This is a genomic window from Streptomyces sp. NPDC015032, assembly GCF_043080425.1.
Lineage (GTDB): Bacteria > Actinomycetota > Actinomycetes > Streptomycetales > Streptomycetaceae > Streptomyces.
The window spans coordinates 1-57,429 of record NZ_JBIBVN010000005.1 but is presented as its reverse complement, the minus strand read 5'-3'; the positions used below and the strand labels follow the sequence as shown (position 1 = coordinate 57,429).

General features: G+C 70.4%; 48 protein-coding genes and 1 pseudogene (1 of these 49 only partly in view). 28 read left to right on the top strand and 21 right to left on the bottom strand.

From position 1 onward, the window contains the following. Window positions 1-833 carry the 5' portion of an oligopeptide:H+ symporter gene (locus ACF08M_RS10655; RefSeq protein WP_392184867.1) on the bottom strand. 658 nt of this gene lie to the left of the window's left edge, so only the first 833 of its 1,491 coding nucleotides appear in the window; the start codon lies at window positions 831-833; its stop codon lies off the left edge, out of view. Window positions 834-1,324: 491 nt separating this feature from the next. Between ACF08M_RS10655 and ACF08M_RS10650 the strand changes: the two genes are divergently transcribed. Then, entirely contained in the window at window positions 1,325-2,002 is a 678-nt protein-coding gene (locus tag ACF08M_RS10650) for a response regulator transcription factor (RefSeq protein WP_392184866.1), read from the top strand. 15 nt (window positions 2,003-2,017) lie between these two features. Then, complete coding sequence (locus tag ACF08M_RS10645; RefSeq protein WP_392184865.1) at window positions 2,018-3,283, top strand: ATP-binding protein; 1,266 nt, start codon at window positions 2,018-2,020, stop codon at window positions 3,281-3,283. 80 nt (window positions 3,284-3,363) lie between these two features. Here ACF08M_RS10645 and ACF08M_RS10640 read toward each other — a convergent pair whose 3' ends face one another. Further along, the gene (locus ACF08M_RS10640) at window positions 3,364-3,891 is read right to left on the bottom strand and encodes a GtrA family protein (protein ID WP_392184864.1); all 528 of its coding nucleotides are present in this window, start codon (window positions 3,889-3,891) and stop codon (window positions 3,364-3,366) included. Window positions 3,892-4,065: 174 nt separating this feature from the next. Between ACF08M_RS10640 and ACF08M_RS10635 the strand changes: the two genes are divergently transcribed. From ACF08M_RS10635 to ACF08M_RS10625, 3 genes are read left to right on the top strand one after another with little or no spacing between them, the layout of a single operon-like run. Beyond that, window positions 4,066-5,217, top strand: coding sequence for a 5-(carboxyamino)imidazole ribonucleotide synthase (locus tag ACF08M_RS10635; protein ID WP_392184863.1), 1,152 nt, complete (start codon window positions 4,066-4,068; stop codon window positions 5,215-5,217). Next, window positions 5,214-5,753 carry a 5-(carboxyamino)imidazole ribonucleotide mutase gene (gene purE, locus ACF08M_RS10630; protein WP_392184862.1) on the top strand — a complete coding sequence of 180 codons (540 nt, stop codon included), beginning with the start codon at window positions 5,214-5,216 and terminating at the stop codon, window positions 5,751-5,753. Before ACF08M_RS10635 ends, purE begins: the two co-directional genes overlap by 4 nt. A 6-nt stretch (window positions 5,754-5,759) precedes the next feature. Then, window positions 5,760-6,962: a dipeptidase gene (locus ACF08M_RS10625; protein ID WP_392184861.1), complete on the top strand. Its 1,203-nt coding sequence runs from the start codon at window positions 5,760-5,762 to the stop codon at window positions 6,960-6,962. A 72-nt stretch (window positions 6,963-7,034) separates the two neighbouring features. Here ACF08M_RS10625 and ACF08M_RS10620 read toward each other — a convergent pair whose 3' ends face one another. Then, window positions 7,035-7,397 (bottom strand): VOC family protein, encoded by a 363-nt coding sequence (locus tag ACF08M_RS10620; protein WP_392184860.1) that lies wholly within the window; start codon window positions 7,395-7,397, stop codon window positions 7,035-7,037. A gap of 103 nt (window positions 7,398-7,500) precedes the next feature. Between ACF08M_RS10620 and ACF08M_RS10615 the strand changes: the two genes are divergently transcribed. Continuing rightward, on the top strand, window positions 7,501-8,013 hold the full coding sequence (locus tag ACF08M_RS10615) for a CGNR zinc finger domain-containing protein (protein ID WP_392184859.1): 513 nt from the start codon (window positions 7,501-7,503) through the stop codon (window positions 8,011-8,013). A gap of 266 nt (window positions 8,014-8,279) precedes the next feature. On the opposite strand, the gene ACF08M_RS10610 is transcribed toward ACF08M_RS10615, so the two are convergent. Further along, complete coding sequence (locus tag ACF08M_RS10610) at window positions 8,280-9,623, bottom strand: UDP-glucose dehydrogenase family protein (RefSeq protein WP_392184858.1); 1,344 nt, start codon at window positions 9,621-9,623, stop codon at window positions 8,280-8,282. Between the two features lie 199 nt (window positions 9,624-9,822). Between ACF08M_RS10610 and ACF08M_RS10605 the strand changes: the two genes are divergently transcribed. Next, window positions 9,823-10,980: an acyl-CoA dehydrogenase gene (locus ACF08M_RS10605; RefSeq protein ID WP_392184857.1), complete on the top strand. Its 1,158-nt coding sequence runs from the start codon at window positions 9,823-9,825 to the stop codon at window positions 10,978-10,980. Between the two features lie 149 nt (window positions 10,981-11,129). Here ACF08M_RS10605 and ACF08M_RS10600 read toward each other — a convergent pair whose 3' ends face one another. Together ACF08M_RS10600 and ACF08M_RS10595 are read right to left on the bottom strand one after the other, a co-directional pair. Beyond that, window positions 11,130-12,350 (bottom strand): FAD-dependent monooxygenase, encoded by a 1,221-nt coding sequence (locus tag ACF08M_RS10600; RefSeq protein ID WP_392184856.1) that lies wholly within the window; start codon window positions 12,348-12,350, stop codon window positions 11,130-11,132. Next, entirely contained in the window at window positions 12,347-13,744 is a 1,398-nt protein-coding gene (locus ACF08M_RS10595; RefSeq protein ID WP_392185055.1) for an MFS transporter, read from the bottom strand. Before ACF08M_RS10595 ends, ACF08M_RS10600 begins: the two co-directional genes overlap by 4 nt. A gap of 282 nt (window positions 13,745-14,026) precedes the next feature. Here ACF08M_RS10595 and ACF08M_RS10590 point away from each other — a divergent pair, with 282 nt between their 5' ends. Beyond that, the gene (locus ACF08M_RS10590) at window positions 14,027-14,704 is read left to right on the top strand and encodes a TetR/AcrR family transcriptional regulator (protein ID WP_392184855.1); all 678 of its coding nucleotides are present in this window, start codon (window positions 14,027-14,029) and stop codon (window positions 14,702-14,704) included. A gap of 341 nt (window positions 14,705-15,045) precedes the next feature. On the opposite strand, the gene ACF08M_RS10585 is transcribed toward ACF08M_RS10590, so the two are convergent. From ACF08M_RS10585 to ACF08M_RS10570, 4 genes and pseudogenes are all read right to left on the bottom strand, one after another. Then, entirely contained in the window at window positions 15,046-15,918 is an 873-nt protein-coding gene (locus ACF08M_RS10585) for a hypothetical protein (RefSeq protein ID WP_392184854.1), read from the bottom strand. A 31-nt stretch (window positions 15,919-15,949) separates the two neighbouring features. Further along, a pseudogene (locus ACF08M_RS10580) lies at window positions 15,950-16,096 on the bottom strand (helix-turn-helix domain-containing protein); the annotation flags it as partial. Window positions 16,097-16,552: 456 nt separating this feature from the next. Then, window positions 16,553-17,299 (bottom strand): SMI1/KNR4 family protein, encoded by a 747-nt coding sequence (locus ACF08M_RS10575; RefSeq protein WP_392184853.1) that lies wholly within the window; start codon window positions 17,297-17,299, stop codon window positions 16,553-16,555. A 152-nt stretch (window positions 17,300-17,451) separates the two neighbouring features. Further along, a complete protein-coding gene (locus ACF08M_RS10570; protein ID WP_392184852.1) occupies window positions 17,452-17,697 on the bottom strand; it encodes a hypothetical protein in 246 nt (81 codons plus the stop codon). A 513-nt stretch (window positions 17,698-18,210) separates the two neighbouring features. Here ACF08M_RS10570 and ACF08M_RS10565 point away from each other — a divergent pair. The 3 genes from ACF08M_RS10565 (at window position 18,211) to ACF08M_RS10555 (ending at window position 21,013) form a co-directional block, all read left to right on the top strand. Continuing rightward, window positions 18,211-18,888: a GAP family protein gene (locus ACF08M_RS10565; RefSeq protein WP_392184851.1), complete on the top strand. Its 678-nt coding sequence runs from the start codon at window positions 18,211-18,213 to the stop codon at window positions 18,886-18,888. 140 nt (window positions 18,889-19,028) lie between these two features. Beyond that, complete coding sequence (locus ACF08M_RS10560; RefSeq protein WP_392184850.1) at window positions 19,029-20,039, top strand: DUF5954 family protein; 1,011 nt, start codon at window positions 19,029-19,031, stop codon at window positions 20,037-20,039. Window positions 20,040-20,200: 161 nt separating this feature from the next. Then, a complete protein-coding gene (locus ACF08M_RS10555) occupies window positions 20,201-21,013 on the top strand; it encodes a class I SAM-dependent methyltransferase (RefSeq protein WP_392184849.1) in 813 nt (270 codons plus the stop codon). A 149-nt stretch (window positions 21,014-21,162) separates the two neighbouring features. Here the strand turns inward: ACF08M_RS10555 and ACF08M_RS10550 are convergent, their stop codons facing one another. Beyond that, window positions 21,163-22,467, bottom strand: a complete 1,305-nt coding sequence (locus ACF08M_RS10550; RefSeq protein ID WP_392184848.1) for an LCP family protein — start codon at window positions 22,465-22,467, stop codon at window positions 21,163-21,165. A gap of 119 nt (window positions 22,468-22,586) precedes the next feature. On the opposite strand from ACF08M_RS10550, the gene ACF08M_RS10545 reads away from it, so the two are divergent. Continuing rightward, window positions 22,587-23,138, top strand: coding sequence for an acyl-CoA thioesterase (locus ACF08M_RS10545; RefSeq protein WP_392184847.1), 552 nt, complete (start codon window positions 22,587-22,589; stop codon window positions 23,136-23,138). Window positions 23,139-23,186: 48 nt separating this feature from the next. Here the strand turns inward: ACF08M_RS10545 and ACF08M_RS10540 are convergent, their stop codons facing one another. Continuing rightward, window positions 23,187-24,551 (bottom strand): LCP family protein, encoded by a 1,365-nt coding sequence (locus ACF08M_RS10540; RefSeq protein WP_392184846.1) that lies wholly within the window; start codon window positions 24,549-24,551, stop codon window positions 23,187-23,189. A gap of 275 nt (window positions 24,552-24,826) precedes the next feature. Here ACF08M_RS10540 and ACF08M_RS10535 point away from each other — a divergent pair, with 275 nt between their 5' ends. Further along, a complete protein-coding gene (locus tag ACF08M_RS10535; protein WP_392184845.1) occupies window positions 24,827-25,840 on the top strand; it encodes a glycosyltransferase family 2 protein in 1,014 nt (337 codons plus the stop codon). 100 nt (window positions 25,841-25,940) lie between these two features. On the opposite strand, the gene ACF08M_RS10530 is transcribed toward ACF08M_RS10535, so the two are convergent. From ACF08M_RS10530 to ACF08M_RS10515, 4 genes are all read right to left on the bottom strand, one after another. Beyond that, complete coding sequence (locus tag ACF08M_RS10530; protein WP_392184844.1) at window positions 25,941-27,623, bottom strand: LCP family protein; 1,683 nt, start codon at window positions 27,621-27,623, stop codon at window positions 25,941-25,943. 48 nt (window positions 27,624-27,671) lie between these two features. Continuing rightward, window positions 27,672-29,477 (bottom strand): LCP family protein, encoded by a 1,806-nt coding sequence (locus ACF08M_RS10525; RefSeq protein ID WP_392184843.1) that lies wholly within the window; start codon window positions 29,475-29,477, stop codon window positions 27,672-27,674. Between the two features lie 223 nt (window positions 29,478-29,700). Beyond that, window positions 29,701-30,972 (bottom strand): LCP family protein, encoded by a 1,272-nt coding sequence (locus tag ACF08M_RS10520; RefSeq protein ID WP_392184842.1) that lies wholly within the window; start codon window positions 30,970-30,972, stop codon window positions 29,701-29,703. Window positions 30,973-31,141: 169 nt separating this feature from the next. Then, window positions 31,142-31,894 (bottom strand): TIGR03089 family protein, encoded by a 753-nt coding sequence (locus tag ACF08M_RS10515; protein ID WP_392184841.1) that lies wholly within the window; start codon window positions 31,892-31,894, stop codon window positions 31,142-31,144. 136 nt (window positions 31,895-32,030) lie between these two features. On the opposite strand from ACF08M_RS10515, the gene ACF08M_RS10510 reads away from it, so the two are divergent. From ACF08M_RS10510 to ACF08M_RS10500, 3 genes are all read left to right on the top strand, one after another. After that, window positions 32,031-33,485 carry a peptidoglycan recognition protein gene (locus ACF08M_RS10510; protein WP_392184840.1) on the top strand — a complete coding sequence of 485 codons (1,455 nt, stop codon included), beginning with the start codon at window positions 32,031-32,033 and terminating at the stop codon, window positions 33,483-33,485. Window positions 33,486-33,563: 78 nt separating this feature from the next. Beyond that, a complete protein-coding gene (locus tag ACF08M_RS10505; protein WP_392184839.1) occupies window positions 33,564-34,655 on the top strand; it encodes a sugar phosphate nucleotidyltransferase in 1,092 nt (363 codons plus the stop codon). A 286-nt stretch (window positions 34,656-34,941) separates the two neighbouring features. Then, entirely contained in the window at window positions 34,942-35,940 is a 999-nt protein-coding gene (locus ACF08M_RS10500; protein ID WP_392184838.1) for a DNA-3-methyladenine glycosylase family protein, read from the top strand. A gap of 30 nt (window positions 35,941-35,970) precedes the next feature. Here ACF08M_RS10500 and ACF08M_RS10495 read toward each other — a convergent pair whose 3' ends face one another. From ACF08M_RS10495 to ACF08M_RS10485, 3 genes are all read right to left on the bottom strand, one after another. Beyond that, window positions 35,971-37,296, bottom strand: a complete 1,326-nt coding sequence (locus tag ACF08M_RS10495; RefSeq protein ID WP_392184837.1) for a coenzyme F420-0:L-glutamate ligase — start codon at window positions 37,294-37,296, stop codon at window positions 35,971-35,973. Further along, window positions 37,293-38,249, bottom strand: coding sequence for a 2-phospho-L-lactate transferase (cofD, locus tag ACF08M_RS10490; protein ID WP_392184836.1), 957 nt, complete (start codon window positions 38,247-38,249; stop codon window positions 37,293-37,295). Before cofD ends, ACF08M_RS10495 begins: the two co-directional genes overlap by 4 nt. A 114-nt stretch (window positions 38,250-38,363) precedes the next feature. Beyond that, the gene (locus tag ACF08M_RS10485) at window positions 38,364-38,903 is read right to left on the bottom strand and encodes a cysteine dioxygenase (protein WP_392184835.1); all 540 of its coding nucleotides are present in this window, start codon (window positions 38,901-38,903) and stop codon (window positions 38,364-38,366) included. A gap of 704 nt (window positions 38,904-39,607) precedes the next feature. On the opposite strand from ACF08M_RS10485, the gene ACF08M_RS10480 reads away from it, so the two are divergent. From ACF08M_RS10480 to ACF08M_RS10470, 3 genes are all read left to right on the top strand, one after another. Beyond that, a complete protein-coding gene (locus ACF08M_RS10480) occupies window positions 39,608-39,871 on the top strand; it encodes a WhiB family transcriptional regulator (protein ID WP_030927001.1) in 264 nt (87 codons plus the stop codon). Between the two features lie 305 nt (window positions 39,872-40,176). Continuing rightward, window positions 40,177-43,986, top strand: a complete 3,810-nt coding sequence (locus tag ACF08M_RS10475; RefSeq protein ID WP_392184834.1) for a glycosyltransferase — start codon at window positions 40,177-40,179, stop codon at window positions 43,984-43,986. Continuing rightward, window positions 43,983-45,503 carry a DUF5719 family protein gene (locus tag ACF08M_RS10470; RefSeq protein WP_392184833.1) on the top strand — a complete coding sequence of 507 codons (1,521 nt, stop codon included), beginning with the start codon at window positions 43,983-43,985 and terminating at the stop codon, window positions 45,501-45,503. Before ACF08M_RS10475 ends, ACF08M_RS10470 begins: the two co-directional genes overlap by 4 nt. A 50-nt stretch (window positions 45,504-45,553) precedes the next feature. On the opposite strand, the gene ACF08M_RS10465 is transcribed toward ACF08M_RS10470, so the two are convergent. Next, on the bottom strand, window positions 45,554-45,982 hold the full coding sequence (locus ACF08M_RS10465) for a metallopeptidase family protein (protein WP_392184832.1): 429 nt from the start codon (window positions 45,980-45,982) through the stop codon (window positions 45,554-45,556). Window positions 45,983-46,301: 319 nt separating this feature from the next. Between ACF08M_RS10465 and ACF08M_RS10460 the strand changes: the two genes are divergently transcribed. From ACF08M_RS10460 to ACF08M_RS10425, 8 genes are all read left to right on the top strand, one after another. Then, window positions 46,302-46,676: a DUF3499 domain-containing protein gene (locus ACF08M_RS10460; RefSeq protein WP_392184831.1), complete on the top strand. Its 375-nt coding sequence runs from the start codon at window positions 46,302-46,304 to the stop codon at window positions 46,674-46,676. Between the two features lie 281 nt (window positions 46,677-46,957). Then, window positions 46,958-48,337 carry a phosphomannomutase/phosphoglucomutase gene (locus tag ACF08M_RS10455; RefSeq protein ID WP_392184830.1) on the top strand — a complete coding sequence of 460 codons (1,380 nt, stop codon included), beginning with the start codon at window positions 46,958-46,960 and terminating at the stop codon, window positions 48,335-48,337. 159 nt (window positions 48,338-48,496) lie between these two features. Next, complete coding sequence (locus tag ACF08M_RS10450) at window positions 48,497-48,679, top strand: Trm112 family protein (RefSeq protein WP_018552946.1); 183 nt, start codon at window positions 48,497-48,499, stop codon at window positions 48,677-48,679. Window positions 48,680-48,786: 107 nt separating this feature from the next. Continuing rightward, window positions 48,787-49,923, top strand: coding sequence for an SIS domain-containing protein (locus ACF08M_RS10445; protein ID WP_392184829.1), 1,137 nt, complete (start codon window positions 48,787-48,789; stop codon window positions 49,921-49,923). Window positions 49,924-50,001: 78 nt separating this feature from the next. After that, window positions 50,002-51,183: a mannose-6-phosphate isomerase, class I gene (gene manA / locus ACF08M_RS10440; protein ID WP_392184828.1), complete on the top strand. Its 1,182-nt coding sequence runs from the start codon at window positions 50,002-50,004 to the stop codon at window positions 51,181-51,183. An 86-nt stretch (window positions 51,184-51,269) separates the two neighbouring features. Further along, the gene (locus ACF08M_RS10435; RefSeq protein WP_392184827.1) at window positions 51,270-52,256 is read left to right on the top strand and encodes a cation diffusion facilitator family transporter; all 987 of its coding nucleotides are present in this window, start codon (window positions 51,270-51,272) and stop codon (window positions 52,254-52,256) included. A 338-nt stretch (window positions 52,257-52,594) separates the two neighbouring features. After that, complete coding sequence (gene ahcY, locus ACF08M_RS10430) at window positions 52,595-54,052, top strand: adenosylhomocysteinase (RefSeq protein WP_392184826.1); 1,458 nt, start codon at window positions 52,595-52,597, stop codon at window positions 54,050-54,052. Window positions 54,053-54,258: 206 nt separating this feature from the next. After that, window positions 54,259-54,870 (top strand): hypothetical protein, encoded by a 612-nt coding sequence (locus ACF08M_RS10425; protein WP_392184825.1) that lies wholly within the window; start codon window positions 54,259-54,261, stop codon window positions 54,868-54,870. Window positions 54,871-54,940: 70 nt separating this feature from the next. Here ACF08M_RS10425 and ACF08M_RS10420 read toward each other — a convergent pair whose 3' ends face one another. Then, complete coding sequence (locus ACF08M_RS10420; protein WP_392184824.1) at window positions 54,941-55,879, bottom strand: RDD family protein; 939 nt, start codon at window positions 55,877-55,879, stop codon at window positions 54,941-54,943. A 121-nt stretch (window positions 55,880-56,000) separates the two neighbouring features. Here ACF08M_RS10420 and ACF08M_RS10415 point away from each other — a divergent pair, with 121 nt between their 5' ends. Then, entirely contained in the window at window positions 56,001-57,008 is a 1,008-nt protein-coding gene (locus ACF08M_RS10415; RefSeq protein WP_392184823.1) for a stage II sporulation protein M, read from the top strand. Window positions 57,009-57,429: the final 421 nt, after the last annotated feature.

The window sequence follows — 57,429 nt, the reverse complement described above, 5'->3', positions numbered from 1 at the left end:
TCGCGCTTGATGCGCGTCAGGACGACGACCGGGATGACCAGGCCCGCGACGGTGATGGGGACCAGGATCCAGTTGAGCGTGTAGACGCCGGTGACGACCGTGACGATGTAGAAGACGGCGGCGACGGCCAGCCAGATCATGCCCTTGCGCAGCGTGCTCGCCCGCTCGGCGGCCGACAGCGGCTTCGGGACGACGAGGCTGCGCCCGTCCAGGTGGCGGGTACCCATCAGGAACTGCGCGAGGCCCAGCCCCATGCCGAGCGCGGCGAGCGCGAAGCCCAGGTGCCAGTTGACGCTCTCACCGATGGTGCCGATGATCAGCGGCGCCGCGAAGGCACCCGCGTTGATGCCCATGTAGAAGATCGTGAAGCCGCCGTCGCGGCGCGCGTCGTCCGGGCCGTCGTAGAGGTGGCCGACCATCGTCGAGATGTTGGACTTCAGCAGACCGGAGCCGATGGCGACCAGTCCGAGACCGACGAAGAAGGTGCCCTGCAGGGGCAGCGCCAGCGCCAGGTGGCCGATCATGATGACCGTACCGGCGACGGCGACGGTCTTGCGGGGACCCCAGACACGGTCGCCGAACCAGCCGCCGGGCATGGCGAGCAGATAGACCAGCGACACGTAGACCGAGTAGATCGCCGTGGCCGTGGCCGGGTTCATGTGGAGCCCGTCGGGGGCGATCAGGTAGAGGGGAAGCAGGGCCCTCATGCCGTAGTAGCTGAAGCGCTCCCACATCTCCGTCATGAAGAGAGTGGCCAGGCCGCGGGGGTGGCCGAAGAAGGTCTTCGCGGATCCAGAAGTACTGGCCGGGTCCTTCGTCAGGCTGGACGCCATGGTCGATCCTTGCGTGCTCGGGACGCGACGCCTCGTGAGCGTGACGCGCCCGGTGGGGGGAGGCCGGCACCAGCACGGCCGCGTCCCACCCCACGCCTGACAGGGGATTCGTCCCGACGGCCGGGCTCACCGGGGAGCCGGCCGGAGGGGACGGGGGAGCGACCGCGCCGGGATCCACGCCCGGTGCGCGTCTCGCGCTCCGGGCCCGGCCACAGGTCATTCACTGAAATTCACGACTGGCGGGTACCAGCCGGCAGAACAAAAAAGACCCTCGGCTCTAAAAGCTGCCCAAGGGTCCTTGAGTAGTGCAACAGGCGTCGAGCAACCATACGCCACGACACTGCCGGATATGAAAGGACTTGAGATATGGATCACAGGTAGCAGTGCAACCGCACTCCCATATTCAAAGGCTTCTCTCCGTTTTATTCGCGGAGCCGCAGGGCTTTTCGATCACCTCACTGGATCCGCCTCCCGCGGACTACCATCACTCCATGACCCGTGTACTGCTCGCCGAGGACGACGCATCCATCTCGGAGCCACTGGCCCGCGCCCTGCGTCGGGAGGGTTATGAGGTCGAGGTCCGCGAAGACGGTCCGACCGCTCTCGACGCCGGCCTCCAGGGCGGGATCGACCTGGTCGTACTCGACCTGGGCCTGCCCGGGATGGACGGCCTCGAAGTCGCCCGCAGGCTCCGTGCCGAGGGCCACGCCGTACCGATCCTGGTGCTGACCGCGCGCGCCGACGAGGTGGACACCGTCGTCGGCCTGGACGCGGGCGCCGACGACTACGTGACCAAGCCCTTCCGCCTGGCCGAACTGCTCGCCCGGGTCCGGGCCCTGCTGCGCCGCGGCGCCAGCGAGCCCGCCCCGGCGCCCGCCACCCACGGCGTCAGGATCGACGTCGAGTCGCACCGGGCCTGGATGGGCGACGAGGAACTCCAGCTCACCGCCAAGGAGTTCGACCTGCTGCGGGTCCTGGTCCGCGACGCGGGGCGGGTCGTCACCCGGGACCAGCTGATGCGCGAGGTCTGGGACACCACCTGGTGGTCCTCGACCAAGACCCTCGACATGCACATCTCCTGGCTCCGCAAGAAGCTCGGCGACGACGCGGCGAACCCCCGCTATATCGCGACCGTGCGGGGCGTCGGCTTCCGCTTCGAGAAGAGCTGACGTACAGAAGCACTCATGCGCCGCAGACTGATCAACTCCACGCTCGCCGTGGTGCTCGTGGTGATCGCCGTCTTCGGCGTCTCCCTCGTCATCGTCGAGAGCCGCACCATCAGCAACAGCGCCCAGGAGAGCGTCGACTCCGAGGCGCTGCGGCTGATCAGCGTCGTCGAGAGCCGGCACCTGGGGAACGAACGGATCAACCCCACGCTGCTGGCCGAGCAGATCTCCGGCAAGCGGTACGCGGTCGTCGAGATCCCCGGACGCGCCCCGCTCGAAGTCGGCAAGCGTCCCACCGGCAGAGTGATCAGCAGTACGGCCAAGGGGGAGCAGGGCGAGCGGGTCACCGTCGAGGAGTCCAGTTCCTCCGTGACCCGTGAGGTCGGCCGCACGCTGATGATCATCGGCGCGGTGGCGCTGCTGGCCATCGTCTCCGCGGTGCTCCTCGCCGTGCGCCAGGCCAACAAACTCGCCTCGCCGCTGACGGACCTCGCCGAGACCGCCGAACGCCTGGGCTCCGGCGACCCGCGCCCGCGCCACAAGCGGTACGGAGTGCCGGAGCTGGACCGGGTCGCCGACGTCCTGGATGCCTCCGCCGAGCGGATCGCCCGGATGCTCACCGCGGAACGCCGACTGGCCGCCGACGCCTCGCACCAGCTCCGTACGCCGCTGACCGCGCTCTCCATGCGGATCGAGGAGATCTCCGTCACCGACGACCTGGAGACGGTGAAGGAGGAGGCGAACATCGCCCTCACCCAGGTCGAGCGGCTCACCGACGTGGTGGAGCGGCTGCTGACCAACGCCCGCGATCCGCGGACCGGCTCGGCCGTCGTCTTCGACCTCGACGAGGTCGTCAAGCAGCAGGTCGAGGAGTGGCGCCCGGCCTACCGGGGCGAGGGCCGCGCCATCGTCCGCTCCGGGAAGAAGGGGCTGCGGGCCGTCGGTACGCCCGGCGCGGTCGCCCAGGTGCTGGCCGCACTGATCGAGAACTCACTGATGCACGGCGGCGGCACGGTCGCGCTGCGCACCCGAGTCACCGGCAACCAGGCGGTCATCGAGGTCACCGACGAGGGGCCGGGCGTGCCCCCCGACCTCGGCGCCAGGATCTTCGAGCGGACGATCAGCGGCCGCAATTCCACCGGCATCGGCCTCGCGGTGGCCAGGGACCTCGCGGAGGCGGACGGCGGCCGGCTCGAACTGCTCCAGCAGCAGCCGCCGGTCTTCGCCCTGTTCCTCAGCCGGGTGGCCCTGAAGAGGCAGGAACCGGAACGCCCGGTGCGGTGAGCGGGCCGGTGCCGTACCGCATCCGCTCCCGGCCGGTGCCGTGCCGCATCCGCTCCCGGCCCGAGCCGTACCCGGATCCGCTACCTCCGCACCGAGTCCGCCTGGGCTGCCCGGGGCACCGGCTCCGTACGCCCCTGCTTCAGGAACCCTTCCGCGCCCGGCACGGTCTCCTTCACGGGCAGCGCCTTGAACACCCAGGTCCGGTAGGACCAGAAGCGGAACAGTGTCGCGATGCCGATCCCGAGGATCTTGAAGATATTGCTCTGGAGCGGGGTGTTCCACCCGAATCCGTAGGTCGCCACGTACAGCACACCGGTCTCGATGACCGCGCCCACCGCGCTGAACAGCAGGAACAGCGTCAGCTCCCGGGTCCGCCCGGTCTTATCACGGTCCCGGTACGTCCAGTAGCGGAAGCCGACGTAGTTGAACAGGATGGCGACGAATGTGGCCAGCAGCCCCGCCCGTACCACCTGGAGATCGGTGGTGCGCCACAGGAGGTTGGAGACAGCGATGTTGACGACCAGACCGAACGCACCGACCGCGCCGAACTTGGCGACCTCCCGGGCCAGCAGTTCCAGCCGGGTCCGCAGTGCGCCCCGTTCGCTCATAGTGATCGCTCAGCCTGTCTGTCGGTTGCGGCAACCCGGTCATGCTATCCAGCCCGCCCATGAGTTTCCTGTGGGCGGGCTGAGAGGTGTGGCCATGCTGTGACGCGGCCGCCCGGCGGGACGGGCGGGAGGGCGTCGTCCGGCGGCCCCCTGGCCGCCCGATACCCTGGAGGAGTGACGTTCCCGGTAGTCGGCATGGTCGGCGGCGGTCAGCTCGCCCGTATGACCCACGAGGCGGGCATCCCCCTCGGCATCAAGTTCAAGCTCCTCAGTGACACCCCCCAGGACTCGGCGGCCCAGGTGGTGAGCGAAGTCGTCGTCGGCGACTATCGCGACCTGGACACGCTGCGTGCCTTCGCGCGCGGCTGTGACGTGATCACCTTCGATCACGAGCACGTACCGACCGAACACCTGCGGGCCCTGGAGGCGGACGGCATACCCGTGCGCCCCGGCCCCGACGCGTTGGTGCACGCCCAGGACAAGGGGGTGATGCGCGCCAGGCTCACCGAGATCGGCGCGCCCTGCCCCCGTCACCGCATCGTGAAGGACCCGGCGGACGTCGTGGCCTTCGCAAAGGAGGCCGGGGGCTTCCCCGTCGTCCTCAAGACGGTCCGCGGCGGCTACGACGGCAAGGGCGTCTGGGTGGTCCGCTCCGAGGCGGACGCGGCCGACCCCTTCCGGGCCGGTGTCCCGGTCCTCGCCGAGGAGAAGGTCGGCTTCGTGCGGGAGCTGGCGGCCAATATCGTCCGCTCGCCGCACGGCCAGGCCGTCGCCTACCCGGTCGTCGAGTCGATCCAGGCCGACGGGGTCTGCGACACGGTGATCGCCCCGGCCCCGGAGCTGGACGAGCAGCTCGCGGGGGAGGCCCAGCAGCTCGCCCTCCGCATCGCCTCCGAGCTCGGCGTCGTCGGCCACCTCGCCGTCGAACTCTTCGAGACCCGCGGCCCCGACGGGAAGCCCGGCATCCTCGTCAACGAACTGGCCATGCGCCCGCACAACTCCGGGCACTGGACCCAGGACGGCGCGATCACCTCGCAGTTCGCCAACCACGTCCGGGCCGTCCTCGACCTGCCGCTCGGCGATCCGCGCCCGCGCGCCACCTGGACGGTCATGTCCAATGTCCTCGGCGGCGACTACCCGGACATGTACCAGGCGTATCTGCACTGCATGGCCCGCGACCCGCAGCTCAAGATCCACATGTACGGCAAGGACGTGAAGCCCGGCCGCAAGGTCGGACACGTCAACACCTACGGCGACGACCTGGCGGACGTGCGCGAGCGCGCCCGGCACGCGGCCGACTACCTGCGAGGAACGATCACCGAATGACTTCCCCCGCCACCGCCGTGCCGGTCGTCGGCATCGTCATGGGCTCGGACTCCGACTGGCCCGTCATGGAGGCCGCCGCCAAGGTCCTCGACGAGTTCGAGATCCCGTACGAGGTGGACGTCGTCTCCGCCCACCGCATGCCGCGCGAAATGATCGCGTACGGGGAGAAGGCCGCCGGCCGCGGACTGAAGGCGATCATCGCGGGCGCGGGCGGCGCCGCCCACCTGCCCGGCATGCTCGCCTCCGTCACCCCGCTGCCGGTCATCGGTGTTCCGGTCCCGCTGAAGTACCTGGACGGCATGGACAGCCTGCTCTCCATCGTGCAGATGCCCGCCGGTGTCCCCGTCGCGACCGTCTCGGTCGGCGGCGCACGCAACGCGGGCCTGCTCGCCGCGCGGATGCTCGCTGCCCACGACAGCGAGCTCCAGGCCCGTATGGCCGAGTTCCAGCAGGAGCTGAACGACCAGGCGACGGAGAAGGGCAAGCGACTGCGCGCCAAGGTCGAGGGCGCGGACTCCTTCGGCTTCGGGAAGTAGGCCCCGGTGGAGAAGACCGAACAGCTGGAGCGGGCCGCGGAGCTCCTCGCCGAGTACCCCGTCGTCGACGGGCACAACGACCTGCCGTGGGCGCTGCGCGAACAGGTCGGCTACGACCTGGACGCCCGTGACATCGCCACCGACCAGTCCGCCCACCTGCACACCGACATCCCCCGGCTGCGCGCCGGTGGTGTGGGCGCCCAGTTCTGGTCCGTCTATGTGCAGTGCGACATGGCGGGCGACGAGGCCGTCAGCGCCACCCTCGAACAGATCGACGTGGTCACCGAGCTGCTGGAGCGCCACCCCGCCGACCTGCGGCGCGCCCTGACCGCCGACGACATGGAGGCGGCCCGCGCCGAGGGCCGCATCGCCTCCCTGATGGGCGCCGAGGGCGGCCACTCCATCAACAACTCGCTGGGCACCCTGCGCGCCCTGCACCAACTGGGCGTCCGCTACATGACGCTCACCCACAACGACAACATCGCGTGGGCGGACTCGGCGACCGACGAACCGGGCGTCGGCGGCCTCTCGCCCTTCGGCCACGAAGTCGTACGCGAGATGAACCGCACCGGCATGCTGGTCGATCTCTCCCATGTGGCGGCGACGACGATGCGCGACGCGCTCGACACCTCCACCGCGCCGGTGATCTTCTCGCACTCCTCGGCGCGCGCGATCTGCGACCACCCGCGCAACATCCCCGACGACGTCCTCGGCCGGCTCCCGGCCAACGGCGGCATCGCCATGGCGACCTTCGTGCCGAAGTTCGTCCTCCCGGCGGCGGTCGCCTGGACCCGGGACGCGGACGAGAACCTGCGCGCCCACGGCCTGCACCCCCTCGACACCACCGCCGAGGCCATGAAGATCCACGCCGCCTTCGAGGCGGCCAACCCGCGCCCGATGGCCACCGTGGCGACGATCGCCGACCACCTCGACCACATGCGCGAGGTCGCCGGGATCGACCACATAGGCATCGGCGGCGACTACGACGGCACCGCCTTCCTCCCGGAGGGTCTCCAGGACGTCGCGGGCTACCCGAACCTGATCGCGGAGCTGTTCGGCCGCGGCTGGTCCACCGCCGATCTCGCCAAGCTCACCTGGCAGAACGCGGTACGGGTGCTGCGCGATGCCGAGGACGTCGCGCGCGAGCTGAGGACGCGCCGGGCCCCGTCGCACGCCACGATCGAGCAGTTGGACGGCCGGGCCGGCTGAGCCCGAGTCCGGTCAGGTGTGGGGGCGCCCTCCGGGGCGCCCCCACACATCGTTCACTACCCCGCTACCCCGTTACTCCGCGCAGAGACAGAACGGGTGCCCCGCGGGATCCGCGTACACCCGGAAACTCCGCTCCCGGTCCTCCGCCTCCAGCATGGTGGCGCCCAGCGCGAGCGCCTCCTTCTCCGCCGTGTCCAGATCCGGCACGGTCAGATCCAGATGGATCTGCTGCGACCCGTCCGCACTCGGCCACCGCGGCGGTACGAAACCGGGCGCGGCCTGGAAGGCGAGGAGCGTGCCCCCGACTCCGGCCAGCTCCAGCCAGTCCTCACCGGCGGGCACGATCTCTCCGCCGAGCAGCCCCGCGTAGAAACGGGCGAGCACCGCCGGGTCGGGGCAGTCCAGAACGACGGCACCCAGGGTGGCAACAGCCATGACAATTCCTCCTCCGGACGGATGGATACAACTGGTTACCGCTAAAGAGCCTCAACAGGTAACCGTTACTGCATACTCCCGCAAAGGAGGTAACGTCGCAACCATGAATGGGAAGGATTCCGCGCCCGGTGGACTCGCCCTGATCGAAGCCCTGGTCAACACGCTGGACATCGAGACCGGGGCGGACACTCTCGACACGGCGGACGGGCGCGCAGCCTTCGGTCTCACCGAGCCGGACGTCCCGGACGCCCGCGTCCTGCGCGAGGCGCTCCGTACCGCCTGCCTCGCCCACGCCGGTCACCGCCCGCCGGACGGATCCGGGGCACCCCCGCTCGACCGGCTCCTCGCCGAAGCCCCCCTGCGCGTCACCGTGGACGCGGCGGGCGCCGCCGCACTGCGGCCCGCCGCCGAACCGGCCGGGCTGACCGCCCGTGTCGCGGCGGCCATCGCCGCCGCGGCGGCCGACGGCAGCTGGGTCCGGCTCAAGGCGTGCGAGGCCGAGGACTGCCGATGGGCGTACTACGACCGCAGCCCGGCGGGGCGCCGCCGCTGGTGCTCCATGTCGGTGTGCGGAGCCCGCGCCAAGATGCGCACCTACCGCGCGAAGCGCGACTGAGGGGCGCGGGCCGGTCCTGCGGGCGGGAGGGTGTGCGCGGGCTCCCGGTCGCGTCGGGCCTGCGGGCGTGAGGGCGTTGCACGGGCGCCGGTCCTGTCAGGCATGCGGGTGTGAGGGTGCGCACGGGCCCCGGTCGCGTCGGGCATGCAGGCGCGAGGGTGTTGCGCGGGCGCCGGTCCTGTCAGGCATGCGGGGGTGAGGGTGCGCACGGGCCCCGGTCGCGTCGGGCATGCAGGCGCGAGGGTGTTGCGCGGGCGCCGTTGCCGTCAGGCCTTCGGGCGTCCCATCGCCCGGTACGTCCAGCCGGCCCCGCGCCACAGCTCGCTGTCGAGCGCATTGCGGCCGTCCAGGATGATCCGGCGCGCGGCGACCTCGCCCAGTGCCGCCGGGTCCAGCTCGCGGAACTCCCGCCACTCCGTCAGGTGCAGCACCACGTCCGCGCCGCGCACCGCGTCCAGCGCCGAGTCCGCGTAACCGAGGGTGGGGAAGAGCCGCCGGGCATTGTCCATGCCCTTCGGGTCGAAGACGGTGACCTGCCCGCCCTGCAGATGGATCTGCCCGGCCACGTTGAGCGCCGGTGAGTCCCGTACGTCGTCCGAGTCCGGCTTGAACGTCGCACCCAGCACCGCCACCCGCTGGCCGAGGAACGAATCGCCGCCCACGGCCTCCCGGGCCAGCTCCACCATGTGGCCGCGGCGCCGCATGTTGATGGAGTCGACCTCGCGGAGGAAGGTCAGCGCCTGGTCCGCGCCCAGCTCACCGGCGCGCGCCATGAAGGCCCGGATGTCCTTGGGCAGGCAGCCGCCGCCGAAGCCGATCCCGGCCCGCAGGAACTTGGACCCGATCCGCTCGTCGTGCCCGATCGCCTCGGCCAGCTTCTGCACATCGCCGTCGGCGGCCTCGCAGACCTCCGCCATGGCGTTGATGAACGAGATCTTCGTGGCCAGGAAGGAATTGGCCGCGGTCTTCACCAGCTCGGCCGTCGGGAAGTCCGTCACCACGAACGGTGAGCCCTCGGCGACCGGCACCGCGTAGACCTCGCGCAGCAGCTTCTCGGCCCGCTCGCTCGCCACACCGACGACGATCCGGTCCGGGTGCAGGGTGTCCTTCACGGCGAAGCCCTCACGCAGGAACTCCGGGTTCCAGGCCAGCTCCGCGTCCGCGCCCACCGGCGCCAGCCCCGCCAGCCGCGCCGCGAGCCGGGACGCCGAACCCACCGGCACGGTCGACTTCCCGACAACCAGCGCGGGCCGGGTCAGATGCGGCGCCAGCGACTCGAAGGCGCTGTCGACGTAGCTCATGTCGCAGGCGTACTCGCCGTGCTTCTGCGGGGTGTTCACGCAGACGAAGTGCACATCGCCGAAGGCCGCCACCTCTTCCCACGAGCTGGTGAACCGCAGCCGCCCGGTCGATCCCGCGATGCCCTCCACATGCCGGCGGAGCAGCTCCTCCAGACCCGGCTCGTACATCGGGACCCGGCCCGCGCCCAGCATCTCGATCTTCTCGGGCACGATGTCGAGGCCGAGCACTTCGAAGCCCAGCTCCGCCATGGCCGCGGCGTGGGTGGCGCCGAGGTAGCCGGTGCCGATCACAGTGATCCTGAGGGCCATGGGGTGCTCCTGGAAGATGCGGACAGACGTGCGGTGAACGAGCATAGTCGTGCCTTTGAAAGCCCGGTTTCCGACTGCCTGGGCAGCTTCTCCCACCCCTGTCGCGAAGCTCACGCAGGCATGGCATAGGCCGTCGCGGGAGCCGGGCCCTAAAATTGAGTTACTTACCGGTAGTTAGCGTCTTTGGGGAGTGAGCGTCTTGTCGGGTTCGACCGATTTCGACCTGTACCGTCCGGCCGAAGAGCACGAGATGCTCCGCGAGACGGTGCGTGCGCTCGCCGAGGCGAAGATCGCCCCGCACGCGGCGGCGGTCGACGAGGAGGCGCGCTTCCCGCAGGAGGCGCTGGACGCCCTGACCGCCGCCGACCTGCACGCGGTGCACGTACCGGAGGAGTACGGCGGCGCGGGCGCCGACGCCCTCGCCACGGTCATCGTGATCGAGGAGGTGGCCCGCGTCTGCGCCTCCTCCTCCCTCATCCCGGCCGTGAACAAGCTCGGCTCCCTCCCGGTGATCCTCTCCGGCTCCGAGGACCTGAAGAAGAAGTACCTGGGCCCGCTCGCCAAGGGCGACGGCATGTTCTCGTACTGCCTCTCCGAGCCCGACGCGGGTTCCGACGCGGCCGGCATGAAGACCAGGGCCGTGCGCGACGGCGACTTCTGGGTGCTCAACGGTGTGAAGCGCTGGATCACCAACGCGGGCGTCTCCGAGTACTACACGGTGATGGCCGTCACCGACCCGACCAAGCGTTCCAAGGGCATCTCGGCCTTCGTCGTCGAGAAGTCGGACGAGGGCGTCTCCTTCGGCGCCCCGGAGAAGAAGCTCGGCATCAAGGGCTCCCCGACCCGCGAGGTCTACTTCGACAACGTCCGGATCCCCGCCGACCGCATCATCGGCGAGGAGGGCACCGGCTTCGCCACCGCGATGAAGACCCTGGACCACACCCGCATCACCATCGCGGCCCAGGCTCTCGGTATCGCCCAGGGCGCCCTCGACTACGCCAAGGGCTATGTCCAGGAGCGCAAGCAGTTCGGCAAGCCGATCGCCGACTTCCAGGGCGTCCAGTTCATGCTCGCCGACATGGCCATGAAGCTGGAGGCGGCCCGCCAGCTCACCTACTCGGCCGCCGCCAAGTCCGAGCGCCTCGACAGCGACCTCACCTTCTTCGGCGCCGCGGCCAAGTGCTTCGCCTCCGACGTCGCGATGGAGATCACCACCGATGCGGTCCAGCTGCTCGGCGGCTACGGCTACACGCGGGACTACCCGGTGGAGCGGATGATGCGTGACGCGAAGATCACCCAGATTTATGAGGGCACAAATCAGGTCCAGCGCATCGTGATGGCCAGGAACCTGCCGTAACGGATAGCGAACTGTGGGTCCAGGGCGCCCAGTTGGTCGGCCTGGAGGGATGGCGCTCCGCGATCGGCGCACCCCTTGTCACCGGCGGTCGGGCCGGACAGCCGGCCCCGACCGCCGGTGATGCACGTCATCGGCGCGCGTGCCCGGGCTCACATCATGGGCATGAATTCGGGCAGGGTGAGGGCCGAATGGGCCGGTCGTCCCTCCGCGGAAGGTACGGCGCTGAGGTTGCGCAGCATCTCGTTGCGCCGCTCCAGCGCCCGAGCGGTGGTCGGGAAGAGTGCGGCATCGCCCTCGCCGACCTGGTCCTGGTTCAGGGTCACGAACTCACGGGTGTTGTGTTCGTAGGCGGCGAAGCCCGCGGCATGGTCTCGGTCGGCGAGGGAACCGGCGAGCATGTACGCGCCGACGAGCGCGAGGCTGGAGCCCTGCCCGGTGAGGAACGAGGGCGCGTACGCGGCGTCGCCCACCAGCGCGACCCTGCCGCTGGACCAGCGGGGCATGCGGATCTGGCTGACCACGTCGAAGAACAGATCGTCCGCGTCGCGCATGGCGGCGACCATGCCCGGGACCTCCCATCCCGCGTCGGCGAAGACCGCGGCGACCAGGTCCCGTTGGGCTTCCGGGTTCCGGAAGGCGTGGAACGGCGGTTCCGGGTGGGTGAAGTTCAGGAAGGCGTGCACTTCGTCGTTGTCCCCCACGGAGTAGAGTGCCGCGGCCCTGCCCGGGGTGTTCCACACCGTGGTCTCCCGGAAGAGTCCGAAGGTGTTGCGCATGGTGAACCCGGCGAAGCAGTAGCCGAGGTACCGGTGGAACTGCTCTTCGGGGCCGAACAGGAGCTCGCGGGTACGTGAGTGCAGACCGTCCGCACCGAACACCATGTCGAACGTACGCCTGCTGCCTCCGCGGAAGGTGACGTCGACCCCGTGGCCGGACTGGTCGAGGGTGTCGATGGAGTCGTCGAACAAGAACTCCACGTCGTCACGGACCGCCGCGTGGAGAGCCTCGGTCAGATCCCCGCGCCGGACCTCCAGGTCCCGTCCCGCGACACCACCGGTGAGGGTGTGCGGGTCGACCGAGGCCACCTGGCTGCCGTCCCCTTCGAGGAAGGTCAGCCGGCGCAGGTCGATGTGCGCGTCCTGCAGCCGCGGCAGGATTCCCATCCTCCGGACGACCTCGAATGCGGTGCCGCGCACGTCGATGGGGTAACCACCGTCACGCGGTGCGCGCGCCTTCTCGACCACCGTGACCGCGAATCCGTAGCGGTTCAGCCAGAACGCCAGGGCGGGCCCCGCGATGCTGGCCCCGGATATCAGGACCTTGCGCCTCGGCGTGGTACGGATATCCCTCAACTGATCAGCGCGGGTCATTCCTTGACTCCTTTGCTCATGGTGCGGGTGACAAGCAGGGAAAGCGCCGTGACGGCGCCGGCTATGACGAAGCCGGTGACGAAGGCCGATTCGGCCGGGACATCCGACCCGGAAGGGGTCCCGGCGGTGAGGATCGCACCACTGACCTGCACACCCACGGCGTAGCCGATCACGCGAGTCACCAGGACCAGGCTGGTGGCGATGCCGGTGTCATTTTGATCGACGGATGTGGCGGTGCTGGTCACCATCGCCGTAACGCACAGGCCGTTGGCAAGCGCGATCATCACCTTGCCGATGACGAGGTGCCAGACCTCGGTGTGCACGGCTGCCAGGGCGATCAGGGCGGCGACCATCATGACGATCCCGGTGGTGACCACGGCGCGCGAGCCGAAGCGCCGCGCCCCGATCCCGCTGATCGGCCCGGCCAGCGACGCGGCCACGGCGCCGGGCAGCAGGAAGAAGCCGATCTCGGTGGCGCCGGCCCCGAAACCGTACTCGTCGGCGGGCACCGCGAACAGCTGTGGAACGAGATAGACCGCCACCGAGGTACCGATGCACATCACGAACGTCAGCACACACGACTTCCACACCGCAGGCCGTGCCAGCATGCGCAGATCGACCATCGGCGAGGCCACACGACGTTCAACGGCTGTCCAGCCGGTCACGAAGGCGGCCAGAACCACGATGAGGGCGCCGAGCGCGAGTGGCTGCGAGCCCATGTCGGGCGCCAGCGCGAGCACGAGCATGAGCGTGACCAGCGTCCCGCTCAAGAGAACCAGGCCGGGCCAGTCGACCCCGGCGTCGTCCGACCGGCCCGGCGGATCATGCGGCATCAGCCTGTTCACCAGCATGGTGGCCCCGATGACCGCGATCGTCGGCAGCGCGAACATCCAGTGTCGGGACAGCCCTTCCGCCACGGGCCCGGCCGACAGCGTTCCCGCCATCCCGCCCCCCACGAACAACCCGCTGACCACTCCGATGGCCACCTTCGACTCTCCCGCGGGGAGGTGTTCGCGCACCAGGATGAACGACAGGGGCAGCGCGCCCACCATCGCCCCCTGCAGTACCTGACCGAGCAGCAGCACCGGCAGGTTCGGCGCCAGGGCGGACACCAGACCACCGGCACAGACCACCGTCATCAGCCGGATCAGGACCCGTTTTCCGCCGTAGCGGTCGCCGAACTTGCCTGCGACCGGTGTGATGAGCGCGCCGGTGATGAGGAGCATGATGCTGAGTAACGCCCCTTCGGCGGGACTCATATCCAGCTCGCGTTGCAGCAGCGGGAGCGTCGGCGTCACCACCGACTCCAAGGCACCGGTGGCGACTGCCAGCATGCCGAGGGCCCCGACAGCGGCCTTTCCGATGTGAACCGGGGGAGCAAGAGTTGCGGTCATGGACATCCTTTCCGTCATTGCCGGGCGAGGAAGGGGTCGGCCGTACGCGTGGCGCTGCCGCCTTGCCGGGCCCGGCGCGGACACAGCGGCCATTCACGCGAGGCGCAGTGTGCATGGTGCTTTGTGGACAGATCCGAGGTCGTCCGGCGGGGCCAACCCGGGGAAGCGGTATCCGAGGTGGCGCATTGCACGGCGCCGTCGGGCGGAGCGGGCGTACGAGTGCGGCGCCCGCCGAGCCAGTATTACACTACACCGTGCAGTGTAGAACGATAAGATGTGCCCATGCCGACCACGAACACGCCGACCACGAACACGCCGACCGCGAAGACGCCGACCACGAAGACACTGCGCGAAGGATCCGCGCGGAAGCGGGCCGCCATCCTCTCGGCGGCCCGGGAGCTGTTCCTCACCGACGGCTTCGACCGGTCCAGCGTCGACGCGGTCGCCGCCCGGGCCGAGGTGTCCAAGCGGACGGTCTACGACTACTTCGGCGACAAGCAGACGCTGCTGCGAGCAGTCGTCGACGCCATCGGCCAGTCAATGATCACCACGATCCGGCGCACCCTCGACGACACCCTCACCGGCCTCACCGAGGTCGCCGACCTTGAGGACGCCCTCGTCACGTTCGCGATGCGCATCGCGACCGACATGCTCGACTCGGCGGAGTACGCAACGCTGCAACGACTGGTCCGAGCGGAATCCGGCCACCTGTCGCACCGGGGCTACAACCCCATGGCTGACACCCCCGACGAGGCACTTGCCGAGCGGCTCGCCGCCTTCGCCGCGGCCGGGCTGCTCGACGTCCCCGACCCCCGACTCGCGGCCGACCAGTTCATCGCGCTGACCTTCGGCGTCGCGCTGGACAGGCTCGGTTCCGCGAATGCCGCGGAGGACACCCGCGTCCGGCCACTCGTCGTCGAGGGAGTGCGGACCTTTCTCCGGGCATACCGAACCATGTAGGGCTGGGGCGGCACGAAAGAACAGCGCGCCGTCAGCCCATGTTTCCTCCCTCCTCTCCCCCTTCGAGCCTCCCCGCCCGGGAACGCGCAGTTCACCGCCCTACGGGAAACGGAGCTGCTGCGCCACTCAGTCGCCGGGACCCTGCGGATAGGTGTGAACGATGTACGCCCAGCGTGCTGCGCCTGCTGCCAGAAAGATCAGTGACGGCGCCAGCCGCCAGCGGCTGAGGGTCTGCCGCCGCACGGGGATCAGGGCGAGCAGGGAGGTGATGACGCCGAGCGTGATCAGCAGCGCTGACGCGACCTCGATACCGACAGGAGGTGCGCAGGCCCGGGGCGGGGCTACTCCTCTGTGAAGACTCCCTCGGCGGTGGCGACGGTGGCGGCGCGGTGGAGCCACTGGCGCAGGAGCCGGAGGTCGTTGCAGGAGGTGATCTTCTCGCGGATTTCGTCGGTAACGGAGATTCCGCGCGCTTCGAGAACCAGGAGAAGGCTCTCTGCCAGGCCCTTTGCTCGGCCTTCGTCCCGGATTTCTTCCGACATGAAGGACTTGTAGAAAGAGAGGTCCACGGCCACCAGATTCCTCCACTGTTGTGCGGCTGGGCGGTTTCCCAGGCCTTGTGCGGTGAGTTCGACGAGGGGGTCGGCGATTGTTTCCGGTGTGTCCCGTAGTGCTGCGGACAGGGTTTTCAGTATGGCATCGACGTCCGGATTGTCGGCGTGTGTGATGGCGGCCAGGGTGGCGAGTGCGAGGTCTTTGCGGGCTTCGGTCACGTCGGTGATGACTGGCATGTTGTGCGGGCCTGCGACGAGGGGGTTCAGGGTGAGTGTCTGCCATTGGCGGATGCCGATGGAGATGGGGCGTGCGGCCCATTCGGCGGTGGTGTGGTCCTGGCAGACGACGAGTAACAGGGTGGGCAGTTGGTATCTGTTGTGGAGGTAGCTGACGTAGTAGGGCCAGCTGGTGGTTTTGCGGGGGTCCTTCTTGCTCTGGGCTTCGATGGCGAGGAGGAAGGGTCCGTCGTGTTCTGTTTCGATGCGCAGGAGGGTGTCCACCCGGCGTTCGACGGGGCGGGCTTCGGTGAGGTCGGTGGGCAGGGTGGTGGCTGAGGTGGGTGGTGGGATGTCGATTCCGAGTGCCTCGGAGACGCGGGAGAAGAGTCCGGGGTATTCCTGGAAGATGCGGTGCATTGCCTCGTGGGGCGAGCTGACCATGGAGGTCCGTTCGGGTTGAGTGGTGTTTCCGTCAGGCGGCTGTGTGGAGGTCTGACCGGCAGTCGCGGCAGTCGCGGCAGTGGCCGGGGTGGCGGGAGCGGAAGGCGCGGTTGCAGCGGTCGCAGTTCTGGAGCGGGATGACGACGGTGTTGCGGTGTGGTGTCTCCGGGTACGGGGGACGGGGCGCATGGGGGCGCGGTAACCTGCGGGGTATCCATCAGGAAGGGCCTAACTTCCTCGGTGGTCAGGCCCCCGGTTGAGACGGTGAATCTCGTCGGGGGCCGTCGCATGTCTGTGGTTGTCGCGGCGAGCCTATGCCAGCCAACCCGCATGAAATCCAGCTGAGTTGCCCTGTGTCACCCGAGTGAGTGACGGGGTCGGGTTTGGGTGGGGAGGGTGTTTTCCGCGGGTTCTTCAAAGCTCTATGCGTCGTGGAACGCGGCGACGTGGTCCACCGGGTCGTGGGTTTCCGCGATGCGGTGAACTGCCGGGTGGGAGCGGAATGTTGGATTCGGGTGATGTGTGGGTTCGCGTCACTCGGCGTGGCCGGGCGTGCGTACCGTGTCTTCTACGCCGCCGAGCGCCGATCCCGCTCGGCGGGCAGTGTCGCCACGCCCGTGCGCGACGACTCCCGTCAGTCCTCCTCGTCCTCCTCGTCCTCCCCGTCGAAGCGGTCAAGGGCCGCCTCCGTGCGGGCACGGAACAACGCGGTCTGGCGGTCGTCACGGAGGATGATCTCGTCGTGCGCGTACCAGCGTGAGCCCGGCTGCTGGCTGATCGGGTATTCCGGGAACGGCAGGCGCTGGAAGGTGCCGGCGATGTTCTCGGGCAGACCGGCGTCGTCGGGGGTCACCCAACCCATCAGGTCTTCATCGGCGCACAGGGCCTCGGAAAGGACGATCTCGACGAACGCGACGCTGACCCGGCCCAGCCACGCGGTCCAGTCCTCGGTGGTGGGCCGGATGAGGTCGGCGCGGGCGACGACAGGCGGGTCGTCCTGGTCGAGGTCCGAGACGCGTATTCCCCAGTAGGCGCAGGACTGGTTCTCGACACGGAAGACCAGCACGCCGCGGTCCTCGTCGAGGTAGAGGTCCTGCGGGGCGAGCAGCACGTCTTGATTGTCCGTCAGGTCGGTCCGATGCCCGAGCAGCTGGTAGGCCTCGCGCAGTGCTGTGGGCAGGGGCAGGCCGAGCCGGGCCTGGGCCGTGTCGAGTTCGGCGGGGGCGTAGCCGTCGGTCCCGGTGAGCGGACGTTGGCTCCAGTCGCGGGCGAAGGCGCGGATGAAACGCCATGCCGCCTCTCTGTCGGGCTGCTCGCCGACGGCCGCGCTGAGTGCGTCGAGGTCGAGCGCGAGGTTCGGGGGCTGTGGCTCCTGCGTCATGCGGGTGACTATAAGTACCGCCACTGACAGGGCTCCGTGCCTTCCTCCCGCGCTCGATGAGCCCCCTCGCTGCGTGCGCGCCGGAACCGGCCTGGGGGGAACATCGGTACAGCCGTCGGCGCGGGGATTGATCTCGACGCCGGACCTGTGCGTTACGAGGGCGACGTCGTGTCGCTGACGAGCCGCAGGGCGGGAGGCGGTGGGGCGAACTCGCCGAGTTCCAGTGCTGCCTCTCTCCAGTTGGCGGCGAGCTGGAGCAGGCGTTCGCTGTCGCGGCGGCAGCCGGGCGGCGGGGTGTTCGGGATGGCGGGCCAGAGAATGGTGGGGGCGAACCGGACCGCGTGCATCGCTGCGGTCGCGTGGGCATCGACGCCTCCGGCTTCCAGGTGCCGCAGCATGTCGAGCCGGGCGGCGGCACGGAGGACTTCTGCACATGGCGACCTGGGGAAACGCGATCGGCTCCGGGCCGTTCTCGGAACTCTCGCATCTGTTCATTTATGAGCAACACCGTGCGCGGTGATCGTCCCGCACAGCTACACGATCAACACTGCACGGGCGTGCAGTGTTGACGAGTGGCCGGCGCCGCGCCGTCCGATCGCGGGCAGCGCCCAGGGACCGGTCGGAACCACCGTAGGCACGGGCGGGGAGCGAGCGTGCGCCGAAGGAAACCGGCGAACAGCCGTCGTCGGGTACGGCCTACGGCTGGGGCGTTCGGAGCGCAGCAATCTCTTCCCGGTCCGGTATCCGCTCGGGCCGCAACCCGTTCGGAGTGCGTAACGCGCGCGGAGCACTACGCCGCGTAACGATGGACATGCTTCGTCTTCGGGCGGGCTCTCGCCCTGCGTCCGAGCAGGGCAGAGCCGGCGGCTCGCCGCAGTCCGTCCGTTCCGCCCACGCTTGTGGAGGCCGCCTTGGGACACGCTGTCGGCGATGTGCTGGGCCTGGCTGCCGGTGTCGCGGTCAGCCCGCTGCCCATCGTGGCGATCATCCTCGCCCTGGCCACGCCCCGTGGTCGCCTGAACGGCCCTCTCTTCGCCCTTGGCTGGGTTCTGGGCCTCGCCGCCCTGGGGGCGATCATGCTTGCCGTGGGAGGCTCGGGCGGCGCCTCGGCCCACAAGCAACCGGCCGCCTGGGTAGGGGCTCTGAAGCTCGCCCTCGGCCTGCTTCTGGTCCTGTTCGGCGCCCGGCAGTGGCGCCGACGCCCCGCCGACCCCTCCCAGGAGCAGTTGCCGAAGTGGATGGCCGCGATCGACCGCCTCCCCCCGCTCAAGATCCTCGGACTCGGGCTCCTGCTGTCGGCGGCCAACGTCAAGAACGCCCCCCTGACCATCGCCGCCGGCGCCTCGATCAGCTCGGCCGGAATCCCCGTCCCGCAGCAGATCGGCGTACTTGCCGTTTTCGTAGCCATCGCCTCCCTGGGGGTGCTCGCTCCACTGGGCGTGTACCTGTTCATGGGAGAGCGGGCGAAAAGCGTCCTCGGCAACTGGCGGGACTGGGCTGCCTCGCACAATGTCGTCGTGATGGCGGTCCTCTTCTTCGTCCTCGGACTCAAACTGCTCGGAGACGGCATCAGCATCCTCGCCGACTGAGGGAGTGGTTCGGCCCGCCACTCCGTGCTGCCCGGAACCGATGTTTTCCAAGGCTGTTCTCCGAGGCTGTTCTCCAAGGCCGGGAACCGCGTTCCCGCATTCTCCGTACCTTCCGCCCGCAGTCTCGGCACACTGGGTGCATGACCGATTACCGCCAGGCATCGCCGGACCACCTCGTCATCAACGTGCAGCGCCGGGACGACCCGGTGTCCCAGGTCACCGAGGCGGACGCGCTCGCCGCGTCCCGGACGTACGGGAAGATCGTGGTCCGGGGGCCGCTCTTCGGCATCGCCGAGCAGCGCCGCGGCGAGCAGCCGCGGTGGCGGCTGCTGACCGACATGGACACCGGCTATCCGCAGGATGCCCGCGACGAGCTGAACTCCCACCTCTGGTTCAAGGCCAAGGACGGCACGGACGACCCCCGCGAGCGGCGCATCCTGCTGGACGCGGTGGCCCGGCTGGAGACCGAGCCGCTGAATGAACTGACCGTCGGTGACACGCGCTACCGCGTCGTGCGCGCCGACGAGTTCGCCCGGATCGGCGAGGGGCGCCTGGAGCCGCCCAGGCCCACGGACGTCGACTCGGAGGGCTGGGACACCCAGCTGCGCACGCCCTCGACCACCAAGGGCTTCGTCGTCGACCACGCGGCGGCGGTAGGGCTGACGGAGGGTCTGGACCGGATGGGCCTGCTGCCGCTCTCGTACACCTCGGAGCGCTTCCCGCCCGACGTACTGGAGGATTCGCAACGGGCGTTGCGGACCCATCCGGGCCTGGTGCTGCTGCCGGTCGTCTTCCGGGTGATGGAGCGCAAGGAGAAGTCCTGGTCGATGGCGTCGAGTCAGCACCCCACCCCCCAGGACGCGCGGCGCTCCCTGGCCCACTATCTGAAGACGGTCCTGCCGCTGACCGGGGAGGTCGACGAGGAGGAGGCCGCTGTGTACGCGCGGGCGGCGGAGGCGTTCACGCGTCGACTGCGGCCCAACGAGCTGGACGTACAGGGGCGTTGCTTCGAGATCGCCCGGATCGAACGGATGATGCGTGTCGGTCCGGCCGGCCCGGAAGGCCCACGGCGCTCGGACATCGACATCCAGGAGCCCATGCAGATCCACCCCAGGATGGACGAGGGGGGCAACATCGACTACAGCGAATAGCGGTGGGGCCGGAACCCGGCCGACCGTGCTTCCGCCCGGGCGGGGAGCAACAGCCGCCAGGCCGGGCCGCCCCGGACGGTGAGTCCAGTGGGACGTAGTCTTGGCGGGTTTGTGGAAGACCTGGACGAGGGCGAGCCGCAGAGGCCCGGGGGAGGCGTGCGATGACCGCGTTCGATGTGAGCGAGCGGCGTATCTGGGAGGGCCGGGCCGAGAGTTACGCCCGGACCTTCGCGCGGCTCTGCGCCCATGCCGTGCCCGCGCTGCTGGATGCCGCCGGGGTCGGGCCCGGAACGCGGGTGCTCGACGTGGGGTGCGGCAGCGGGGCCGCGACGGTCGCGGCCGTCGCGCGCGGTGCGGCCGTACGGGCCGTGGACGCCGATCCCGGGATGGTGGAGCTGACCCGGCGCGCCGCACCCGGGGCCGATGTCCGGTGCGGGACGCTTCCACAACTGCACGAGGACGGCGGGTTCGACGCCGTCGTGGCGAACTTCGTGCTCAACCACGTCGGCCGTCCGCTGGACGCCCTGGCCGAGCTGACCCGGCTCACCCGTCCCGGCGGCCGGGTCGCCGTCACCATCTGGCAGGCGCCGGGTGCCCCCGGTCAGGCGCTGATCGGGCGGGCCGCCGAGGCGGCGGGGCTGACCCGGCCCGAGTGGCTGGCCACCGTCGACCCCGGGCACAACTTTCCGCGTACCCGGGAAGGGCTCGCCGGGCTGCTGGAGTCGGCCGGTCTCGGGGACGTACGGAGCGAGACGCTGATCTGGGACCACCGGGTCGGGGCCGAGGAGTGGTGGGCCGGGCCGGCCGCCGGCGTGGCCGCGATCGGGCAGCTGGTCAACAGCCGGGGGCCGGCCGGAGTGGCTGCGGCCAAGCGGGAGTACGACGCGCTATGCACCGAATTCCTCGCGGACGACGGCCGGTTGGCGCTGCCGCACGCGGCCCTGCTGGCCCAGGGGCGCAGGCCGGAAGAGTGACCGCGCGGACGGGCCGGGTTTCCCGGGTCCGCCGCGCAAGGAGCAGGGCCACGCCGGAACGCCTGGGGCCGTCAGCCTCTTCCCGGATCCGCCGCACAAGGAGCAGGGCCCGGACGGCGAACCGTCCGGGCCCTGCTTCAGCTCCGCCGTCAGTTGCCGGAAACGGTGACCTTCTCGTCGTTGTTGAGCTGGTCCACCAACTGCTTGACCTTGGCCTTGTCCCAGACCAGGTTGCCACGGGTGGAGCCCGAGATCGGCATGTTCATCGATGTGCCGTCGCCGCCCGTGACGCCCTTCATGGCGAAGAACATCTGCCCCAGGGACCAGAGCGACATGTCCTTGTCCACGATCAGGGTGTCCAGGCCGGCGCCCATCGTCGGGTACAGCTTGAACGGGTTGAGGATCGTGGACGGTGTCGCCGTCTGGTTCGCCAGCGCCGCGAGGAACTTCTGCTGGTTCTTCGTACGGTCCAGGTCGCTGCCCGCGAAGGCGTACCGGGTCCGCACGAAGGCGAGGGACTGCTCACCGTTCAGCGTCTGCTTGCCCGCCTGGAAGTCGGCGCCGGACTTCTTGTCCTTGAACGCCTTGGGGATGTCCAGCTCCACCCCGCCGATCGCGTCCACGATCTTGGCGAAGCCGCCGAAGCCGATCTCGACGTAGTGGTCGATGTGCAGCCCGGTGTTGAACTCGACGGTACGGACGAGGAGTTCGGGGCCGTCCTCGGCGTAGGCGGCGTTCAGCTTGGTGAAGCGGCCGCGGGCCGGGTAGAGCTTGCCGGAGTCGGAGCCCTTGTACGAGGGGATCTCGACGTTGGAGTCGCGCGGCAGGGAGACGAGCGTCGGGCCGTTCGACCCGTCGTGCAGGATCATCATCGAGTCGGTCCGCTTGCCCTCGGCGGAGCCGGTGTGCAGCCGCTTCTTGTCGTCGGCCGTCATGCCCGCGCGGCTGTCGGAGCCGACGATCAGGTAGTTGGTGCCGTCGCCGGCCTTCGGCCGCTCGATGACCTTGGAGAGGTCCACCTCGCGCTTGAGCTTGGAGTCGGCCCAGAAGTACGTGCCTATGGAGACCGCGAGCACCACGACGACCAGGGACAGCGCGCCTATTTTTATCCGGCGGCGCCAGTTCGGCGCCGGGCGCCCCTGGACGTAACCGCCGTCGCCCCGGCCGCCGCCACCGTAGCCGTTGCCCCGGCCACCGCCGTTGCCACCGCCGCTGTAGACCTGGCCCGTGTTGTAACCGCTGTCGTACCCCGCTCTGTCGTCGTAGCCGCCGGAGTACTGCGGGGACTCCCCCTGGCGCTGCCGGGGCGGTGCGGGGTACTGCCGCGGCGGCGCCGGACGCCGCTGAACGTGCGGCATCCTACGGGCGCTCTCGGGCTGGTCGCTGTTGCTGCCCTGCCCGTAGCGATTGCCGCCGCGGTTGTTGTCGGTCCAGCCCTCGGGCCAATCGTTCATGCGGTCCAGTGTGCAGGCCGGGCGCCCTGCTCTTACAGGGGGTACGGGAAATCGCATCAGGGCTGTTGCGAAGCTGATGCATTGCCGCCGACCGGAAGCCCCCGCATAAGGTGGACGGTATGACAGATCAGGCCCCGCGCCCGGAGGGCGACATTCCGGGCAAGCCGACCGCCGCTTCCCGGACCACCCTCAGCCACATCATGACCGGCAGCGACACCAATCTGCTGGGTACCGTGCACGGTGGCGTGATCATGAAACTGGTCGACGACGCGGCGGGCGCCGTGGCGGGCCGGCACTCCGGCGGACCCGCGGTGACGGCCTCGATGGACGAGATGGTCTTCCTGGAGCCGGTCCGCGTGGGTGACCTTGTTCACGTCCGCGCCCAGGTGAACTGGACCGGCCGCTCCTCGATGGAGGTCGGCGTCCGGGTCATGGCCGAGCGGTGGAACGAATCCACCCCCGCCCAGCAGGTCGGCAGCGCGTATCTGGTGTTCGCCGCGGTCGACGCCGACGGCAGGCCGCGCCCCGTGCCGCAGGTGATACCGGAGACGGGGCGCGACCGGCGGCGCTACCAGGAGGCGCAGATCCGCCGCACCCACCGCCTCGCCCGGCGCCGCGCGATCAAGGAACTGCGCGAGAAGCGCGTGGCGGACGGCATCGACGTCGACTGAGCGCGGACTCACCCACGGTCACGAACGGTCAGCGGTGGTCGCGGGTGGTCACGGGCATGCCACCTGGTCGCCCGTGACCGCGCCGAACTCGCCCTGGTTCGTCTCCTCGCCCCGCACCTGCCGCACCTGTTCGAAGTCCGTGCCCGCCGTCACCTTCATCATGGAGCCCTGTCCCCGCACCGCTCGCAGCTCGGCCCCGGGCAACGCGCCCGCCAGGGACTTCGCGGACTGGTCCCAGCGCGGGTCGTAGGTGATCAGTGTGTGCCGGAGATCGCGCGGCTCCCCGTTCAGCGGGGCCCGGGTGGTGTCGAAACCGGTGGCGCGCAGCGCGTCGTCGACCGCCTTGCCGAGTCCGTCCTTCGGGGTGCCGTTGTAGACCTGGACCCGGATCTGCTGCGGAGCGACAGCGACTTGCACGGCCTTCGGCCGGCCGGCCCGCTTCGGGGCGAGCGGCTTGTCGTCGCGCAGCGCCTGGAAGAGCTTCTTCGACTTCTTCTCGTCCCACTTGACCGTGAAGCCGATGCCCTTGACCGGGTACGCGACGTTCCCCAGCGGCACGGAGACGAACTCGGACGAGGCGGGGGAGAAGCCCCGCATCGCCTGGCCGAGTTCCAGCATCTGCTCCGTACCGAACCCCTTGTCGGCCCGGACCGAGCCCAGCACCGTCGAGGCGACGTCCTGGAACTTCACCGGGTTCAGCAGCACACCGCTGCCGGTCGCCTGCTTGATCAGCGAGGCGAGGAACTTCTGCTGGCGCTGCATCCGGCCCAGGTCGGCTGCTCCGTCGATGTGCCGGGAGCGTACGTACTGGAGCGCCTGCCCGCCGTCCAGGTCGTGGGTGCCCGCGGCGAGATCGAGACCGCTGTACGAGTCCTTCAACGGCCGGGCGGTGCAGATCTGCACCCCGCCCAGGGTGTCCACCGTCTTCATGAAGCTGGTGAAGTCGACCTCCAGGTAGTGGTCGATCTTGACGCCCGTCAGGTGCTCGACGGTCCGCACGGTGAGTCCGGGCCCGCCCTCGGCGTAGGCGGCGTTCAGCCTCACCGGGTGGGCGGAGTGCGTCTCGCCCGTGGTCCGGTCCTTGTGCTCGGGGACCTCGGCGTAGCTGTCACGCGGCAGCGAGACGACGCTCGCGCGCTCCTTGTCCGCCGACAGATGCACCAGCATGACCGTGTCGGTGCAGTCGCACGGCGCACCGCCCAGCCGGTACTTCGCCTTCTCCTCCCGGGTGATCCTGTCGCGGCCGTCGATGCCGACGAGCAGCAGATTCATGCCGTTGCCGCCCGGGGGCCGGTTCTTCATGTCCTTGAACGGGTCGATCCGGTCGATCCCGGTCTCCAGGCTGGTCACCACCGCGTGGCCGATTCCGCCGGCCCCGAGCACCAGCACGGAGATACCGGTCACCAGCCGCATGCCCCAGCGCGGCCGCGCGTCCTGCCTTCTGGACCTGCGCTGCGGCGGAATTGCGCGCGAGCGCGGTGGACGGGGGGAGGGGTGCGGTGTGGGCACGGGGGAACCTCCGCGGTGCAAGGGGACCGTTCGCACAGTAGGTCCATATGATCTGCACCCCGGGAAGCAACCCGGCGGCGCGCGCCGGTGTCCCCCATTCGCGGTAACGTGGCGGCCGAATAACGCCGCCTGGTGGGGTGTGAACCCCCGGCGCCCCCGAGGACCACCCGAGGACCACCATGTCTGCCGCGCAGCACCCCGCCGTCTCCGTGATCATGCCGGTGCTCAATGAGGAACGTCATCTCAGGAACTCCGTCCGGCACATCCTGGAGCAGGAGTACGCAGGTGAGATGGAGGTGGTGATCGCACTGGGCCCCTCCACCGACCGTACGGACGAGATCGCCGCGGAGCTGGTGCGCGAGGACCCCCGGGTGCACACCGTCCCGAACCCGACCGGCCGCACGCCGGCCGCCCTCAACGCCGCGATCAAGGCATCCCGCCACCCCATAGTCGTGCGGGTCGACGGCCACGGCATGCTCTCCCCCGACTACATCGCGACGGCCGTCCGCCTCCTGGAGGAGACGGGCGCGCAGAACGTCGGCGGCATCATGCACGCCGAGGGCGAGAACGCCTGGGAGGACGCCGTGGCCGCAGCCATGACGTCGAAGATCGGCGTCGGCAACGCGGCCTTCCACACTGGCGGCCAGGCGGGCCCGGCGGAGACCGTGTATCTCGGTGTCTTCCGTCGCGAGGCCCTGGAGAAGGCCGACGGCTACAACGTGGAGTTCATCCGGGCCCAGGACTGGGAGCTGAACTTCCGCATCCGTGAGGCGGGCGGTCTGATCTGGTTCTCGCCCGAGCTGAAGGTGCAGTACCGGCCCCGGCCCTCGGTCAGGGCGCTCGCCAAGCAGTACAAGGACTACGGCCGCTGGCGGCACGTCGTCGCCCGCTACCACTCCGGCTCGATCAACCTGCGCTACCTGGCGCCGCCGACCGCCGTCTGCGCGATCGCGGCGGGCATCGTGGTCGGTGCGGCCGTCACCCCGTGGGCGTTCGTCGTCCCCGCCGGGTACGCTGCGGCGATCGTCGCCGGGTCCCTCCCGGCGGGCCGGGGCCTGTCGCTGAAGGCGCGGGCGCAGATCCCGGTGGCCCTCGCGACGATGCACATGTCGTGGGGGTACGGCTTCCTGACCAGCCCGCGTTCGCTCGCGAAGAAGGTCATCGCCAGCCGCCGCCCGACCATGACTGTCTGAGCGCCGGTCGGAGGACACCCGACAGGCTCTGAGCACCCCGGACACCGCGGGGGCCCTCCGATGTGCCGGAGGGCCCCCGCGGTGCGTCGTGTCCCAGTGCCTACCAGCCGAAGCCCGGCTGGATGTCCATGCAGGCCGACTCGTCGTCGCCGTTGAGCGCCCGTGCGCTGTCCGGGGTCTTCTCCTTGGCCGAGGGCGCGTGGTAGTCGCCGTCCTCGCGCCAGTCGGCCCCCACGGTCAGCGTGATGCCCGAGACGTCGGCCGACCTCTTCACCGCCGACAGCGGGATGCCGAGCGCCTTGGCGACCGCCTGGGCGTTGCCCTCCATGTCCACGGTGGGGAAGAGGATCCCGGTGCGCTTCGCGGCCTCGGTGCTCTGCGCGTCGATCGTGGCCTGGGTGAAGCCCTTACCGGCCAGCAGCTCCTTGACCGTCGAGGCGCGGCCCTTGGCCGGGTACTCGGTGTCGGTGCGCGTTCCGTTGCGGACGGTCACCGGGATCTCGGCCGGGGAGGCCGTGGGCTTCTTGGCGGCGGCCGGTGCCTTGCGCTTGGACGCCTTGCCGTCGAGCGGGATGTCGTCGCGGACCATCTGGAAGAGCTGGTCGGCTTCGCCGGGCTTGGGGAGCACCCGCTCCTTGAGCGCGCCCGTCCCGTAGACGTTCGGCATCGTCGTCATGGTGATGCGCTTGGTGGGTACCTTCTTGAGCTCCTCCGCGAGGTCGTAGAGCCTGTCGATCGAGCCGAGACCCTTGTCGCCCTTGTCGACCGTCAGCGCGTCCGTCGCCGCCTCGGCGAGACTCGTCAGCTTGCCCGGGTCGGTGAGCTTGGTGCCCTTGCGCAGCTCACGGACCATCGAGTTCATATACATGTGCTGGGCGTGGGTGCGGCCGAGGTCGGTGCCGTCCTCGAAGCCGTAGCGGGTGCGCAGCCACTGGAGGGCCTGCTTGCCCTTGATCTTCGTGGTGCCCTTCTCCAGCTTCAGCCCGGAACCTTTGCCGGCGCTGGTGTGCGAGTAGACGTTGCTCTTGACACAGACCGGGACACCACCGATCGCGTCGGCCATCGAGATCACACCGGAGAAGTCGATCATCATGAAGTGGTCGATGGTGATGCCGGTGAGCTCGTACCAGGTGGCCACGGAACAACCGGGACCGCCGCGGATGAGCGTCTCGTTGGTTATCTTCAGGTCGGTGGTCGCGGGGTAGACCTTCTTCGTCACCGGGTCGGTGCACTTCGGGTACTTCAGCATGGTGTCGCGCGGCATGCTGATCACCGACATGTTGCTGCGGTCTGCGGAGAGGTGGAGCAGCATCTGTACGTCGGCCAGAGGCGGCGCCCCGAAAGTTTCCTTGGCCCCGCCGAGCTTCTGGTTCTCCTTGGAGTCCCGCGCGTCGGAGCCTATGAGCAGGATGTTCAGCGGGGTCTGACCGGCGGCGTTGGCCTTGTGGTCGGCCATCTTCTTGTCGCCGAGCGTCAGATCCGCCTTCTTGAGGTTTCCGTTGAGGTGCTCGTAATAGAGGTATCCGGCGGCGGCGCCGCCGACTATGACGAGCGCGAGGACCGAGGCGGTCCAGCGCAGCACGCGGCGCTTGCCCGTCCTGCCGCGCCGCTTCGCCCCGCCCGGCCCATGGCCGCCGTCCGCCGCGGGGGACGGACCGTCCTCGGCGCCGGAGGCCGGACCCTTCTCCGGCGTGTCCTCGTAGAGACCGTCGTCCCAGCCGAGTTGACCGGCATGCCGGACATGTGGTCGCGTCCCCTCCTCAGGTGTACTGCTTCGTCCCACCGGACCCCCCTGCTGCTCAGACTCGTGGTGTGGCGCAGTGACCCGGTGTCACTTGGCGCACTCTGCCTTGTCGGCGTTTGCCTGCTGAATTCCGTCCGGCACCTTCGCCGGTCCCGTGATGGGAATGCCCGCGCCCTTGAAGTCGGCGCCCAGAGTCAGCACCATCGCCTGGAGCCCCTCGGCGTCCGTGGTGCCCTCCTTCAGGGCGGAGCCGGGCAGGCCCATCATGGCGGCCAGGGCGCGGGCCTGGTCCGCCTGGTTCGGCGCGTACTCCAACGTCGTCTTGGCGATCTTCGCCGGGGCGTTGGCCTTGTTCGTGGACTTGAGTACGCCCTGGTTGTTCTGCAGCCAGACGACGGTCTTCTGCGCGCCGCCGCCGACCTTGCCGCCGTTGTACACATCGACCCGTACGTCGGCCGCGGCGGCCTTGGGGCCCTTGAGGGCCGCGTTCTGCTTGCTCTTCGCGGCCTTCTCCTGCGCCTTCACCTCGGTCAGCGAGGTGTCCTCGCGCATCATGGCGAACAGCGGGTCGGCCTTGGGCGGGTTCAGTACGACGGTGACCGGTGTCTTCTCTGCCGGGTTGTCGAGCACCGGCACGGTGACGAAGGTGATGTTCTTGGTGTTGACCTTGCTGAGCTCCTGGGCCAGCGATGCCAGCTTCGTCCCCGTGCCGATGCCGGTGTCGACGGTGAGCGCATTGGTCGCGGCGTCCGCCAGCTTGTAGAGCTTGGTCGGGCTGGTCAGGGTGGAGTCGGACTGCATCTGCCGGATCATCGAAGCGATGAACTGCTGCTGGACCTTGATCCGGTCCAGGTCGCCATGGTTGCCGAAGCTGTGCCGGGTCCGCACGAACGCCAGGGCGTCCTCGCCCTGGATCTTGTGCTCGCCCGCCGACAGGTCCAGATGCGAGTCCGGGTCCTTGACCGGCTTGGCCAGGCAGACCTCGACGCCGCCGACCGCGGTGGACAGCTCCTTCACCGCGTTGAAGTCGACCATCATGAAGTGGTCGACCTGCATGCCGGTGATCTCTTTGACCGTTTCCATGGTGCAGCCGGCGTTACGGCCCTCCTGGCCGAGGCTCTCGTTGAAGCGGACATTCGGCGTACCCGGGATGACCTTCTCCGAGCCGTCCGGCTGCTTGGCGGTGCAGTCCGGGATGTCGGTGATCAGGTCGCGGGGGATGCTCAGCGCCGTCGCGTTGGTGCGGTCCTTGGAGACGTGGAAGAGGATGTTGGTGTCGGCGTGGCCCACACTGCCCTTGTCGCCGTACCCCTCATTGCCCTTGCCGGTGCGCTTGTCGGTCCCGATGATCAGGATGTTGACCGGGGCGTTGTTGTCGAAGACGTTCTTGTTGCCGGCGCTGCCGATGTCGACGGTGCTCAGGTTGCCGTTGAAGTGCTGGTACAGCGCGTATCCGCCCACCGACAGCCCGACCAGTACGAAGGCCATCGTGCCGCCGGTCCACAGCAACGCCTTCTTGCGGCGCGCCTTGGGGGCCTTGCGGCTGCGACGGCCCGCCGTCTCGCCATCGGAACTCTCCTGGCCGCGCGGGCCGTTGGCCGAACGGCGGCCGCGCTGCCCCGGCACCTCGTCGCGGCGACCGGACCCGCGCCCGTCACGGACCTGGCTCCGGCGCTCGCCGCCGTCGTCACGATTCGTGTTTTCGCGTTCGCCGTCATCGTCGCGGACCGGTTCTCTGCGACGGGGGATGCGCGGGCCCGGTGCCTGGGAAGCACCGGCCGAATCCCCTCCGGAATTATTCAGTCGCAGTTCGTAATCGCCGGTCTGCGGGTTGAGGACCCACTGGTCTGCGGGGTCGAATTCATTCGCCCGCCCACGGCTTTGCGCATCCACGGTTGCTTGAGTCCTCCGTCGGTGCCACGCGAGGCGCCTCCCCCGGTCAGGCGCTCGATCTTTCGCTCCAGAAGTGCGCGGCCTGGCGGCCGACAGCACCGGATCGCGTCACACTATCGGCCCGGTTCCGAATCGGGCGACGCGCGTGACAAATTCCACGGTTCTTACAACTGGTCATTCTGCTCATTACACGCCGATCACCGGCTTCTGCTTGGGAATTGCTTTACTGCTTGCACAGGTCCGCCGCCGCGTTGTTGCCCGAATAGGTCGGTGTGGGACTCGGGCCAGAGGCTCCCGGTGTATCGGCCGGGGCATTGTTTTTCCCGTTGTTCTTCCCACTGTCATCCCCGTCGCCCTGGTCGTTCTTGAGCCGGTCCGCTGGGACCACTGCGACGGGGGCGTCGTCGCGCAACCGCTTGAAGAGCCGGTTCGCATCGGGCTGTACCAGTTCGTCCCGGTTCGGGTCGGCGGTGTACGGCTGCCGGGGCACGGTCAGGAACTGCACCTGGTCGGTCGGTACGTCGCGCAGGCCGCGCACCAGCTCGTACAGGTCCTTGAGGCTGTCCAGACCCGGGTCCGTGGTCAGCGCCTTGGTCGCCGCGTCCAGCACCGGGTAGAGACGGGTCGGGTTGAGCAGGACGCCGTTGCTCTGCACCTTGTTGACCAGTGCGCCCAGGAACTGCTGCTGACGGTCCATCCGTTCGGTGTCGCTGCCGTTGCCGATGGACTTGCGGGCGCGTACGTACCCCAGTGCCTGTTCGCCGTTGAGCTCGTGGCGCCCGGCGGAGAGCTTCAGATGGGCGTCGGGGTCGTCCACCGGCTTCTTGAGGCAGACCTCGACGCCGTGCACGGCGTCGACCATGTCCTTGAAGCCGTTGAAGTCGACGACCATCTGGTGGTCGATCCGGATGCCGGTCAGCTTCTCGACCGTACGGATCGTGCAGGCGGTGCCGCCGAACTCGAAGGCCCAGTTGAACTGGGCGAATTGCTTCTTCGTGGCCGTACCGTCCGCCCGGTGGCAGGCCGGGATCCACACCATCAGATCGCGCGGCAGGGACACCGCGGTGGCGCTCTTCCGGTCCGCCGCGAGATGCAGCAGGATCGTGGTGTCCGAACGCTGACTGCCGCCGTCGTCACGCCCGTACGCGCGGTTGTCACCGGCCCGGCTGTCGGAGCCGATGAGCAGGATGTTCTCCGCGTCGTGCACCACGGTGGCGGGCCGTTCCCGTTCGTACACCTTGAGTTCGGCGGCCGCCGAGGTGTCGGTCCGGATGTTGCCTTCGAGCTTCTGGTACAGCCACCAGCCGCCGCCCGCAGCGACCAGGACGACGAGCGAGACGCCGAGCGCGGCCCAGCGCAGCCAGTGGTGCCCGCGCCCGGCGACGGGCTCCGGACCGACGCCGGAGCCGTCCCCGGTCCGCGACCTGTCCTCGCCCGCAGCCGAGTCGTCGGAGTCGTCCGGCGGGCCGGCGCTTTCGCTCACGTCTGCGTCCATCCTTCACGTTCGGCGGCGCGCTGGGCCGCCGGTCGCAGGAGTAGACGGCTGAACCTCACGCTTGGTTGTGTCCCGAGTGGTCTGTACCGCCGATGATGTACCGGAGTTGACGCACAGCCCCGAGGACTCGACCCGGTGTGGGCCGGACGAGTGATCCTCAGGGCGCTTGTCATACCGCGGTGTTGGTGACCCGCTCACTCTCGATGCGCTGGGCGAGTCCTTCTTCGCCCAGCTGTCCCAGGTGCCGGCACAGGACCACGGAACCCCCGGCGGCCAGCGGTGCGAACAGCCCCGCGCTCAGCCCCTCCCAGGTGTCGTACGTACGTCCCGTCAGCAGTCGCGATCCGGCGGTCAGGCCGAGACCGGCCGCATCCTCGCGGGCCCGCGCCACCAGGTGCGCCGCCGTCAGCTCGGCCCCGCCCACCGCCAGCGCGGGAGCGTCCGGATCCACCGGTGCGAACGGGGTGAACCGGTCGCCCTGGCTCGGCACCTCGACCGCGTAGTCCGCGAAACCCTCGGGCGTGCGCGGGAACCTGCCGCCCAGCGGGCGCAGTGCCAGGGCGACCCGCTCGCCGCGGCAGGCGCGCGCCGCCCCCAGCGAGTCCGGGCCGCTGACGACGAGGTCGGCACCGGCCGGGTCGCCCTGCACATCGGCGATCACGCCGACCGAGGAACAGGCGAGCAGCCACACCGCGGACTGCCAGTGCGCGGGCAGCAGAAGGGCGAGCCGGTCACCGGGTTCCGCGGCGAGTTCGCCCTGGAGGAGATTGGCGGTCTTGGCCACCCAATTGGCGAAGGTGGCCACCGACAGTTCGACGCGTTCTCCGGTGGCATCGTCGTAGAAAGTGACCAAGGGGCGGGCCGGATCCGCGGCGAGAGCGGAACGCAGCAGGTCGGCGGGGGTGCGGTCGGTGGCGTTCATCCGCGCAAGAGTACGCGGCGGTGCCCGGCCGGGTAGGGCGGACGGGCACCGGGTGCACCGGTTCGGCAGGCGGCCCGTCAAGGGTGCGGAGATGCCCAGGTGGCCGGAGTTGTCGATTGTGCCCAGGATCATTCGTATGCGTGCCTTCATTGCATCCTCGATCGGTGTCGCCTGCGTGGCGGTTCTCGTGCTGTCGTCGGCCGTGCCCGCGGGCGCCGCCCCCGGCACCCGCACCGCCCCTGCCGGGTCGGCCGAGCCCTCCGACCTGCCGGGCTCGACGGAGTCCCTGCCGATATCGCCCCTGCCGCCCGCGTCCGACCGGGGCACCGACGAACCCTCCCGGACCGCCGAGCCCGCCGAACAGGGGCTGCCCGAACGCGAGGTCCACCCGTTCTCCCTGGTCGGCGTCGTCTGGGACGACATCGGCACCGAACTCCACGGCACCGTCCAGGTCCGTACCCGCACCGCCGGCACCACCCGGTGGTCGGACTGGCAGGACCTGGAGACGCACAACGCCGAGCACGCCGCCGACTTCGGGACCGACGAGCGCGCATCCGGCGCCGTACGCGGCTCCACCGCCCCGCTCTGGGTCGGCGCATCGGACGGCGTCGCGGTCCGCGTGCGCCCGGAGACCTCCGACCCGCAGGACCGGGATTCCGCCGCCGTACCGTTGCCCACCGGCCTGCGCCTCGAACTCGTCGACCCCGGCAAGGACCCGCAACAGCTCCCGGCGTCGGGCCCCGAGGCCACAGGGGCCACCGGGGCCACCGGGGACACCGGGGACACGGGGAACACCGGGGACACGGGGAACACCGGGAACACCGGGAACACCAAGGACGCCTGGAGCACCCCCGATACCACCGACACCACCGACACCGACGGCCGCACCACGCCGCTCGGAGCGAGCGTGCTCCCCGCCCTGAGCAAGGAGGAGTCCGAGGCACGCGGCGAGGCGGATGCCAAGCTCGCGCCCGGCGCCCAGCCGTACATCGGGCCCCGCCCGCGCATCATCACCCGCAAGGGCTGGGGTGCCGACGAGAAGCTCCGGGAGCGGGCCTTCGTGTACACCAAGAGCGTCAAGGCCGCGTTCATCCACCACAGCGCCACGGGCAACAACTACACCTGCTCCCAGGCGTCCTCGGTCCTGCGCGGCATCTACCGCTACCACGTCAAGAGCAACGGCTGGCGCGACATCGGCTACAACTTCGCCGTCGACAAGTGCGGAAACATCTACGAAGGACGTGCGGGAGGCGTGACGAAGGCCGTCCTCGGAGCGCACACGCTCGGCTTCAACTCCAACAGCATGGGCATCGCCGTGCTCGGCACCTTCACCACGTCGAACCCGTCGGCCGCCGCGGTGAACGCCCTTGCGAAGCTCACCGCCTGGAAGCTCGGCCTGTTCGGAGCCAACCCGAGCGGCAAGGTCACGCTCGTCTCGGGCGGCGGCAACAAGTACAAGAAGGGAGCGAAGGCCCGGCTCAACGTCATCTCCGGCCACCGGGACGGCTTCGCAACCGAATGCCCCGGAGCGCGTCTTTACCAGAAGCTCGGCTCGGCGCGGACCAGCTCGGCCCGCCTGCAGGGCCGCTGACCGGAGACGACGAACCGGTTTGCATACACTGGCCAGCCGAAACCAGGCCAGGCCCCACCAGGAAGCAGAGTCAGTGCTGTGACAGAGGCAAGAGAAGCGATCCTCCTGGTCGGCGGCAAGGGAACCCGGCTGCGCCCGCTCACGGTGCACACCCCCAAGCCCATGGTTCCGGCCGCGGGCGTCCCGTTCCTCACCCATCAGCTGGCGCGTGCCCGGGCCGCCGGGGTCGAGCACATCGTGCTCGCGACCTCGTACCTGGCGGAGGTCTTCGAACCGTACTTCGGGGACGGTTCTAAGCTCGGCCTCCACATCGAGTACGTCACCGAACGCGAACCGCTCGGCACCGGCGGAGCGATACGCAACGTCGCGTCCCGTCTCGCCGCAGGGCCCGACGAACCGGTGCTCATCTTCAACGGCGACATCCTCACCGGCCTCGACATCCGGGCGCTGGTCGCCTCGCACACCACCTCCGGAGCGGATGTCTCCCTCCATCTCACCCGGGTCGAGGACCCGCGCGCCTTCGGTCTCGTCCCGACGGACGGCAACGGCAGGGTCACCGCCTTCCTGGAGAAGCCCGAGACCCCCGAGCAGATCGTCACCGACCAGATCAACGCCGGGGCGTACATCTTCCGCCGGGCGGTCATCGACACCATCCCGGCCGGCCGGCCGGTCTCCGTCGAGCGGGAGACCTTCCCCGGACTGCTCGCCTCCGGCGCACATCTCCACGGCATGGTCGACTCCACGTACTGGCTGGACCTCGGCACCCCGCAGGCCTTCGTACGCGGCTCCGCCGATCTGGTCCTGGGCCACGCCCCGTCCCCGGCCGTCCCCGGCCGGTGCGGCGACCAGCTCGTCCTGCCGACGGCCTCCGTGGCCGCCGACGCCAAACTCAGCGGCGGTACGGTCATCGGCGAGGGAGCCCTGATCGGCGGGGGAGCCCGGATCGACGGTTCCGCCGTGCTGGCCGGCGCGGTCGTCGAACCGGGAGCGGTGATCACGGACTCGCTGGTCGGAGCCGGTGCCAGGATCGGCAGCCGTACAGTGATCGAGGGCGCGGTCATCGGGGACGGGGCACAGGTCGGCGCCGACAACGAACTGCGCGACGGCATCCGCGTCTGGTGCGGGGCGGTCCTGCCGGACGCGTCGGTGCGCTTCTCGTCCGACGAATAGGACGAACGGCCGGCCCGACACACAGCCGGGCACCCACCACCGCGCTGACGACCTCGCCCACGATGGTCAGCGGCGTCGCGGTGTCCGGGACCTCCGCCGCCGGCGCTGTCGTCAGTCGCCGACGCTCCTTCCCCGAGCTCTCAGCCGCGTTCGATCGGGGGAGCCCCATCCGATTCCCTCCTCCGCCTTGGATGCGGACGTCCCGGACGCCGCTCCTTCCCCCACTGCCCATCGTGGGCGAGGTCGCTACCCTCGACAGGCACCCCCGACGACCGAGGACCTCACCGTGGCAGGACGATTCGCACCCCGCAGCGCCCCTCGCGGGGCCGTCCCGCAGCAGGCGGCGGCTCCGGTGCCGGACGCGCTGACCCGCGACTGGGCCCCGCCCGGCCCGCTCGACCTGCGCCTGGTTCTCGGCCCGCTGCGCCGAGGCCCCGCCGATCCCACCTTCCGGATGACCCGGAACGGCACGGTCTGGCGGGCCTGCCGCACCCCCGCTGGCCCCGGCACCCTCCGTGTCACGGCCCGGGGCGGCCGGATCGAGGCGGCGGCCTGGGGACCGGGCGCGCCCTGGCTGCTGGACCAGCTGCCGACGCTGCTCGGCGCGGCGGACGACCCCGACGCCTTCCGTCCGCGCCACCGGCTGCTCGCCCTGACCCGGCACAGTCGCCCGGGCCTGCGGCTGCTGCGCACCGGCCTGGTCATGGAATCCCTGATCCCGTCGGTCCTCGAGCAGAAGGTCACCACGGACGAGGCCTACCGCGCCTGGCGCTACCTGGTCCGCACGCACGGCACCCCGGCTCCCGGCCCCGCGCACGACGCCGGTTTCACCGCCCTCGGCCTGCACGTCATGCCGGACGCCCGCACCTGGTCGCTGATCCCGTCCTGGGAGTGGCACCGCGCGGGCGTCGACGCCAAGCGCTCGGCCACGATCCTGCGCGCGGTACGGGCCGCCCGCCGCCTGGAGGAGGCGTCGGCCATGGAACTCCCTCAGGCCATGGCCCGACTGGAACTGATCCCCGGCATCGGTCCCTGGACCTCGGCCGAGACCCTTCAGCGGTCGAACGGCGCGGCCGACGCGGTCACGGTCGGCGATCTCCACCTGCCCGGCATCGTCGGCCACGCGCTGGCGGACAACCGGAACGCCGACGACGAGGAGATGCTGGCCCTGCTCGCCCCCTACGCGGGCCAGCGCCACCGGGCGACCCGACTCATCCTGCTCTCGGGCCGCGTCCCGCCCCGCCGGGCCCCACGCATGACCCGGGGCGACATCGCCCGCCTGTGACGGGGAGACGCCCCCGCCCGCGCCCCCGCCTCACCGCACCGTGATGAACCCCTCCGGATCCCGCCCCGCCCGCGGCACAGGTGCGTCTGCCGGACGTCCCACCGCGACCGCGCCCAGCGGATCCCACGACTCCGGCAGCTCCAGCACCTTCCGCACCACATCGCGGCAGAACATCGTCGACGACACCCACGCCGAGCCGAGTTGTTCGCCCGCCAGCGCCACCAGGAAGTTCTGGATGCCGGCCCCCGCGGCGACCACGAACATCTCGCGCTCCGCCGTGTCCCGCCGCTCGTCGCCGTACGTATGGGAGCCGTCCATCACCAGACACGGCACCACCAGATACGGCGCCCGGCGCAGCACATCGCCCCGCCGTACCCGCTTCGCGATCGACTCCTCGCTCCGGCCGTCCCGGCGCAGATCCGCGATCCAGGCATCCCGCATCGCGTCGAGCAGCCGGGTCCGCGACTCCTCGGACTCCAGCAGGACGAACCGCCACGGCGTCGTGTGATGCGGCGCAGGCGCCGTCACCGCCGCCGCCACGGCCCGCCGCACCGCCTCCGGGTCCGCCGGATCGTCGGTGAACTCGCGCACCGTACGCCGCAGGGTCACCGCCTCCCGTACCGCCTCGGACGTACCGAGCCGGAACATGTCGTCGGCCGCGACCCGTACCATCGCCCGGGCCCCGCCCGCGGCGTCCGTCGGGTCCACGACGTGGCCGAGCCCCCGCACCACCGCGACCGGCAGCCCCGCGGCCTTGCCCTTGACCAGATCACCGGCGGAGGCCAGCTCATCGGCGGTGGCGACCACGGTCGCGCTCAGCGGATTGCCGAACGCGTCCGTACCGCCGCGCAGATCGTCCAGCACCAGGACCCCGGCCGCCCCGATCGCGACATCGGTCAGCCCGTTGCGCCACGGCCGCCCGAAGGTGTCGGTGACGACGACCCCGACCTCGACGCCGAGGGTGTCCCGCAGTCCGTCCCGGATCGCGCGCGCCGAGGCGTCCGGGTCCTGCGGCAGCAACAGCACCGTCCCGGCGGGGGTGTTCGAGGCGTCGACCCCGGCCGCCGCCATGACGAGCCCCTGCCGGTTCTCGACGATCCGCAGCGGGCCGCGCCGCGCCACCACCCGTACCGTCTCGGCGTCGATCGCCGCCTCGCGGTCGGTGGCCTCGACGATCCGGCCCTCCGCCTTGGAGACGATCTTCGACGTGACCAGCAGGACGTCGCCGTCGACCAGCCCCGGTCCGGCCGCGGCGATCAGCTTCGCCAGGTCGTCCCCGGCCTGCACCTCGGGCATCCCGGGCAGCGCCCAGACCCGGTAGGACGGTGCCTCACCGGAGGCCGCCGGGGCGCTCACGCCCGTACCTCCTCGGCCAGCATCAGCGCCTGCCGGGCCATCTCCGCCGTCGTGCCGGCATCGGTCATCATCAGCGGCACGGAACGGCAGCGGATGCCCGCGGCCTCCACCTCGCCGACCGCCCCGGCGTCCACCGTGTCGACGAGCCACCCGTCGAGCAGCCCGGAGCCGTAGTGCCGGGCCACGGCCGACGCCGTCGACTCGACCCCCACCGCGGCGAGCACCTTGTCCGCCATGCCGCGCACGGGCGCGTCACCGACGATGGGGGAGAGGCCGACGACCGGCACCCCGGCCTCGGCGATGGCCTCCCGGATCCCGGGCACGGCGAGAATCGTCCCGACCGACACGACGGGGTTGGACGGCGGGAAGAGGATCACGTCCGCCTCGGCGATGGCCTCCAGCACCCCCGGCGCCGGCTCGGCCTGCTCGGCGCCGACCGGCACGATCGCCCGGGCCTCGACCGAAGCACGCAGCTTCACCCAGTACTCCTGGAAGTGGATCGCCTTGCGCTCGCCGTCCATGTCGACCGCGACATGCGTCTCGACCCGGTCGTCGGACATCGGCAGCAGCCGGACCCCCGGCTTCCAGCGCGCACAGAGCGCCTCGGTGACGGCACTCAGCGGGTAGCCCGCACCCAGCATCTGGGTACGCACGATGTGCGTGGCGAAGTCGCGGTCGCCGAGCCCGAACCACTCCGGCCCGACGCCGTACGCCGCGAGCTCCTCCTTGACGTGGAAGCTCTCGTCCGTACGCCCCCAGCCCTGCTCCTCGTCGATGCCACCGCCGAGGGTGTACATCACGGTGTCGAGGTCGGGGCAGACCTTCAGCCCGAACAGATGGATGTCGTCACCGGTGTTGCCGATCACCGTGATGTCCGCGTCGGGCGCGGCCTGCTTGAGGCCACGCAGAAAACGAGCACCACCGATACCGCCGGCCAGAACCACAATGCGCATGCAGACAGTCTGTCAGGCGGAGCCTGATCGTTGTCGGGGCGGTGGTGGGCGACGGGTGGGCTGTCAGGCGGAGCCTGATCGTTGTCGGGGCGGTGGTGGGCGACGGGTGGGCTGTCAGGCGGGTACGACATCCACGGCTGCCGGGGCGCATTGTGCCGCGTGCATCGGCATCTCGGTCAGACCCGGGTAATAGATGTGCAGACTGACGGCCGGTTCGATGAAGTCGTTGACCACTTCATGCACATAGCCCGGTGCGAAGATGCGCTGCGCACCGGGTTCCAGTGCCCGTGTGCCGCGTCCGGTGTGTTCGGTCAACCGGCCGTCCAGGACGGTCAGTACGCCGGAGGAGAGGCCGTGGTCGTGGCGCCCGCTGCCTTGTCCGGGCACCCAGCTGAGCAGCCACACCTCGTAGCCGAGTGGGGCCTTTCCTGCTCGGGCGGAGCCGGGAGCCCGGGGCACGGCGCGCAGCCGGTGGTACCAGCGGCTGGCGGTGTCGTACCGGACGAGCGGCGCCCACTGCGCGCGGTCGGCGGCGATGGAGCGCGCGAGTCCGGCGAACTCGGCCACGGTGGAGGGGTGCCGGCGGGCCGGCTGCAGGAGGTGCTGGACCTCAAGGATGTCGCCGGCGATCTGAAGGTCGCTGTCGCTGTTCATGGAAGCGGTGGTTCCTCGGCATGGGGGGTGCGTGTGCGGGGTGTCGCGGAGGGGGACCGGAGAGCCGGGGACGCACGGCGAAAGAGCCCTGCGGAGACACTCTGCGGTGAAGCTCGGCGAAGAGAAGCTGGATCAGAGCCGGTGCTCTACGGCATCAACAGCTGTGACAGCTGGAACAGCAACAGCGGGCCTGGACAGCGGTGCGGAACCCACGGGCGTGGGTGGCGTACATCGCTGCGGTCGCTGGCATGCAGTCAAGGAGACCGGCTCGATCCGCCGCTGTCAACCCAATGCCCGATTTGGGGGTAATGTTTCACCTCATCCGGTTGCTGGTGGCAGGGAAAGGTTTGTGCGGTCGCCGTGGTGGAGATGTGGCGCATCAACCGTGTCCGTAAACGCCGTTGGAACCTTGTGACCTGACTGTGATCTTGATCGCTTCGGTGATCGAATCGAAACATGAGGGTGGCCCCGTTCGTCTCTCTCGGTGAGAGGGAGGGCGCGATGGGGCCGACGGCATATGTCAGCTTTTTGGTGATTTGCACACTTTCCGCATACCCTTGGTTCCGCAGAGTGAATACCAGGGCCAATAGCAGATCTTCGCTTGACTGGCCCGGAGCTACACACTTGTAATTTCACTCGTGTCGTTCGGCCGCAATCAGCGACGGCTGCATCACGGGGACGCAAGAGACAGACGAGGGGCGCACATGACCGAGCTGTTCCAGCAACTGCTGGTCGAGGACGCGGACGAGGAACTCGGCTGGCAGGAGCGCGCGCTGTGCGCGCAGACCGATCCCGAGTCCTTCTTCCCCGAGAAGGGCGGATCCACCCGAGAGGCCAAGAAGGTCTGTCTCGCCTGTGAAGTCCGCTCCGAATGCCTTGAGTACGCCCTGTCCAATGACGAACGGTTCGGAATCTGGGGCGGTCTTTCGGAACGTGAACGGCGCCGCCTGAAAAAGGCCGCTGTCTGACCGCGGAGCGCCGCGCACCAGAAGCGCCGCGACCGAACGCCGCGCACCGGACCGCCACGACCCGCACACCGTACCGGGACCGACCACGGCCCGCCGCCTGCATCCTGCCCGCAGGCGGCGGGCCATCACCATGTCCGCCGTCCCTCCGCCGCTGCCCTTCGGCCGCTCGGCGCCGCCATGGTTGTCCTTACCGTTAGTGTGGGGCCCCGTCCGAGACGCGCCAACGCCCCGACGGAGCGCGCGTGTACACCGATGCAGCCCCTGGGGGGACGCCCCCCGGACCTGGCCGGAGGGCCCGTACCTCGATGTCCGTGCACAGCCAACCGGCGGCGCCGTACGCGGCCGCCGCCGCCCCAGAGTTCCCCCGGCATGTCGTCACCGCCGTGCTCGTCTCCCATGACGGCGCACGCTGGCTGCCCGACGCGCTCGCCGGGCTGCTCGGGCAGGAACGCCCCGTACAGAACATCGTCGCCGCCGACACCGGCAGCGCCGACGACTCCGCGCGGCTGGTCACCGAGGCGCTCGGCGCCGAACGTGTCCTCCATCTCGCGCGTCGTACGAGCTTCGGCACGGCCGTCGACGAGGCGACCCGCACGGCCGGCGTCCTCACCCCCGAGGACCTGCCGTACCTGAAGCGCCCCAGCAGCTGGGACCCCGTCAGCAGGACCTGGCGCGACGACGCGTACGACCTGCCCGACCTGCCGCACGGCGAGCCGGTGCAGTGGCTCTGGCTGCTCCACGACGACTGCGCACCCGAGCCCGACGCGCTCGCCGAGCTGCTGAGCGCCGTCGACACCGACCCGCACGCCGCGATCGTCGGCCCCAAACTCCGCGGCTGGTACGACCGCAAGCAGCTGCTCGAAGTCGGCGTCTCCATCGCCAACAGCGGCCGCCGCTGGACCGGGCTCGACCGGCGCGAGCAGGACCAGGGCCAGCACGACCAGGTCCGCACGGTGCTCTCCGTATCCACCGCGGGCATGCTGATCCGCCGTGACATCTGGGAGGAGCTCGGCGGGTTCGACCGCGGGCTCCCGCTGATGCGTGACGACGTCGACCTGTGCTGGCGCGCGCATGTCGCCGGGCACCGGGTGCTCGTCGCCCCCGACGCCGTCCTCCGGCACGCCGAGGCATCCGCGCGCGAGCGCCGCCCCATCGACTGCGCGGGACGCTCGGTCGCCTCCCCGCACCGCGTCGACAAGGCCGGTGCCGTCTACACGATGCTGGCCAACGCACGGGCCAAGGCCCTGCCCTGGGTCATGGTCAGACTCCTCGTCGGCACCCTGCTGCGTACCCTCGCCTATCTCGTCGGCAAGGTGCCCGGCCAGGCCCTCGACGAGGTCGCCGGGCTCTTCGGCACCCTGCTGCGCCCCGGCCGGATCCTCGCGGCCCGGCGCAGCCGCGGCAAGGGCGTCGTCGACCAGGCCGAACTGCGCGGCCTCTTCCCGCCGCCCGGCGCCACCGTCCGCGCCACCGTCGAGCAGGTCGCCGGAAACTTCGGCAGCGGCTCCGACGCCGACCCGGGCGGCTCACGGCACGGCGCCGTGGAGTCCGGCCCCGGCGGTGACGACGCCGACTTCCTGGAGATCGAGCAGTTCGCGCGGCTGAAGCGGATCGGGCGCAAGCCCGGCCCCGTCCTCTTCGCCGTCCTGCTGCTGGTCTCGCTCGTCGCCTGTCGCGGTCTGCTCAGCGGCGGGGCCCTCGCGGGCGGCGCGCTGCTGCCCGCGCCCGCCGACGTCTCCGATCTGTGGGGCAAGTACGCGGACGGCTGGCACACGGTCGGTACCGGCGGCACGCAGACCGCGCCGCCCTACCTCGCCGTGATCTCGGCCCTGTCCGCTCTGTTCCTCGGTTCGACCGGCTTCGCGCTCACGCTGCTGCTGGTCTGCTCGGTCCCGCTCGCCGGACTCACCGCGTACTTCGTCTCCCGGCCGCTGCTCGAATCGAGGCTGCTGCGGGCCTGGGCGAGCGTCGCGTACGCCTTCCTTCCCGCGGCGACCGGCGCGCTGGCGACCGGCCGTCTCGGCACCGCCGTCCTGGCCGTCCTGCTTCCGCTGATCGCCCGCGCCGCCGTCTCCGCCCATGGCATGCGGGCCGGCGGGGATGCGCGCGGCAGCTGGGGCGCCACCTGGACGTACACCCTGCTCCTCACCTTCACGATGGCCTTCACGCCCATCGTGTGGCCGCTCGCCGTGGTCCTCGGCATCGGTGTGCTCGTGCTGCGCCGCGACGACATCGCCGCGTACGGGCTCCGCTTCCTCGCCACGATCGGCACACCGCTGCTGGTGCTCGCGCCCTGGTCGCTCTCGCTCCTCAGCAGCCCGTCCGCCTTCTTCAAGGAGGCGGGCGTGGACCTCGGTACGGGCACGGCCTCCGCATTCGACCTGCTCGGCATCAGCCCCGGCGGCCCCAAGGCCGCGGGCGGAGTGCTGCTGCTCGGCATCGTGTTCGCCGCGCTCGCGGCGCTGCTGCGCGGGGAGCGGCAGTTCGCGGTCCGCACCGCGTGGGCCGTCGCGCTCGTGGCGCTGGTCTTCGCCGTACTCGCCAACGGCTCGGGCTGGGCGGGCCCCGCCACCCTCGTCTACGGCATCGCGCTGATCGCCGCCGCGCTGGTCGGCGCGGACGGAGCCCGGGTGCGCGTCGCCGCACTCAGCTTCGGCTGGCGCCAGCCCGTCGCCGTACTGATCGCCCTCGCCGCGGGCCTCGCCCCGGTGGTGGCCGCCGCCGGCTGGATGATCGGCGGCGCCGACGGCCCGCTGGAGCGCCGCGACCCGGTGCAGGTCCCCGCGTTCGTCGCGGAGGAGAGCACCACCCGCGACCAGCCGCGCACCCTGGTCCTGGGGGGCACATCGCCCGCCGCCGTCCCGTACGCCCTGGTACGCGGCTCCGGCGCGCGGCTCGGCGACGCCGAACTGGCCGAGGCGGGCGGCGGCAACAGCCACCTCGACAAGGTCGTCGCCAATCTGGTCGCGGGCTCCGGCGCCGACCAGGGCAGTCAGCTCAGCGGCTTCGCGATCCGTTACGTACTGGTACGGGACGGCGCTCCGAAGGAGATGAGCCGGGTCCTCGACGCGACCCCGGGCCTCAGCCGGCTGAGCCAGCTGGACGGCAGCGCGCTGTGGCGGGTCGACCGGCAGGTCGCCCGCGTCATGATCGTGCCGTCCGGCGGCGACGACGAATCGCTGCCCGTGGGATCCCTGCCCGTGGAGGCGCACACCAGGATTCCGGCGGGCGGCTCCGGCCGGGTGCTGCGGATCGCCGACGCGGCCGACCCCGGCTGGGAGGCCACGCTCAACGGCCGCGCCCTGCCCCGGAAGACCGTCGACGGCTGGGCCCAGGGCTTCGAGCTCCCGGCCGAGGGCGGCACCCTGGATCTCACGTACAACGCCCCGCTCACCCACACCGCCTGGATCTGGGCCCAGGCCGCGCTGGCCGTGGTCCTGGTGGTCCTCGCCCTGCCGGGCCGCCGCCGGGAGATCGACGACGACCTGCCCGAGGAGGTCACGGAGGTCCCCGCGGAGCCGGTCGCGGGCGAGGGGCGCCGGGCGCGCAGGCTCCGCGCGGCGGCCCGGGCGGAAGCGGATCCGGAGCAGCCCGGGAGCGGGAGCGGCCAGGAAGCACCGGACGCGGCGGGGGAGTACGCTCCCGCGCAACAGGCCGCCGAACCGCAGCCGCATCAGCAGCCGCAGCAGAGCGACGACCCGGACGTCTTCGCCCCGCAGGCCGACAGCGGTCAGTACGCGGCGGTGCCGCAGCAGCAGTACGGCGAATGGGACGCGCAGCAGTACCAGGGCGCCGACTACCAGCAGTACCAGGGCGAGCAGCAGTACCAGGACGGGCAGTACGGCACGCAGCACGGGCACCAGACCGCCGACCCGTACCAGCAGAGCGCCTACGACCCGTACGGCTACGCCCAGCAGCAACAGCAGCAGTACGACCCGCAGGCCCAGGGCCAGTACGCCCCGCAGGTCCCGCAGTACGACCCGCAGGCCCCGTACGCCCCCCAGGCCGACTACGGCGGGCAGGGTCAGTACGACCCGCAGAACCCCGACGAGAACCCCGCCCCGGGCCAGAACCCGTGGCCGACCGGTAACGCATCGCGAGGCGAGTCCGAGTGAAGTCCACCAGCCTGTCCCTCATCGCGGGCACCGTCGCCCTCGCCGCCGTCACCGGGTTCGCCGCGCTCACCGCGCCCGGCGACGGGGGCACGACGGAGGCGAAGGCCGCCACCCGGCTGCCGGTGGAACGGACCAGCCTGCTCTGCCCGGCGCCCGGTCTCTCGGCACTCGCGGAGACGACGTACACGTCCTTCACCCCGGCGGTCGGCAGCGGCGGCGGCGAGGCCGGGACGGCCGAACTGAAGCGGTCCGCGTCCGCCACTGCCGACGACACCACGGCCAAGGACAAGAAGAAGGACGACAAGAAGGCGGATCCCGGAGAGCCGGTCGTCTCCCTCAAGGAGCCCGGCACACCGGCCACCGCCGACGTGTCCGGCTCCGACAAACCCGCCCTGGTCGGCACCGCAACCGGCCGCCTGGCCCCCGGCTGGACCACCCAGCAGACCACCACGGTCGAGGCGGGCACCGGTCGCGGCCTGCTCGGCGTCAGCTGCACCGGACCCGACACGGACTTCTGGTTCCCGGCCGCGAGCACCGCGAAGTCCCGCCAGGACTACGTCCACCTCACCAACCCGGACGACACCGCGGCCGTCGCGGACATCGAGCTGTACGGTCCGGACGGCGCCCTCAAGTCCGATGCCGGCGAGGGCATCACGGTGCCCGCCGGGTCGAGCGTCCCGGTCCTGATCTCCACGCTGACCAGCGAGGTGGTCGAGGACGTGACCGTCCATGTCACCACCCGGACCGGACGCGTCGGAGCCGTCGTCGGGACCGCGGACGAGGAGATCGGCAGCGACTGGCTGGCCGCCTCGGCCGCCCCGGCGGGCTCCCTGGTGCTCCCCGGCATTCCGGCGGACGCCACCTCGGTCCGTCTGGTGGCCTTCGTTCCCGGTGACAACGACGCCGATCTGAAGGTGAAACTGCTCGGCAGGGACGGCGCGATCTCCCCGGTCGGGCACGAGGAACTGCACGTCAAGTCGAAGATGACCGCAGGCGTCGACCTCCAGGACATCACCAAGGGCGAAGCCGGCTCCCTGCTGCTGAGCCCGACCAGGGGCGGAAAGGGCACCCCCGTGGTGGCGGCGCTGCGCGTGGTCCGCGGCAAGGGCGACGGACAGGAGGTCGGCTACATCCCGGCGACCGGTCCGGTGGGCGCCCAGGCGACCGTGGCCGACAACCGGGCCAAGGGGGCGACCCTCTCGCTCGCCGCACCGGGCGCCACCGCCACCGTGAAGGTCACCGCATCCGCGGGCAGCGGCGGCGGCGAACAGGCCGTCAAGACGTACACCGTCAAGGGCGGTACGACGCTCGCGGTGACCCCGCCCGTGCCGGCCGGGCTCAAGGGCGGCTACGCGTTGACCGTCCGGACGGAGTCGGGCGGCCCGGTCCACGCCGCACGCATGCTCAGCCTTCCGCAGGGCGGCGTCCAGATGTTCACCGTGCAGACCCTGCCGGACGACGGCGGAACGGTCGAGGTGCCCGCGACCGAGCAGGACCTGTCGGTCCTGGACGACTGAGCGGGCGGTGCGGGCGGGTGGCGGCCGGTCACCTCGCAGGGACGGCCGGCCTACTCCTGCCCGTACCGCGGATCCACCGACTCCGGCGAGAGCCCGAGCAGTTCCGCGACCTGCTCCACCACGACCTCGTGCACCAGCAGGGCCCGCTCGTCACGGTTCTTGGTACGGATCTCGACGGGCCGTCGGTAGATGACGATCTGCGCGGGCCGGTCCTTCTTCGCGGAGACCGCGCGCCCCAGCGGAACGGTCTCCTCCTGCGTCGCCGGCACGTCCAGAACCATGAAGTCGACATCGGCCAGCTGCGGCCAGCGCCGCTCCAGCCGTTCCACCGAGTCCTGCACGAGATCACGGAAGTTCTCCGCCCTGCTGGCCGAGAGCGGCACCTGGGGCGGGGCGACGGGCCCGCGCATGCCGCGGCCATGGCGGTCACGACGGCGTGGGCGCGGCTCGGACGGGTGGGGCGGTACGGGACTGTCCACTGACGCAGGGTAACTCGCTGCGGCGCAGGCGGATCGACGCTCCCTGACAGGTCGTCGGCATGTCCAATCCTGAACAATTCGGCCAGACAGAAGCCCGTTTCAAGCCCAGCTCCTGACCGCCGCTCTCTTGGTGAATGACCGCTTCCGCGCCGAGCGGTGACCGGAATTGTTGCCGGTGCGACCCGTGCCGCCGCCTTCCTTCGCAGGTCAGAAGGGCCGTCCGGAAGGCGGTTGTGCCGGAGGTCACAGGGCGACACGGTGGGGTGACCTGAGGGAGAGTCGTCGCAGCCCGCTCAAGAGTGCGGTACCGTCCAACATCGTGAGCCCTGTACGTCGCTGTTCGCGCACCGCGTGCGGCCGCCCTGCCGTCGCGACACTGACGTACGTCTATGCCGACTCGACTGCGGTCCTCGGCCCGCTCGCCACCTATGCCGAGCCCCACTGCTACGACCTCTGCGCCGAGCACAGCGAGCGGCTGACCGCACCACGTGGCTGGGAGGTCGTCAGGCTCTCCGACCCCTCCGCTCCCACCCGCCCCAGCGGTGACGATCTCGAAGCGCTCGCCAATGCCGTACGGGAAGCGGCGCGGCCGCACGACCACGACGGCAGGAGCGGCGGTGGCCCGCAGACCGCGGATCCGAGGGAGGTCGCGCGCCGCGGCCATCTGCGAGTGCTGCGCTCACCGGACTCCTGAGCCCTGCGGTGTGCGGCGTTCTGTCCCGCACTCCGCTGTGATGCCGGATGCCCGGAGCGGTCCTGATGCCGGTACCGGGTGCCCGGCATGATCCGGACGAGAGGCCCTGAGGCCTGACGATCGCGCGGTGATCGAGGACGCGGCAACCGCCCGCCCCGCTCACCGCGCGCAGCCCCCGACACCGCCCGGCCGGGCACCGCACGGCCACCGGGCCACGCGGTCCGCGCGAGCCGCCGCCGGGTAGTTTGGGCGGTCCGCAGAAATCTCAGGAGGACCGGCCCGTGGCTGCTGATCTGTCACAGATCGTGAAGGCGTACGACGTGCGCGGGGTGGTGCCCGACCAGTGGGACGAATCGCTGGCCGAACAATTCGGGGCGGCATTCGTCGAGGTCACGGGCGCGGACGCGATCGTGACCGGCCATGACATGCGGCCCTCGTCGCCCGGTCTCTCGGGTGCCTTCGCACGCGGTGCGGCGGCGCGCGGCGCGGACGTCACACTGATCGGTCTCTGCTCGACCGACCAGCTGTACTTCGCCTCCGGCAGCCTGGGCCTCCCCGGCGCGATGTTCACCGCCTCGCACAATCCGGCGCAGTACAACGGGATCAAGCTCTGCCGGGCGGGCGCAGCACCCGTGGGCCAGGACACCGGGCTCTCTGAGATCCGCGCCCTGGTCGAGAAGTGGTCCGAGACCGGTGCGCCGCGACCGGCGGCCACCCCCGGGACCGTCACCGAACGCGAGACGCTCCCCGACTACGCCGCGCACCTGCTGTCCCTGGTGGACCTCGCATCGATCCGCCCGCTGAAGGTCGTTGTCGACGCGGGCAACGGCATGGGCGGCCACACCGTCCCCACCGTCTTCGCGGACCTTCCCGTCGACCTCGTGCCGATGTACTTCGAGCTCGACGGCACCTTCCCCAACCACGAGGCGAACCCGCTCGACCCGAAGAACCTCGTCGACCTCCAGGCCCGGGTCGTGGCCGAGGGCGCCGACCTGGGCCTCGCCTTCGACGGCGACGCCGACCGCTGCTTCGTCGTCGACGAACGCGGCGCGGGCGTCTCCCCGTCCGCGATCACCGCCCTGGTCGCGGCCCGGGAACTCGCCCGCAACGGCGGCAAGGGCACCGTCATCCACAACCTGATCACGTCCCTCACGGTTCCCGAGGTCGTCCGCGAGAACGGCGGCACCCCGGTCCGCACCCGCGTGGGCCACTCCTTCATCAAGGCGGAGATGGCCGAGCACGGCGCGATCTTCGGCGGCGAGCACTCGGCGCACTACTACTTCCGCGACTTCTGGAACGCCGATACGGGCATGCTCGCCGCGCTCCACGTCCTGGCCGCGCTGGGGGGACAGCGGGGCACACTGTCGGAGCTGGTCGCCCAGTACGACCGCTACACCGGATCCGGCGAGATCAACTCCACGGTCACCGACCAGCCGGGCCGCACGGCGGCGGTACGCGAATCCTTCGAGACCCGCGACGGAGTCACGACCGACGACCTGGACGGCCTGACGGTCACGGCCCCGGACTGGTGGTTCAACCTGCGAGCCTCGAACACGGAACCCCTGCTGCGACTGAACGTCGAGGCCCGCGACGAGCGGACGATGACGGCGGTACGCGACGAGGTACTGACGTTGATCCGGTCCCAGGAACAGACTTCGTAGGGGCGGCGCGGCCGGACGGGCCGGGCGATTCGCCCCTGCCCGGGCCGCGGCCCCCGGCCCCTGCCCGCTCCGCACCCTCCACATCCCGGCGGTAGGCTGACGTCGCCCGATCCGCGTGAACCCGAACCGCTTGTTCGAATGCCTGAAGGGACTCACCCCATGCCGCTCGAAGCCGGCCTTCTGGAGATCCTCGCCTGCCCGGCCTGTCACTCTCCGCTCGACGACCGGTCGGCAGCCGACAGCCCCGAGCTCGTCTGCACCGGCAAGGACTGCGGCCTGGCCTACCCGGTACGGGACGGCATCCCCGTCCTCCTCGTCGACGAGGCCCGCCGCCCCGCGTAACGGCACCGCGTCCCGCCACGCGCAGCGGCACCCGCCACGCCCCGCGCAACGGCATCCGCGCCCCGCACCCCGCACGGTGATCAGCACGTGATCGGAGGACCGTCCCCATGCTCGACGAGTCGCTGCTCGACGCCCCGGATTCCCTGGCCCGAGCCGACCGCCGCGGCCTGCTCCGCGGCGCCGCCGAGGCCGGGGCCCGGGTCCGCACCGCCGCCCGGCACGCGGCGGAGGCCGGAATCGCCGCGCTGAACCCGGAAGGCCGCCCCCGTGCCGTACTCGTCGCGGGTTCCGGCACCGCCGCGTCCGGCGTCACCGACCTGATCACCGCCCTGGCAGGCGCCTGGGCCCCCGTCACCCGCATCCGCCCCACCGGGGTCGCCGCCGCCGCGGGCGCGATGCGCTGGACGCTGCCCGGCTGGGCCGGCTCCGTGGACCTGCTGCTGATCGTCACCGCCGACGGTTCCGAGCCGGGCCTCTCCCTCCTCGCCGAACAGGCGTACCGCCGCGGCTGCAGCGTCGTCGCCGTCACCCCCCACCGGTCACCGCTGCGCGAGGCGATCGACGGGGCACACGGACTGGTCGTGCCGATGGCCACCGCCCCGCACGGGGAGTACGACGCCGAGACATCGGCGGCGGGTCCCGGCACGCTCTGGGCCCTGTTCACCCCGCTGCTCGCACTGCTCGACCGGGTCGGCCTGGTCACCGCACCGGCCGAGGCGCTGCAGAGCGTCGCCGACCGCTTGGACCGCACCGCGGAACGCTGCGGTCCGGCCATTGCCACGTACAGCAACCCGGCCAAGACGCTCGCCGCCGAACTCGCCGACAGCCTGCCCCTCATCTGGACGGAGGGCGACGCGGCGGCCCCGGTCGGCCGCAGATTCGCCGCGGTCCTGGCCGAGCTGTCCGGCCGCCCGGCCCTCGCCGCCGAGCTCCCCGAGGCACTTCCCGCCCACGGCGCGCTGCTGGCGGGCACCTTCGCCGCCGGGGCCGACCCCGACGACTTCTTCCGCGACCGGGTCGAGGAGGCGGAGCCCCTGCACGCCCGTGTCGTGCTGCTCCGCGACCGCCCCACCGGCGGCCTGAGCGCCGGTCCCGCCGCCCGGGAACTGGCCCTCGGCCACGACACGGCGATCAGCGAACTCGAACCGGAGGAGGGCACCGAACTCGAAGCCCTCGCCGAACTCCTCGCGGTCACCGACTTCGCCGCCGTCTACCTGGCACTCGCGTCGGCGGCCCGTGCCTGACGCGTGTGCCCGGCCCCACCGGACCACACCCCGTCGGCACCTCACCCCCCGATCCACGCACCTGACAAGGACGAACCCATGGACCGGCTCTCCAACACCGTGCGCCCCTATGCCTGGGGCTCCACCACCGCCATCCCCGAATTGCTCGGCATCGCCCCCACCGGCGAACCCCAGGCGGAGATGTGGATGGGTGCCCACCCCGGAGCGCCCTCGCGCCTCACCCGTGTGAACGGCACCGGAGAGACCGGCCCCGAGCAGTCCCTCACCGAGGTCATCGCCGCCGACCCCGAGCGCGAACTGGGCCGGGCCACGGTCGAGAAGTTCGGCCCCCGCCTGCCCTTCCTCCTCAAACTGCTCGCAGCCGGCGCCCCGCTCTCCCTCCAGGTCCACCCCGACCTCGCACAGGCCGGGCAGGGCTACGCGGACGAGGAACGCCGGTCCGTCCCGATCGACGCCCCCCACCGCACGTACAAGGACGCCAACCACAAGCCCGAGCTGATCTGCGCGCTCACCCCCTTCGCCGGCCTGTGCGGGTTCCGCAGGCCCACCGAGGCGGCCGAGACGATGGCGGCACTCGGCGTCGACTCCCTGAAGCCGTACGTCGACCTCCTCGGCGCCCACCCCGAAGAGGCGGCGCTGCGCGAGGTTCTCACCGCGATCCTCGGCGCCGACCGGACGGAAACGGCCGAAACGGTGAACCGGGCGGCCGAGGCCGCCGAACGTCTCGGCGGCGCGTACGCCCCGTACGCCCGGATCGCCCACCACTTCCCCGGCGACCCCGGCGTCATCGCGGCGATGCTGCTGAACTACGTGGAACTCCAGCCCGGCGAAGCCCTCTTCCTCGGCGCGGGTGTCCCGCACGCCTACCTCGACGGCCTCGGCGTCGAGATCATGGCGAACTCGGACAATGTGCTGCGCTGCGGGCTCACGCCCAAGCACATCGACGTACCCGAACTCCTGCGCATCGTCCGCTTCGAGGCGACCGACCCCGGTGTCCTGCGCCCCGAGGCGTCACCGTCCGGCGAGGAGCTCTACGAGACGCCCGTGGACGAATTCCGGCTCTCGCGCTTCGACCTGTCGCCCGGCGCCGCCCCCGTCGACCTGACCGGGAACACCCCGCAGATCCTGCTCTGCACCGCGGGGAGCCCGAAGGCGGGCCCCCTCGGTCTCACGCCCGGCGAATCGGTCTTCGTGCCCTCCGGCGAGAAGGTCGAAGTGTCCGGTACGGGAACACTGTTCCGTGCCACAGTGGTGGCCTGACGCACCGCCCGCACCAGCGGCTGCAACAATGTCCGGCCGTACCGCGGCGCCAGGCCGCAGCACCGAAGAAGGGACACCAGGCACCCATGAGTGCGTCAGGCGGAACCAAGGCGATCGTGGCGGCACTCGGCGCCAACCTCGCGATCGCAGTGGCCAAATTCGTGGCGTTCCTGTTCAGTGGCTCGTCGTCGATGCTCGCGGAGAGCGTCCACTCGGTCGCCGACTCGGGGAATCAGGGCCTGCTGCTGCTCGGCGGCAAGAAGGCCCAGCGCGAGGCGACCCCTCAGCACCCCTTCGGTTACGGCCGCGAGCGCTACATCTACGCCTTCCTCGTGTCCATCGTGCTGTTCTCCGTCGGTGGCATGTTCGCGGTGTACGAGGGCTACGAGAAGATCAAGCACCCGCACGAGATCGAGGCCTGGTACTGGCCGGTCGGCGTGCTCGTCTTCGCGATCGTCGCCGAGGGCTTCTCCTTCCGTACGGCCATCAAGGAGTCCAACGAGACCCGCGGATCGCTCTCCTGGAGGGAGTTCATCCGCCGGGCGAAGGCCCCCGAACTCCCCGTCGTGCTCCTGGAGGACTTCGGCGCGCTGATCGGTCTGGTGCTCGCCCTCGCCGGTGTCGGCGTGTCCCTCGCGACCGGCAACGGTGTCTGGGACGGCATCGGCACCCTCTGCATCGGCATCCTGCTGATCGTCATCGCGATCGTCCTCGCCGCCGAGACCAAGTCCCTGCTGCTCGGCGAGGCCGCCGGCACCGACCAGGTCGAGAAGATCAAGGCCGCGGCCGTCGACGGCGACACGGTCACCGGCGTCATCCACATGCGTACGCTCCACCTCGGTCCGGAAGAGCTGCTGGTCGCCGCCAAGATCGCGGTGCAGCACGACGACACGGCCGCCGAAGTGGCCAACGCCATCAACGCCGCCGAGACCCGGATCCGCGCGGCCGTCCCGATCGCCCGGGTCATCTATCTGGAACCGGACATCTACAGCGAGGCGGCCGCCGCGGCCGGCACCAACCCCGGCAAGACCCCGGGCGGAACCCCGGACACCCCGACGGACCCCGACCACTGACCCACTCACGTACCCCACGGGCCCACCCACCACCGCACTCACACACCTCCCGTTCCGATCGCCCGCTCCGGTGACCCGTCACCCGGCACCCGTTCCCGGAGCGCCCTTCCGGCCACCTCCCTCCTGGGCGGGCTGGGAGCGACTGGGCCGGTCGGTGTAGATTCGATGGCAGTGTCAGACGTCGCTGCTGATGGCGGTCGATCGGTCCGTACGCGCGGACCGGCCGAGGGAGAGAGGGCCTCCGACGGACTGCGCTGCGAGCGCCCGGGCATTCGTGTGCCCGCCGCCGCAGAGCCAGCCGTGCCCACCTCGACACCCATTACGAGGAGCAGCCCGTTATGACAACGGTCGCCAATCGACAGGACTTCAAGGTCGCCGACCTCTCCCTCGCGGCGTTCGGCCGCAAGGAGATCACCCTCGCCGAGCACGAGATGCCCGGCCTGATGTCGATCCGCAAGGAGTACGCCGCCGCGCAGCCGCTGGCCGGCGCCCGCATCACCGGTTCGCTGCACATGACCGTGCAGACCGCCGTGCTGATCGAGACCCTGGTCGCGCTCGGCGCCGAGGTCCGCTGGGCCTCCTGCAACATCTTCTCCACCCAGGACCACGCCGCCGCGGCCATCGCCGTGGGCCCGAACGGCACCCCGGATGCTCCTGCGGGCGTCCCGGTCTTCGCCTGGAAGGGCGAGACGCTCGAAGAGTACTGGTGGTGCACGGAGCAGGCCCTGACCTGGCCGAACACCCCCACCGGCGGCCCGAACATGATCCTCGACGACGGTGGTGACGCCACCCTCCTCGTCCACAAGGGCGTCGAGTTCGAGAAGGCCGGAGCGGCCCCGGACCCGTCGACCGCGGACAGCGAGGAGTACGGCCACATCCTCACCCTGCTGAACCGCACCCTCGGCGAGTCCCCGCAGAAGTGGACCCAGCTGGCGTCCGAGATCCGCGGTGTCACCGAGGAGACCACGACCGGTGTGCACCGGCTGTACGAGATGCACCGCGACGGCACCCTCCTCTTCCCGGCGATCAACGTCAACGACGCCGTCACCAAGTCCAAGTTCGACAACAAGTACGGCTGCCGCCACTCCCTGATCGACGGCATCAACCGCGCCACCGACACCCTCATCGGCGGCAAGACCGCGGTCGTCTGCGGCTACGGCGACGTCGGCAAGGGATGCGCGGAGTCGCTGCGCGGCCAGGGCGCCCGCGTGATCATCACCGAGATCGACCCGATCTGCGCGCTGCAGGCGGCGATGGACGGCTACCAGGTGACCACCCTCGACGAGGTCATCGACAAGGCCGACATCTTCGTCACCACGACGGGCAACAAGGACATCATCCTGGCCGCCGACATGGCCAAGATGAAGCACCAGGCCATCGTCGGGAACATCGGCCACTTCGACAACGAGCTCGACATGGCCGGCCTGGCGAAGATCGACGGCATCGTCAAGGACGAGGTCAAGCCGCAGGTCCACACCTGGACGTTCCCCGACGGCAAGGTCCTCATCGTGCTGTCCGAGGGCCGCCTGCTGAACCTGGGCAACGCCACCGGCCACCCGTCGTTCGTGATGTCCAACTCGTTCGCGGACCAGACCCTGGCCCAGATCGAGCTGTACACCAAGCCCGAGGAGTACCCGACCGATGTCTACGTGCTGCCCAAGCACCTGGACGAGAAGGTCGCCCGTCTCCACCTCGACGCGCTCGGCGTGAAGCTGACGACGCTCCGCCCCGAGCAGGCCGCCTACATCGGTGTCGAGGTCGAGGGCCCGTACAAGCCCGACCACTACCGCTACTGATCCGATCCGCTCCCGGTCCGGCCCGTCGTTGAGCGAGCCCCTCACCACGGGAGAGGGGCACCCGGCCGGCGACGGCCGTCGTCACCACGGCCGCTGACGGGACGGACCAGCCTCAGCAGCAGCTACGAGCGCAGGCCCCCGCACCCCCGTGTCGGGGGCCTGCCCCGTACCGCACCTGCTCAGTCCGAGGAACCTCGAAGGACCCCATGCCCCGCGGCCGATATTCGCTCCACGATCTCCACGATCACACCCTCCTCGGCGAAGAACACTTCCAGTGCGCCCCCGGCCCCTCCGGCTGGCGCTACGTCTCCCAGATCACCGCCCCTTCCGGCGACCACCTCGGCTCCGTCGACCTGACCCTCGACGAACTGGGCCGTCCCATCCGCCTCGAACTCCACGCCGCGAGCTGGCAGGTCCGCGGCGCCGCCCTGGACGGCGTCACCTGGGTCCGTACCGACCCGACCGGAACCCATGCCACCGAAGGCAATGCGCGCGCCCACGCCTTCACCGGCACGTCCCCCGCATTTCTCGTCGCGACCTCGCGACTTCTGCGCCTCACCCCCGATTCCCCCGCGACCCGCGTCCGCCTGGTCGCCTTCACGGACCCGGTGCTCGCCCCCCGTACCGTCGACCAGTCCTGGGCCCTGGTGAACAGTGAAGCGCACGCCACTGACAACGGCCCTCTGATCGTGGACGAATACCAGGTCAGCGCCCTGGATACCGGCGAACAGCACACCGTTCACATCGCCGGCGACGTGGTCCTCTCGGCACCCGGCATCGAACTCGAAGACCTGGAGTCCTCGCCCTCACCGCGCTAGCCGGGGGCCTCTCGTCTGGATCACGCCGGGGTCGCGGGGCCAGGATCCGGCCTGATCCAGACGAAAGTCCCTAGGCGGGCGGCGCGAACCCCGTCGCCGCGGGCGCCGCCCCGCCCTTCTGTACCGCCGGGACCGCGGGAGCGCCCGCCGCCGTACCTCCCGCGGACGGCACGGACCCCACCGGCGGGGAAGCAATGGCCCGACCCTCCACCGCCCCGCTTCCCACCTGCCCGGCGCGGCCCTGAGCGGCACCGTCCCGAGCGGCGACGAACACGCGCCGCGCATCCCGCGCCTGCCGCTCGTTCACCACCGCCGCCAGATACGCCCCGGCCTGCACCCCCTCGGGCACCGGAACCCCCGTCTGCGCCGCCAGCTCCCCGGCCAGCCGCTCCGCCATGGACAGACCCACCTGCGCGTCGAGCTGATGCATCCGCGTCAGGTACTGGCGTATCGCCAGCCACAGGCCGTCCGGCACCGCCGACAGATCCAGCCCCCCGAACCGCCCGACCAGCCACGGCGGGGGAGGCGGCACGGCCACCGCTCGCCTCGCCGGCACCCGCTCCCGTACGACGAGCGTCCCTGCGAACACATCCCCGAGGCGCCGTCCCCGCGCCGACACCAGCGAAGCGATACAGGCGACAACCCCGAACGTCAGCAGAATCTCGATGACCCCCATGGCCCCGCGCACCAGCGCGTGCCGGAAACGGATCGGCCCCCCGTCGTCCCGGACCACGCGCAGCCCGCACGCCAGCTTTCCCGGCGAACGCCCATGGCTGAGGGTCTCCACCGCGATCGGCCCGCCCACCAGCACGAGCAGAAAGGCCGCCACGGATATTGCCGCGAGCGCCGCGTCGTCCAGCGTCGCCGTGGCCATGGCCAAGCCGATCGACACCAGAACGAACGCCGCCCCCACCACGGCGAGGTCGATGGCCAGCGCCAGCGCCCGACTCGGCAACTTCGCGGGCCGCAGCCCCAGTACGACCGCGTCCCCGGTCACGAGCTCAGTCATCGCCGCCCCATCCTTCGCCCGGTCTTCTCTGCCCCTCGGGACGTCAGTCTGCCAAGCTGACCGGCAACGCGCCGCCGTAGTACGAACCCGTACGCACCCATGCCTGGAGCAGCAGCCGACCATGGATCTCGACGTATTCGTGACCGCCCACCGCACCGAGTGGGCCCGTCTGGACCACCTCCTGCACCGCGGGCGCCGCCTCACCGGCGAGGAGGCCGACGAACTCGTCGAGCTCTACCAGCGCACGGCCACCCATCTCTCGCTTCTCCAGTCCGGCGCTCCCGACCCGGTGCTCACCGCGCGCCTCACCCAGCTCGTCGCCCGTGCGCGGTCCACGGTGACGGGCACCCGCCGAGCCTCCTGGCGCGACGCCACACGCTTCCTGACAGCCGGTTTCCCCGCTGCGGTCTACCGATCCAGGCACTGGTGGATACCCACGGCGGTCCTGGCCACGTTGCTGGCCGCCGTCATCGGCTGGTGGATCGGCACGCATCCGGAAGTGCAGTCGGCCATCGCGGCTCCGGACGACCTCCGCCGCCTGACCAGCCCGGGCGGGGAGTACGAGACCTACTACTCCAGCCACCCGGCCGCGTCGTTCGCTGCCCAGGTATGGACGAACAACGCCCAGGCCGCAGCCATGTGCCTGGTCCTGGGAGCGTTCCTGGGCATCCCGGTGATCTGGATCCTCTTCCTCAACGTGCTCAACATCGGGGTCGGAATCGGCCTGATGTCCTCGGCCGGCCGTCTCGACACCTTTCTGGGGCTGATCCTCCCGCACGGCCTGCTGGAGCTCACCGCCGTCTTCGTCGCAGCCGGTACGGGCCTGCGCCTCGGCTGGACCGTCATCGACCCGGGACCGCACACCCGCCGCGCGGCCCTTGCGCAACAAGGCCGCGCCGCGATCGGCATGGCCATCGGCCTCGCCCTGGTCCTCTTCGTCTCGGGTGTCATCGAAGGCTTCGTCACCCCCTCCGGTCTTCCGACATGGGGACGCATCACCATCGGCATCACGGCCGAGCTGGCCTTCCTCGCGTACGTCTATGTCCTGGGCGGCCGCGCAGCCCGAGTGGGTGAGCGGGGCGACATCGATCCCACAGAACGCAGTGCCGAGCTCCCGGCCGCAGCCTGATGTGCGTGCACCCCCGCTGACCTGCTAGTCTGCTCTTCGCCCCGAGAGACCGTTGACACGGCCGATCTGGGGAGGTAGATTTTAACGGTTGCGTCGGACTGGACAGGTCCGAACCCAACGGTTAATATCTTCCTCGCTCTCAACGGAAATGGAATTTCCGCAGAGCCATTGATTCTCTCATTCCGGAACATGTAGCCGATCAGTTCGGTCAAATGATTCTGGTAAAGTCGAGTCAGCCGAAAGGCAAGGCCTCCCCAATAGGCCACCGGAATTCATATTCGGACCGGAAACGGAACGAAAAAGAGTCTGGTAAGGTTGGAACCGCTGGAAAGGGAAACGCGAAAGCGAAGAACTGGAAAGCAGCCCCGCTTCGACCGGGAATCGGACACGAAAGAGTCTGATAGAGTCGGAAACGCAAGAC

Coding starts and splice junctions, on each gene's coding strand:
- ACF08M_RS10650 (WP_392184866.1), top strand. CDS start 1,325: ATGACCCGTGTACTGCTCGCCGAGGACGACGCATCCATCTCGGAGCCA.
- ACF08M_RS10645 (WP_392184865.1), top strand. CDS start 2,018: ATGCGCCGCAGACTGATCAACTCCACGCTCGCCGTGGTGCTCGTGGTG.
- ACF08M_RS10640 (WP_392184864.1), bottom strand. CDS start 3,891: ATGAGCGAACGGGGCGCACTGCGGACCCGGCTGGAACTGCTGGCCCGG.
- purE (WP_392184862.1), top strand. CDS start 5,214: ATGACTTCCCCCGCCACCGCCGTGCCGGTCGTCGGCATCGTCATGGGC.
- ACF08M_RS10620 (WP_392184860.1), bottom strand. CDS start 7,397: ATGGCTGTTGCCACCCTGGGTGCCGTCGTTCTGGACTGCCCCGACCCG.
- ACF08M_RS10615 (WP_392184859.1), top strand. CDS start 7,501: ATGAATGGGAAGGATTCCGCGCCCGGTGGACTCGCCCTGATCGAAGCC.
- ACF08M_RS10610 (WP_392184858.1), bottom strand. CDS start 9,623: ATGGCCCTCAGGATCACTGTGATCGGCACCGGCTACCTCGGCGCCACC.
- ACF08M_RS10600 (WP_392184856.1), bottom strand. CDS start 12,350: ATGACCCGCGCTGATCAGTTGAGGGATATCCGTACCACGCCGAGGCGC.
- ACF08M_RS10595 (WP_392185055.1), bottom strand. CDS start 13,744: ATGACCGCAACTCTTGCTCCCCCGGTTCACATCGGAAAGGCCGCTGTC.
- ACF08M_RS10590 (WP_392184855.1), top strand. CDS start 14,027: ATGCCGACCACGAACACGCCGACCACGAACACGCCGACCGCGAAGACG.
- ACF08M_RS10585 (WP_392184854.1), bottom strand. CDS start 15,918: ATGGTCAGCTCGCCCCACGAGGCAATGCACCGCATCTTCCAGGAATAC.
- ACF08M_RS10575 (WP_392184853.1), bottom strand. CDS start 17,299: ATGACGCAGGAGCCACAGCCCCCGAACCTCGCGCTCGACCTCGACGCA.
- ACF08M_RS10570 (WP_392184852.1), bottom strand. CDS start 17,697: ATGCTGCGGCACCTGGAAGCCGGAGGCGTCGATGCCCACGCGACCGCA.
- ACF08M_RS10560 (WP_392184850.1), top strand. CDS start 19,029: ATGACCGATTACCGCCAGGCATCGCCGGACCACCTCGTCATCAACGTG.
- ACF08M_RS10555 (WP_392184849.1), top strand. CDS start 20,201: ATGACCGCGTTCGATGTGAGCGAGCGGCGTATCTGGGAGGGCCGGGCC.
- ACF08M_RS10550 (WP_392184848.1), bottom strand. CDS start 22,467: ATGAACGATTGGCCCGAGGGCTGGACCGACAACAACCGCGGCGGCAAT.
- ACF08M_RS10545 (WP_392184847.1), top strand. CDS start 22,587: ATGACAGATCAGGCCCCGCGCCCGGAGGGCGACATTCCGGGCAAGCCG.
- ACF08M_RS10540 (WP_392184846.1), bottom strand. CDS start 24,551: ATGCGGCTGGTGACCGGTATCTCCGTGCTGGTGCTCGGGGCCGGCGGA.
- ACF08M_RS10535 (WP_392184845.1), top strand. CDS start 24,827: ATGTCTGCCGCGCAGCACCCCGCCGTCTCCGTGATCATGCCGGTGCTC.
- ACF08M_RS10520 (WP_392184842.1), bottom strand. CDS start 30,972: ATGGACGCAGACGTGAGCGAAAGCGCCGGCCCGCCGGACGACTCCGAC.
- ACF08M_RS10515 (WP_392184841.1), bottom strand. CDS start 31,894: ATGAACGCCACCGACCGCACCCCCGCCGACCTGCTGCGTTCCGCTCTC.
- ACF08M_RS10510 (WP_392184840.1), top strand. CDS start 32,031: ATGCGTGCCTTCATTGCATCCTCGATCGGTGTCGCCTGCGTGGCGGTT.
- cofD (WP_392184836.1), bottom strand. CDS start 38,249: ATGCGCATTGTGGTTCTGGCCGGCGGTATCGGTGGTGCTCGTTTTCTG.
- ACF08M_RS10485 (WP_392184835.1), bottom strand. CDS start 38,903: ATGAACAGCGACAGCGACCTTCAGATCGCCGGCGACATCCTTGAGGTC.
- ACF08M_RS10480 (WP_030927001.1), top strand. CDS start 39,608: ATGACCGAGCTGTTCCAGCAACTGCTGGTCGAGGACGCGGACGAGGAA.
- ACF08M_RS10475 (WP_392184834.1), top strand. CDS start 40,177: ATGTCCGTGCACAGCCAACCGGCGGCGCCGTACGCGGCCGCCGCCGCC.
- ACF08M_RS10450 (WP_018552946.1), top strand. CDS start 48,497: ATGCCGCTCGAAGCCGGCCTTCTGGAGATCCTCGCCTGCCCGGCCTGT.
- ACF08M_RS10445 (WP_392184829.1), top strand. CDS start 48,787: ATGCTCGACGAGTCGCTGCTCGACGCCCCGGATTCCCTGGCCCGAGCC.
- manA (WP_392184828.1), top strand. CDS start 50,002: ATGGACCGGCTCTCCAACACCGTGCGCCCCTATGCCTGGGGCTCCACC.
- ACF08M_RS10435 (WP_392184827.1), top strand. CDS start 51,270: ATGAGTGCGTCAGGCGGAACCAAGGCGATCGTGGCGGCACTCGGCGCC.
- ahcY (WP_392184826.1), top strand. CDS start 52,595: ATGACAACGGTCGCCAATCGACAGGACTTCAAGGTCGCCGACCTCTCC.
- ACF08M_RS10425 (WP_392184825.1), top strand. CDS start 54,259: ATGCCCCGCGGCCGATATTCGCTCCACGATCTCCACGATCACACCCTC.
- ACF08M_RS10420 (WP_392184824.1), bottom strand. CDS start 55,879: ATGACTGAGCTCGTGACCGGGGACGCGGTCGTACTGGGGCTGCGGCCC.
- ACF08M_RS10415 (WP_392184823.1), top strand. CDS start 56,001: ATGGATCTCGACGTATTCGTGACCGCCCACCGCACCGAGTGGGCCCGT.